This is a genomic window from Bacillus sp. AK25, assembly GCF_048270685.1.
GTDB lineage: Bacteria > Bacillota > Bacilli > Bacillales > Bacillaceae > Bacillus > Bacillus altitudinis.
In genome coordinates, this window is the sequence record NZ_JBLUWC010000001.1 from 501,966 (window position 1) to 559,636 (window position 57,671).

Here is a 57,671-nt window from a genome sequence, read left to right on the forward strand (position 1 = left end):
GTCAAGAATGCCAAAAGCATCGTGAAGGATCAAAAAAAGGTACTCAAAACGATTTTTCAAGATATTGATGACCTCATTTCTCTGGAGGTATTTGATAGTAAAACCTTTGACGAAAAGATTGCAGATGCGGAAGATGAACGGAAGAAAACGATTAAAGATTTAATAGAACTTGATCAAAATCTAAAAGATGAATATGCTTTGTCAGAGACTGAGGAGAAGGCTACAATGGCATTGTACGTAGAAATGATAAATGCGACAAATGACGGAAAATCCATTTCGCCTATGAATTTTGACAAGAAAGCGTATCAAAATAGCGAAATCTACAAGGCAAAAAGCGATATTGAGAAGCAAACTTCTGAATATCTAAAAATCAAAAAAGATCAAGAAGAAGCCCGCAAGATTGCAAAGGAACAAGAAGCGCTCGCCAACCGTCCTTGGTATGAAAAAGCTCTTGATTACGGAGGAAATATCGTCAATGAACTGACAGGCGTGAACGATGCAAAACGTGCCGCAACAGGTGTCGATCCGATCACAGGAGAAGAACTCACCGCAGGACAGCGAGTCGCCGCAGGCGGCATGGCAGCAGCAGGATACATCCCGATCGTCGGATGGGCGGGCCGTATTTTCAAAGGCGGTAAAGCCGTTTATAAAACGACTCAAGCCACGTCCGCCGCAGTCAGAGCGGTCGACATTTACAAGACATCACAGAAGTCTTTTGACGCCCTGAAAACGTCTCAAAAAGGCTTATATGGACTCACCGCAACTAACGGCTTCAGCGAAGCGATTACAGGTCGAGATATGTTTGGAAATAGGATCTCGAAAGAACAGCAGGAAGCGAGTATGAATGCGGCTTTGGGGATGCTTTTGCCATTTGGGGCGAAAGGGTTTCATGGCCAACGAGTCGCCGCAGGCGGCATGGCAGCCGCAGGATATATCCCAATCGTCGGATGGGCAGGACGTATTTTCAAAGGCGGAAAAGCCGTCTATAAAACGACTCAAGCCACGTCTGCCGCAGTCAGAGCAGTCGACATTTACAAGACATCACAGAAGTCTTTCGATGCGTTGAAAACATCACAAAAAGGCTTATATGGACTCACCGCGACCAACGGCTTCAGCGAAGCGATTACGGGTCGAGATATGTTTGGAAATAAAGTCTCGAAAGAACAGCAGGAAGCGAGTATGAATGCGGCTTTGGGGATGCTTTTGCCGTTTGGGGCGAAGGGAGTTAAAAGTAATTTAGATTCCATTAAAAAGCCCAAATATATCCCGAAAGATATAAATGGTAAAAATGCGAGTCTGCCAAAATACGAGAATGGGAAGTTAATCAATGGAACGGTTCATAAACCAGATTCACAGTTTCCTCATACGCAAATTGGTTATAGGAAAGGGCGTAAAGAGGGGTACATTCAAACCCTCGAATGGGGAAAAGATGGTACGCCGATACAAAGAACAGATTGGACGGATCATGGTAGAGGTGATCACACAAATCCACACTCTCATCTTGCGGTCTTTAAGGATGGATCATGGAGTTTTAAAGAATAATTTGGAGGAGATTTGAATGGGTGTAAAGGAATCAGCGTTTTTATTAAAAATAAGAGGTATGGAATATTTTAACGATGAATTATCTTGCTTAGGTGATCAACTTGCTGAGATTCTTTTGTGTATTAAGGAATTTAAACAGGATTATCAATGGTATGTATTTGATGTCTTTGGTTCGACTCATTCTTCTCTTTTTGAGCTATTCCCAAGCCGAGATTTGAGTTTAATGTCAACAGACCAGTTAATAGATAGTGTAAGACAAGTTGTTCAATTTGAATCAGGTGTCTTTATAGGATTTCAAAAAGGGTTACAGATTGAATGGGATTTGAATTCAATGCCTGAAACAGAAGAAGATGAGGGCATCCAACACTCTTTAGCAGATATTGAAATTAGAGCATTCGATTTTTCTTACTTTGAAGTTTATGGTAATGATGTGGAAATTGAGAAACACCTGGTTCATAACCTGAATAAGTGAGAGAATTTCAATACGTTGTTGAGTATAAATGTATCTTAAAAACGAGGCTAATAAACCACCACAAAAAAAGGGGAATAAACCATGCTATGGATTTTCACACAAAACGAACAAAGTTTCGTTAATGTTCACGAAGTCACAGTAACCGGTAAAAAGATTGAAGGGTCTATCGCAGGCGGCGATTCTTGGGTCAAGACGCTCGGCAAGTATGACTCAAATGATCGAGCGTCAGAGATCCTTCAAGACATTGTGAAAGTAATTGAAAAAAACCCAAATGGTACGATGACCTATCGGATGCCTCATCAATAAAAAAGAAACCACCTTTCCATTGCGAAAAGGTGGTTTTGTTTATGAAGGTGTTTTGGTAAAGGCTAAAAATAACGGAATGCCTGTGCCGACAAGTGTTGTGGCAAATAGGAACATACCGCAAATGAATAGAAAATGACTGGCTGAAAAGACGAGTGCCAGAATAAGAAATACGATGCTGAGTCCTGCCATGCTATATGATGGGACAAAGCGGCGTTTGTATGTGGCTTTCTTTGTTAGGAATGAGAAGAAAATGCCAAATAATAAAGGGACAATCCATAAGTAAAATAAAATAATAAGAGACATACATCATACCTCGATTTTTTCCTTCTATTTTATCAGATGCCAATCACAACGGATACTACAAAGCTTCACTTTGTAAAATAGTTCATCCAATCGACACAATTAAGTAGGCTGATTGATCGAATTCGTTTTTTGTTTCATATATTCAGGCTGTAAAAGTGCGTACACACAGTGATCGGCAAAGTGGTCGCCCAGCCATTCACATTGTCTTAATATGCCTTCAAGTGAAAAAGATAAACGCTCTGCGATGCGTCTGCTTTTTTGATTATCAACAGCGGCCCTTATTTCAATGCGGTGCAGACCGCACTCTTCAAATAAATAGTGAATGACCGCTTTGCATGCTTTTGTCATGATGCCTTTTCCTTGATAGCCTTCCCCGAGCCAATAGCCAATGGAAACCGTCCGATTAATCCAATGAATTTGGTGGGTGCCAATGATACCAACGAGTTCTCCATGTGACCAGATTCCAGCCTGAAAACCATTGTTTTGCAAAGCTTGTTGCATGGCACCTTGAATAAACGCCATGCTATCTTCTTCTGTCTGCGTCGAATCGACCCATAGCATCCATTCACGTAAGTGCTCTCTTGAGCGTTGGATGAGCAGATACAGACTTCTCGCGTCTCTTGGTTCAAGTAGCCGCATGGATAGATCTTGATCCTGATAAAAAAACATGTGATCACATCCTTTCAAGGGAAATTCTACCACAACCCGATATAAAAGACAGCCTGATCACTGTCTTTTACATAAACGTATCCACAATTAAAAACAGATTAAGTGCGACAACAAGAGCTGCTATCACCCAAGATATTCCGGTCACCCAGCGAGCATTCGTCAAATCGCCCATAATTCGTTTTTTACTTGTAAACAAAATGAGCGGAATTAAAGCAAACGCAATGCCAAAGGATAAGACCACTTGACTCATCACAAGCGCAGATGTCGGATTGACCCCAGATGCAATGATCGCAATAGGGGGGATGATGGTAATCAGCCGGCGGACATACAGCGGAATTCGGTACTGAATAAAACCTTGCATGATAATATCGCCTGACAGTGTACCGACAGAAGAACTGGAAAGTCCGGCTACAAGCAGACCTACACCAAATAAGATCGCTGATACAGGACCTGCGAGAGTTCCAAAATGCTGAAATGCTACATCTAAATCCTCAACAAAAAGACCATTTTTAAAAAATAAAGCAGCTGCTACAATCAACATGCTGGCATTGATAGCGCCAGCAACTACCATCGCAATGAGGATGTCTAAAAACTCAAAACGAAAAATCAGCTTTTTCTCTTTTTCCGTTCTGCCGACGACTCTTCTTTGCGTTAAGGCTGAATGGAGATAGATCGCATGCGGCATCACCGTAGCGCCTAAAATACCAGCGGCAAGCAGTACGCTGTCTGTCCCTTCAAACCTTGGAATGAACAGTCCACCGGCGACACTTGCAAGATCAGGTTTAGCCACAAAGGTTTGTACAGCGAAAGCAATCACGACAACAAACAGCATGCCGGTAATTCCTGCTTCTAACGCTCGATAACCTCGTCTTTGGAGCTCTAAAATGGCAAAAGAACCGATCGCTGCAATAATCGATGCTTCAAGCAGCGGGATACGAAAGAGTAAGTATAAACCAAGGGCAGCCCCGATAAATTCGGCTAAATCTGTGGCGATAATGACGAGTTCGCCCTGAATCCATAAAGCAATCGAGACTGGTTTTGGAAACTCTTCTCGAGCAATTTCAGGTAAATTTTTCCCTGTTGCGATTCCAAGCTTTGCAGACAAAGACTGGATGAGTAAGGCCATGAGATTGGATATGAGAATGACCCATAACAGAAGGTAGCCATATTTCGAACCAGCCGCAATGTTGGTCGCAAAGTTTCCTGGATCAATATAGGCAATGGCTGCGATAAAAGCAGGCCCGAGAAAAGGAAGGAGCCTTCTAAATCCTTTCACCTTTCCTTCAAGTGCACGCTCCGCTGCCACTGACATGTGGGCTTGTGCCTCGATGTATTTGTTTGTCATATGTCATCACCTAGATTCTACAAAGTTTTGCTTTGGCACAAAAAGTTTCCTCGATGCAATTTTTAATCATCATATGCCCATCTTCATGAAAAGTCAACTATCTGAACTAATAGGTTTGTTTATCATATGTAAGTGAAAAAAATAGATACCTTGTCAATCAAAACATAAAAAACACCGCCTCTTATCTTAGGCGGTGCATCCTCTGCTTCCTCTTCTTTTCTATCGTTTTTTAAGAAACCCTTGATCCAACGCTGCGGAAGATCAGGCTTAAAATAATGACAAAAATGGCTGCTCCTAAGATCGCTGGAATGATCGCAAATCCTGCCAGACTAGGACCCCACGTTCCAAGTAATCCATGACCAATCCAAGCACCTGCAAGCCCGGCAATCATTGAACCGATCCAGCCTCCTGGTACACTGCCTCCAGCGAGTGCACTCCCAATGAGACCAATGACAATCGCCACAACTAATGAAATCAGAAATCCTAACATGTTGATCACTCCTCTTTTGTTTGTTTATTGTTTACTAAGCAATAACCGTTTTAAAAGAGATTAAAACCTTTCGGAACCACTTCAATGTTCGATACGTATGATGGACAAGGATTGTGTATAATAACAGACATATACTTGAACGGCATCTAAGGAGGCAAATCGCATGGAGGAAAGAGAGTGGTTAAAAGCACAATTAAAAGAGATTGAAAAGTGGGAGAAAGACCAGCAAAAGGTATGGTTTTGGGAGAAACTTAGCCGGCTTCCATTTCAAATGCTGGACAAGCTGACCCCTGCCTTTATTCAAAAAAAAATCGGTGTGTTATTAGATGAGATGGGGCACTATATTCAATCAGGCGGTGTCTATTTGACGTCAGAGAAAGGCATTATTCATCAATTTCAAAAGAAATGTGCCGATGAATCGATTTCGCGTATTGAAGATATTGAGGCGGCTCCGATCGAGGTCATGGATGCCATTAGTGATCAGATGGGGAAAAACCGAACAAACCTCGCCACTGTGCAAGGTGCGACGACAGGTGTCGGAGGTATGTTTACATTAGCGGCAGATATTCCGGCTGTCCTCGGTCTCTCTTTAAAAACATTACAGGATATCGCCGTCACCTATGGCTATGATCCGAAAAATAAAGAAGAACGAGTCTTTATCATTAAATGTTTACAGTTGAATTCTGCTGACGTTGTTGGGAAAAAATCAATATTAAAAGAGCTGAAGAGCTATCATGCATCAGAAGGGAAGCACGAAAACATGATCTCTCAAATTCAAGGATGGCGTGAGGTCGTATATAACTATCGTGATTCGTTTGGCTGGAAGAAGCTGTTTCAACTTGTCCCAATTGCGGGGATTTTGTTTGGTGCAGCGTCCAACCGCTCACAGTTAAAAGGAATTGCCGAAACAGGCATCATGCAATATCGAAAGCGCAGAATATTATCAAGATTAGAGGAGCTCGCTCAGCAAGAACAGCGTGACTCCGGCGCATAAAAAAATCCCTCTCTCAAAGGGATTTTTTATTTGGCCTCAGCATCTTCTTCAAACGCTTGAATCGGAGAATATTCATAGCGTGCCCGGAGCTCGCGGATTTGTTTGATCAAGGTGGAACCGATGATCCTTTCTGCTTCATCATACAAAGGATCGAGCGCTTTCATCCATTTTTGCCGCTCTGCTGGTGTTAATTCGTGTATGGCAATTGGAGATTCGCGTTTAATGTCCTCCAGCTGATCCTTGTTCATTTGTTCGGCATGTTTTTCGTTCCATGCCGTTGTTTCTTCCATCGCTTCGAGTAAAATTCGCTTCGTCTCAGGTGTTTGACGATCAAAAAAGGATTGATCTGTTAAGACGACATACCCTAAATACCCGTGATTACTGATCGTCATATAGTCTTGTATATGATAGAATTTTTTTGAATAAATATTTGAAATTGTATTTTCTTCACCGTCTACTTTTTTTGTTTCTAGCAGCTGAAATGTTGAATTAAACGATTCCTGATAGGGTTTTGCGCCAAGAAGCTTGAATTGCTTTTCAATCATGTCACTTTGCATAATACGGAGAGATTGTTTTTTTAAATCACTAGGCTGCTTGATTGGGCCTTTATTCGAAGTGATTTGCTTAAAGCCATTTGTCCAGTAGGCCATTCCCTTTAGTCCGTCTTTTTGCAGTGTGCCGAACAGTCTCTGTCCAATCGCACCATGTAACCCTTCTTGGACAGCATCGTAGTTAGAAAAGGCAAAGGGCAGATCAAGTGCCAGCCATTCAGGGGACAGCATGCCGAGCTTTGACGTAGACGGAGCAATAAATTGAACTTGATTCTCTTTTAGTGCATTAATTTCTTCGATATCAGAATAAAGACTCCCGTTTGAAAAGATTTGTATGCTGATCCTGCCGTCGGATTTTTCATGAACAAGCTCAGCAAATTTCTTTGCAGCCAGCCCTTTTGGGGTATTATCTGCGACAACATGGCTGAATTTGAACACAAGCTGATCCTTCAGCCCAGTCTGTTCATCGTCGAAGGTCGTCGCTGATTTAGGCATCATATGATAAAAGCCAAAGTATAAAGCGGTTACAAAACCGATGATGAGCAATAGCGTATAGGCGAGTAAATTCTTCATGCGTCAGATCCCCCTTATGTCAAGGATACTTGACAGAGGAAGAATTCGTAAAGATACAGGTGAAAAAATGATGAGAAATCGACTGAAATTACAACAATTATCTATTAGATGGAAGCTCACCATCCTCACATATTTCGTTGTCATTTTTGCCCTTTTAATCGGAGGAATTGTTCTAGTCGGGGGAATTCAGCAAACAGAGGAACGAGAACTTCGAAAAAGGCTCATGAACACGGCAAGAACAGTAGCTGAGATGAATGAGGTAAAGCAGGCATTGGATGATCAGACAAAGGAGCGTGCGCGTTTGCAGCATGCCATCGAAGAGATTCGGATTATCCAAGATGCTGATTACATTGTTGTCATGGATATGGATCACGTGCGATTGACACATCCAGTGAAAACAAGGATTGGCCAGCGCTCGGAAGGGACAGATGAAGAACCTGCCTTTGCAGAGCATATCTATTTCTCAGAAGCACAGGGAGAGCTTGGCACAGCCATTAGAGCTTTTTATCCAGTAAAGGATGAAAAATTTAACCAAACAGGGGTTGTACTAGTCGGAAGAACATTGCCGAGTATGGCAGATATATTAGGAGAAATGAAGCAGGATATCCTCATGATCCTTCTGCTCACACTCAGCTTCGGGCTTGTCGGTTCATTTTTGCTCGCCCGTCATATTAAACAGCAAATGTTTAAGCTGGAGCCGCATGAGATTGTCAGAATGTTAGAGGAACGCACGGCTACCTTTCATTCCATTAATGAAGGGGTTATTGCCATTGATAACCAGCACATGATCACCATTTTTAATGAAAAAGCAAAGCAAATTTTCAGCGTGACAGGTGATGTAGTGGGCCGAAATATTTGGGATGTGCTGTCAGATACAAGGCTTCCAGAAATCATTGACCGCGCAGAACCCGTCTACAATGAAGAAATTCATATGAGCGGAAAGCGGATCATGAGCAGCCGAATTCCAATTGTGATGAAAAAGAAAATCATCGGAGCGGTTGCGATTTTTCAGGACCGGACAGAGGCGGCCAAATTGGCGGAGGAATTAACCGGGGTGAAGAATTTCGTTGATGGCCTGCGGGTGCAAAATCATGAACATATGAATAAGCTTCATACAATTGCGGGTTTAATTCAGCTGGGGAAAGCCGATCAAGCACTCGATTTAGCGTTCCAAACGACCGAAGAACAGGAGCATGTGACGGACTTTCTCCACCGTGTAATACAGCATGATGCAGTTGCAGGTTTGTTGATGAGCAAGATAAGAAGGGGCAAGGAGTTAGGCATAAAGGTTGAAGTAGATGAAAATAGCAGTCTGCGCAATTTCCCAGAGCGGCTGGATCAGCATGATATGACGAAGCTGCTTGGCAACCTGATCGAGAACGCCTTTGCCTCGTATGATACTGTAGAAAGAGACACAAAACTTATTTCCATTAGTATTGATCAAACAGAGGATGTCCTCGCGATCTTAATTGAAGATTATGGATCTGGAATAGAAGAAGACATGATTCCTCATATTTTCGACAAAGGCTTTACTCACGGTAAAGAAGGCGGAACAGGCTACGGGCTGTATATTGTAAAAACGATTATCGACAAAGGAATGGGAAATGTAGAAGTCACATCAAGCATCGGCATTGGTACCACCTTCTCAATCGAATTCCCAATGACAATAGAGGAGAGAGACAGATGACTCAGATTAAGGTGCTATTAATTGAAGATGACCCGATGGTGCTAGAAGTCAATAAAGAGTTCATTAAGAGTGTCCCTGGCTTTCAAGTTGCGGCTGTAGCAGGAAATGGCGAGCAGGGCATCCAGCTGATCAAAGACATTCGCCCAGATCTTGTGGTGCTCGATGTGTATATGCCTAAAAAAGATGGCGTCAAAACACTGCAAGACATCAGAAAGCAAAAGATGCAGGTGGATGTGATTGTGATTTCGGCAGCAAAGGACAAAGAGACGATCGGCACCATGCTTCAAAATGGTGCCCGAGATTATATCATTAAGCCATTTAAGTTCGAACGGATGAAAGAATCTCTTGAAAGCTATAAAATGTTCAAATCAAAAATTCGTACCGCAGCAGAATTTTCTCAAGAGATGCTCGATGATATCATACGAAAGCCTGCAGTTAAGCAGGAAGAGACATGGCTTCCTAAGGGGCTGAATGTGCATACGATGAATGAAATTAAAGCCTATATGCGTCTGCAAGAAGGAGCGCAGTCTGCAGAGGAAGTCGCCAATGCACTTGGGATTGCACGTGTCACGGCACGCCGTTATTTAGACTTCCTTGTAAAAGAAGGCGAGCTGAAATTAGATATGCAATATGGCGGGGTCGGACGCCCTGTGAATAAATATATCGTACATTCTGACTAAGAGACCAAAAAGACCAAAATGTACGATATGTCCATAAGCTTCACAGCCTTTGATGAAATCGCTATCATTTACCTACAGATAACAGTTAAGCGTTTACATCAAAGGGTGAGGGAGTTGATTTTTTATGAAGAGGCTATTGAAGAACCTGACATTTCAGGTCATTGCAGCTGTCATTATCGGGATTGTTGTTGGGATGGTTTGGCCAAACGTCGGGAAAGAAATGAAGCCGCTTGGTGACACATTTATTAATGCAGTGAAAATGGTCATTGCACCTATTATTTTCTTAACCATTGTTCTTGGAATTGCCAAGATGGGGGACATGAAAAAGGTTGGAAAAGTGGGGGGAAAAGCTTTTATCTATTTTGAAGTTGTGACGACGCTTGCGCTTGTCATCGGACTGTTTGTGGTCAATATCATGAAGCCAGGAGCAGGTCTTGACTATAGTAAGCTTGAAAAAGGGGATGTCTCGCAATATACCCAAAATGGAGGACAGGGTATCGACTGGATGGAGTTTGTCACACACATTGTGCCATCTAACATGGTAGATGCCTTTGCAAAGGGAGATATTTTACAGGTCTTATTCTTCTCTATTTTATTCGGTGTTGCGCTCGCTGCACTTGGCGAGAAGGGGAAAGGCATCATCGAATGGCTTGATAAACTGTCGCTTGTCTTCTTTAAAATCATTGGTTACATCATGCGTGCTGCGCCATTAGGGGCATTTGGAGCAATGGCTTATACAATCGGACACTTCGGTTTAGCTTCAATTAAACCACTTGCTAGTCTGATGCTTTCCGTTTATATGACGATGTTCCTGTTTATTTTCGTCGTGCTGAACATCATTTGTAAAATGTATGGCTTCAGCTTGTTCGGTTACCTCCGTTTTATCAAAGATGAAATTTTAATTGTTCTTGGCACAAGTTCTTCAGAATCTGTCCTGCCAAGAATGATGGATAAAATGGAACGCTACGGGTGCTCTAAGTCAGTCGTTGGACTTGTCATTCCGACAGGCTATTCCTTTAACTTAGATGGAACCTCAATCTACTTGTCCATGGCCGTGGTCTTCTTAGCGCAAGTGTTTGGGGTGGATCTATCCATCGGACAGCAGATCACGATTATCCTTGTTCTGATGCTCACATCAAAGGGAGCAGCTGGAGTCACAGGAAGCGGATTTATCGTGCTAGCTTCTACACTTGCTGCACTTCAGGTTATCCCGCTAGAAGGTCTTGCACTGCTATTAGGGGTCGACCGTTTCATGAGTGAAGGAAGAGCGATTACGAACCTGATTGGAAATGGAATTGCTACAATTGTTGTAGCGAAAAGTGAAGGGGAATTTGACGAAGCGAAGAGTAAAACAGCACTACAGGAAATGCGAAATATCAAGCAGGCTGTTTAGTATAAAAACATCCAAAAACCGAAACCTTATGTTCTACATGGGGTTCGGTTTTTTCTTGTGTAAAAAAGAAAAAACATAAAAGCTTGATAAATTTAGGACGAATCGTAAGACCTCATTGACCTTTTGTTATATAATTTACAGAAAGATCCGATATAATGAATATGAGATCCAACGAAAAATAGACTTTAGTCCTGGCAGGTGTGTAACGTATGGCGGCATTTTTAAAATTGTTCGAAAAACCTGGTGTCAAGAGGTTTTCAGTATTTGTAGTATTAGCCACAGCATTATATCTATTAAGAGGAATGATGAATTTAATCCTCCTGACCTTCATTTTCACCTTTTTAATGAACCGGTTAGAAGAGGTCATAAGAGGCTTTTTAAATCGCTTCCTGAAAATAGGACAGAAATCAGTCATCACCATTTTGTACATCCTTCTAGCTGGTGGATTGACGTTTGGCGGCTTTGTGTTTGTGCCCATCATTGCTAAACAGGTGGAACAGTTATTTCATTTAGGGAAAAAGATTGCAGATCATCCACAAGATTTACCCTTCTTTGACGTCGTCACCAATGTGTTCGGAGATTTCAAAATATCTTCTTTCTTCGAGAAAGGGTTTAATTTCCTCTATACATACTTAACAGATTTCAGCACGTTCAGTATCCAGGTCATTATGTCCTTAATATTAAGCATGTTTTTCCTGTTCGAAAAGGAACGCCTCATTCAATTCATGAATAAGTTCAAAACGAGTAAAATCTCCGTGTTCTATCATGAAATTGCCTTCTTTGGACGTAAGTTTTCCAGAACATTTGGTAAGGTACTTGAAGCACAGTTCATCATTGCAACAGTTAACTGTGTCTTAACGACAATTGCGCTTGGCATTATGGGCTTTCCGCAATTATTTGGATTAGCGGTCATGGTCTTCTTGTTAGGTTTAATTCCGGTAGCGGGTGTGGTCATCTCCCTCGTTCCACTCAGCATCATTGCGTATACACTTGGAGGCGGAATGTACGTCCTATATATTGTGCTGGTGATCGTGATCATCCATGCCATAGAAGCCTACTTCTTAAATCCGAAGCTCATGTCAGCTAAAACAGAGCTCCCTATTTTCTTCACGTTTATTGTCCTGATCTTTTCTGAACACTATATTGGCATTTGGGGACTGATTATCGGCATCCCAATCTTTGTGTTTATCTTAGATATCTTGGAGGTCACGAATAAGGAAGAAAGTAATTAAAAAGTTCATATGAACCTGTTTACAATTTTCTAAAAATAAGGTATAAATAGTATGAAAATATCATATTACCACACGCTTAATCCTTCTAAAGGAATGGGGGACCCAAGTTTTTGGGGTGAATTTTTCTTATTTTAAGAAAAAAGGACATCTCTTCGTCCTAACCCGTCAGCTAACCTCATCAGCGTGAAGAGAGTAGACAGTGGTACACGTATGGACACGCAGGCCCACGAGAAGACTCTCTCGTGGGCCTTTTTGACGAGGAAGGGGAGATTTTATTGAAGCTTGCGACGAAAATTATTATTGCTTTAATTGTAGGTGCAATCACAGGACTACTACTCAACATTTTTGCTCCAAACGTATTCAAAGTGTTAGACCCTTATTTATTTACACCTCTAGGTCAAATCTTCTTAAACCTGATTAAAATGTTAGTTGTGCCGATTGTCTTCTTTTCGATCACACTTGGTGTAGCAGGCCTTGGCGATCCGAAAAAACTTGGCAGAATCGGCGCAAAAAGCATCTCTTATTTTCTACTGACAACAACATTCGCTATTATCATTGCAATGTCTTTAGCCTTATTGATTAAACCAGGTTCCTTTGGTTCATTCGATACAAAAGGGGCAGAATACGAACCTCAAGAAGCGCCATCAACCACTGACACATTATTAAACATCATTCCATCAAATCCAGTTCAATCTCTAGTTGAAGGAAATATGCTGCAAATCATTGTATTCTGTGTTTTCTTAGGACTAGGAATTGCAGTACTAGGTAAAAAAACAGAAGGATTACTCAAAATATTAGAACAAGGCAATGAACTCATGATGTACCTTGTGGGCGTGGTCATGAAATTTGCTCCGTATGGAACATTCGGCTTAATTGTGACGGCTATTGGAAGCCAAGGTCTTGATGCCATTAAAGCCATGGGGCTGTACTTTACAGTCGTTCTAGTAGCGCTGCTTGTTCATTTCTTTCTCACCTATGGTTCCACATTGGCGATATTTGCAAAACGGAATCCTTTTACATTCTTTAAAGATTTTTCACCTGCGATGGTTGTAGCCTTTAGTACGTCTAGCAGTAGTGCGGTTCTCCCTGTATCAATGGAAACCGCTCAAAAGAAATTGAAAGTACCTGAGCCGATCTCTAGTTTCGTGCAGCCGTTAGGCGCTACGATCAATATGGATGGGACAGCGATTATGCAAGGGGTTGCAACTATTTTTATTGCACAAGTGTTTGGTGTGGAGCTAACGCTCATACAAATGCTTACCGTTGTATTAACCGCCGTATTAGCCAGTATCGGGACTGCTGGTGTACCGGGAGTTGGCTTGATTATGCTGGCCATGGTACTAAATTCTGTCGGTCTTCCTGTTGAAGGCATTGGACTGATCCTTGGGATAGACCGTTTATTAGATATGGCAAGAACGGTTGTCAATATTACAGGTGACGCAGCGTGTGCAGTGATTGTGACAGAAACTGAGAAAAAACATGAGAAAGATGCATCATCACCTCATGTATCAATGTAATGTTTAAAAGGGCTGACTGGATCAGCCCTTTTTTTCGTGGAACGGCTTGTCTAGCGTGATATACTTTTTACAGGATGAGCGGCCGTAACTGCCGCCATAGGTTTTACATCAGAAGGAGGAACCACTTTGCAGTCTGCTGTTTTACACATAGAGAACGTCGATAAACAAATTGGCCGGCATCAAATTTTGCAACATATTTCGATGGACATTAGGCAAGGAGAAATTGTCGGTTTACTTGGTCCAAATGGGTCTGGAAAAACGACCTTGATTCGATTGATCGTTGGCTTGATGAAAAAAAACAACGGCCGGATCATCATGAATGGATATTCTCAAGATGATGATCATCAAAAGGCGATGTCATCTGTTGGGGCGATCATAGAAAATCCGGAATTTTATTCATATTTAACAGGTTTTGAAAACCTTGAGCTGTATGCATCTATGCATGATGGAGTTTCAGAAGAGCGCATTCTTGAAGTGGTAAAAAGAGTTCGTCTGGAGCACGCCATTCATCAGAAGGTCAAAACGTATTCACTAGGGATGAAGCAAAGGCTCGGGATTGCGCAAGCAATTTTGCATAAGCCCAATCTGCTCATTTTAGATGAACCAACAAATGGGCTTGATCCCGCAGGAATGAAGGAGTTTCGAGAGCACTTGCAACTGCTTGTACAAGAAGAAGGTGTCTCTGTGTTATTTGCTACACATCTTTTGCATGAAGTAGAAGAGCTTTGTGACCGCATGATCATCATCCAAAAAGGACAGATCAAAGCCAATACAAACCTTCGCGACATGGAAGGAAAAGAGCAGGTGCTGATGAATATTCAGCCAGTAGAAAAGGCAGCTTCATGGCTAGATACGCAAGGATATACATATGAACAAAGGGATCAGCATGTGCTGGTTCAATTGAATAAAGACCGTGTGCCGGAGCTGAATAAACAGCTTGTCTTAGCAGAATTTGATGTACTTGAAATGACGCCTCAAAAACAATCAATTGAAGAGGCCTTTATGAAATGGACGGAAGGCGGGACGACAGATGCTTCAACTCATCAAGAATGAACATAAAAAAATCACGAGACAAAAGATCACATTCATTGCACTTGGACTGATTGTTGTCTTTCAATTGACGATGGCTCTAACATTGAAACGAGTCATTTCCGGGCTTGGCGGGCAAGATACAGTCGCGAACTATTTTGCTTATTCCACGAATGTTGTGTTTATTTTACAAGTGTTCGCTGTCGTGATTGGCGCCACATTGATCTCAACAGAGTTTCAAAAAAGAACCATCAAGTTCTTGTTGATTCGGCCGAAGACAAGGCTTCATATTTTCTTGTCAAAATACATCACTCTTGTGCTGATGGTCCTTTACCTGTTTGTTTTTTATTATGTGTTCGCTTTTCTTTTTGGCCTTATTTTCTTTGGTACTGATTTTGATGAAAGCACTGGACGGTTTTTTTTGCACACATTTGCTGTGATTGGATCACAGTGGGTGGAAGTGGTCATGATGGCAAGCTTTGCTTTTCTGTGCTCAAGTTTGTTTAGAAACAGTCTGATTGCACTTGTGACTTCATTTTTCGTCTTATACGCGGCGAAATCATTAGTGTCGATCATGTCTCTGTTAGAAAATCAGTGGGGGAAGATTCTACTTTTCGCTAATACGGACTTCACACAATACAGTTTTCAAGGTCCGCCGCTCTTTCAGGGCATGAGCCCTCTGTTTTCGCTATTCATTGTAGGGGCGCATTTCGTTTTCTTTGTTGGTGCTGCTTGGCTCCTTTTTTGGAAGCGTGATGTAAATGTGTAAAAATTGTGTCAAATAACAAGAAAAATTCGTGACATCTTTGTGAAAACGAGTCTGTATTTCACGATAACCGGCTGATTTTGTCTTATAATAAGACAGAGTCATGGAGGTGGCACTATCGTGAAAAATTTTATTACGGCTTTACCTATTTTGTTGCTGTTGTCGTTTTCGTTTGTGTCTTTTGCCTTCCAGTTTGATCATCTTGTTTATTTCAGACTAGCGCTAGGGATCTTTTCATTAGCGGGTCTTTTCTTTCTGTATACACTTAAAAGAAACATGAAATGGTTCATGGTCTATTTATATGCGAGCTGGATCGTGCTTGCTGCCGTTACGACATTTGAAGAACCCGTGTTTTCACAATTCTTCTTCGGTGGTTTAACGATGACAATGGGTTATCTAACATATATGCTCATCTATTTAGGAATGAAGCAAGACCGTGTAGCGAAATCACATTAAAACAAAAGCCGATAAAATCGAAGAATAGATTTTATCGGCTTTTTCTTTTCTTCAGGCAAATAAAAAAGCAGCCATCTATTTGACTGCTCTTCTTGTGCTTATGATTCACGTCCAGCAGCGGCAAGCTGCTTCTGGTGCTTTTTGTCGATGGTTGCGTATATACTTTCCATCATCTTAGGGTCTCGCATGATCGCTTCCTTGTTTTCTTCAATCAATTGCTGATACGTTTTGATTTTCTTCTTAGACATGTAACTCAACGCTCCTTTGGTAGAATGCACTCTATAAGATTTCACATAGATGAAATTGATAATCATTTTCAATTAGCAACTCCATTATACAAAGCAGAATGTCATAAGTAAAGATTCAATTCAGAAAATTCACGTAACCGACATATTCCCATCCATATCGACGATGAATTCTTTCCCAGGAAATAATCCGCTGTCAAACCTTGTCATGAAATCAGATCAAACATTCCCTGCCGATGTTGAAACGTTTTAGCCGCACATCTCGTCTTATGAAGAGATTTGATTTAAAAGGATATAAAAAAAGACACCAGCATGAGTTGGCTGATGTCTCCATTCAAATGAGTTATGAAACGTGTTCTTGAAGAAACTCTGTTACTTCTTCAGGTGATTTAGCGTTGGCACTGTGTAAATGACCTGTTTTTTCGCCATTTTTGAAAATTAACAGGCTAGGAATTCCCATGACCTGATACGTTTCCGCTAACTCAGGAAAGTCGTCTTTGTTTATTTCAAACCATTCATTCTGAGCATAAGCCTCTAAGATGTCTGGAATGAACATGTCCATTCTAGTGCAATCAGGGCACCATGTCGCAAAGAATTTAACGATGACCTCTTTGTCTGATTGAATGATTTCGTTGAATTGTTCAGTGCTTGTAATTTTTTTCAATTTGTCACAACTCCTTTTCAATGTCATTTTAATATAAAATAAAGGCGAATGACATACAAATGCTCGGGGGGCGCTTACAACCTTTACAAATCATTTCAATTCCGTAACAACAAAAATTAATTAGAGCATTTTTGCTTGAAAGTGATAAGATAGTAAAGATGAATTTTAGTGGGGGGAGTATCCATTGAAAATAAGTTTAGGATTGGTTTACGGCGGAAAGTCAGCCGAACATAATGTATCACTGCAAACAGCCCTTGCAGTTACAAAAGCACTTAACACTGAGAAGTTCGATATACATCCGATTTATATTACAGAAGAGGGCGAATGGCTAAGAGGAGAAAAACTCACTGAACCAGTATCAAACGTCAAAATGCTTCAATTTGAACAAAATGCAAAGACGTTTTTACCAACTTCTTTAAATGAAAGCATGTTTCCACAGCCTGCAGCAGCTGATGAAAAGATTGATGTCGTCTTTCCATTGCTGCATGGACCAAATGGTGAAGATGGGACCATGCAAGGGTTACTTGAACTATTGAATATCCCGTATGTCGGTAACGGCGTTCTCGCGTCTGCTGCGGGTATGGATAAAGTCATGATGAAAGATGTGTTTGCTCAAGCTGGGCTTGCGCAGGCAAAGCATCTTTCCTTCAATAAAAAGGATTATGAGAAAGCCATATCAGACAGTCTAGAACAGGTAGAAGCAGTTCTCGGGTATCCTTGTTTTGTGAAACCTGCCAACATGGGATCAAGTGTCGGAATTAGTAAATGCCGCAGCAAAGAAGAGCTGCAAACAGCATTTGATTTGGCTTTCCAATATGATCGTCGTGTTGTTGTGGAAGAAGGCGTTGTAGGACGAGAAATTGAAATTGGTGTATTAGGAAATGACGAGCCGAAATGCTCAGTTGTTGGTGAAATTGCACCTAAAACAGATTTTTATGACTACAAAGCAAAATATGAAGATGGCGATACAGATTTGATCATTCCTGCGAATGTGTCAGAGGAAGAGTACAAGACGATTCACGATATGGCGATTAAGGCATTTAAAGCCATTGATGGATCTGGCCTCGTACGTGCAGATTTCTTCCTAACAGAAGAAGGCGAAGTGCTGATCAATGAAGTGAATACAATGCCAGGGTTCACACCTTTTAGTATGTTCCCGCTGCTTTGGAAACATACTGGTGTAGAGTATCCTGAGCTGATTGAGAAGCTGGTGTCACTTGCAATTGAACGCCATCAAGAAAAACAAACCATTAAAACCACTTTTTAATGTAAGAAGCAAGCAGACACTATCCTACAGGTAGTGTCTCTTTTCCTTCAAACGTGAAATGAGAAAGAGAGGCGAAAAAACATGATCAAACGTACAGTGAAACAAGTCGCCCAAATGGCTGGTGGCACATTATCGAATGAAGCTTTTGGCGAAGAACAGATACACGGAGTGACAACAGATACACGAAAAGTATCAAAAGGCGCACTATTTATCCCGCTTATCGGGGAACATTTTAACGGTCACACTTTTGCTTCAAAAGCAGTGGAGCTTGGAGCGGCAGCGGTTCTTTGGAATGAAACAGAAGCGAATCCACCGTTCGGTGTACCTGTCATTCTTGTAGAGGATACTTTGACAGCACTCCAACAGCTTTCGAAATCATACTTAAAAGAGGAAAATCCTCGAGTTGTTGGTATTACTGGAAGTAATGGCAAAACAACGACGAAAGATATGATCCATTCTGTCCTACAAACGACATACAGAGTCCACAAAACAGATGGCAACTTTAATAATCATATTGGACTTCCACTGACCATCCTTGCAATGCCAGAAAAAACAGAGATTGCTGTATTAGAGATGGGCATGAGTGCAAAAGGAGAAATCGAATTTTTATCTAATCTCGCTGAACCTGATGCAGCTGTCATCACCAATATTGGAGAATCTCATATGCAGGATCTAGGATCAAGAGAAGCCATTGCAGATGCAAAATGTGAGATCACAAAAGGGTTAAAAGAGGATGGGACTTTTTATTATTTAGGAGACGAGCCTTTACTCCGCCAAAGAGCAAATGCCCTTGCACGTAGCGTAAAAACATTTGGGGAATCAGAGGACTGTGATATCAAGGTGATTCACATCCACCAACTCGCTGAAGGCACTGAATTTCAAGTGGAGGGATATGCTCAAGGGTTTCTCATTCCTGTATTAGGGAAACACAATGTAAAGAATGCTCTTGCAGCTATTGCAATCGGCCAGCATTTCGGTCTGAATGAAAGGCAAATTGCCCAAGGGCTAATGCAAACGAAATTGACAGGCATGCGTTTAGAACTGTTTAAAACAGATAAGGGCATCACGGTTATCAACGATGCGTATAATGCGAGTCCTACGTCGATGAAGGCAGCGATTGATCTTGTAGGAGATATGGATGGCTTTGCTAACCGCATACTCGTTCTCGGAGATATGCTGGAGATGGGCAGTGAAGAAGAAACCTATCATTTTGAAGTAGGGGAGTACATCAAGCCTGAGTTTATTGATCATGTTTTAACGTTTGGCCGTCTTGGCGCATTCATTGCTGAAGGAGCAAAGAAAGCATTTGGAGACGACCGTGTATCTTCTTATATGGACAAAGAAGAACTGAAGAAAAAACTAGCGGATGTGGCAGGACCTGACGATGTCGTTCTGGTCAAAGCTTCCCGTGGCATGAGATTGGAAGACGTGATTACTGCACTATAAATCAGATCGGCAAAGAAGGTGACAGGGTGATTGGCTGTCTATGTATACACGGTTTTACTGGTGCCCCGTATGAAGTAGAGCCGCTTGCGGAATATTTAAAGCAGACGACAGATTGGACGGTACAATCTGTCACGCTTCCGGGGCATGGGGAGGAACTTCAGCTCAAAGGCATTCTCTATCAGGAGTGGATTGCCACCGCTGAATTAGAACTCTTATCCCTTTACCGAACATGTGACACCATTTATTTGGTCGGCTTTTCTATGGGCGGGATGATTGCCTCATATTTAGCAGCGAAGTATCCAGTGGCCCGTCTTGTTCTGTTAAGTGCTGCTGCTAAATATGTTAACCCAAAACAAATGATTCAAGACACAAGGCAGATGGTGAAGGAATCCTTGTCTGGTTTGATTGATACGAACCCATTGTATGATCGATATCGTCATAAGCTGAAGAGTACACCGCTATCAGCTGCTGTAGAATTTATGAAATTGGTGAAGCAAACGAAAGGTTCTCTTGAAAAGCTTCATCTACCTGTCTTGATCGTTCAAGGTGAAAGCGATGGGATCGTCCCCGCTTCTAGTGCAGAATTCATTTATCATAAAATCCCGTCCCGTCAGAAAGAAATGTTCTATTTACCGGATTGTAAACATCACGTTTGTCATGAGCCTTGTGCACAGCAATTGTTTGAGAAAGTCGAACAATTTCTAAAAAAACAATTTAATCTATAGAAAAGCTAAAATGTGGCTAAACTAATATAAATTGAATCCCACTTGTTAAAATTTGCATCATTTTTGTCGAATGAGTGACAGGCCTATGTTACAATAGGTAAGAAAAGGTGGTCGATTCGGTTGTTTCAATATGACGGAAAAACCTTTATCCCGCAGTCTAATTCGAGCAATGGGGAAGTATCGGAAGGAACCATATTTCAATATCGTCAGGACGGGAATATTTTAACGGGCACATATCAAGGCGGCAGTATTCAATCTGGCGTGCTTGTAGGAACTGTGAATAAAGACGGAGCACTTCATTTTAGATATCATCATGTAAGTAAGGATGGCAGCATGAGAAGCGGTTCATGTCATTCCACCCCTAAGCAGCTGGATAACGGAAAAATTCAACTGTTTGAAAAGTGGAAATGGATGGACGGAGATCAAAGTGAAGGTGAATCTGTCATTGTCGAGCAGTAGATATATCCATTTCTGTCTTGTTGAAAAACAAATAGTGTAATGGTAAGATATAATGTAGGGTAATTCGGGCTTTGTATATAATGGACCTGTCCTTTCATACAAAGGGCAGTTTTTAATGATCATTCACGAGATTACTGAAACAGCAATTAGAAGGAGTTTGAATAATTTGACTATAACGTTTCAAGATTTTCAATTAAGCGAAAGTCTCATGAAAGCTATTAACCGCATGGGATTTGAAGAAGCAACACCGATTCAAGCAGAAACGATTCCTCTCGGTCTTCAGAATAAAGATGTCATCGGACAAGCACAAACAGGAACAGGAAAAACTGCAGCATTTGGTATTCCTCTGGTAGAAAAAATCGATCCAGCGTCTCCTAACATCCAAGCGATCATCATTGCGCCAACAAGAGAATTAGCGATTCAAGTATCTGAAGAGCTATACAAAATCGGCCAAGACAAGCGTGCACGTGTACTTCCAATTTACGGTGGACAAGATATCGGCCGTCAAATCCGTTCGCTCAAGAAAAATCCTCATATCATTGTAGGAACTCCAGGACGTTTACTTGATCACATTAATCGTCGCACAATGCGTCTTCAAAATGTTGAAACAGTCGTGCTTGATGAAGCAGACGAAATGCTCAACATGGGTTTCATCGAAGACATTGAAGCGATCCTTTCAAATGTACCAAGTGAACACCAAACACTTTTATTCTCTGCGACAATGCCTGCACCAATTAAGCGTATTGCAGAGCGTTTCATGACAAACCCAGAACATGTAAAAGTAAAAGCGAAAGAAATGACTGTATCTAACATCCAACAGTTCTACTTGGATATTCATGAGCGTAAGAAGTTCGATACATTGACTCGTCTTCTTGATATTCAATCACCAGAGCTTTCAATTGTTTTCGGCCGTACAAAGCGCCGCGTTGACGAATTGACTGAAGCATTAAACCTTAGAGGCTATACAGCTGAAGGAATTCATGGTGACTTGACTCAGGCGAAACGTATGGTTGCGCTTCGTAAATTTAAAGAAGGTTCAATCGATGTGCTTGTAGCAACAGACGTTGCAGCACGTGGACTGGATATCTCAGGTGTTACACACGTGTATAACTTCGACGTACCACAAGATCCAGAAAGCTATGTACACCGTATTGGACGTACAGGCCGTGCTGGACGTACAGGTATGGCGATGACATTCATCACACCACGTGAAAAAGATATGCTTCGTGCGATTGAGCAAACGACTAAGCGTAAAATGGATCGTATGAAAGAACCAACTTTAGACGAGGCAATTGAAGGACAACAACAAGTCACAGTTGACCGTCTACGCACAATCATTAGTGAGAACAACTTGAACTTCTACATGACAGCAGCTGCTGAATTGTTAGAAGATCATGACTCTGTCACAGTGGTTGCGGCTGCTATCAAAATGATGACAAAAGAGCCGGATGCGACGCCTGTTCGTTTGACAGATGAAGCACCAATGATTTCAAAACGCAATCGTAACAACCGCAGCTCTTCTAAACGTAGAGACGGCGGCGGTGGCGGAGGCTACCGTGGAAAAGGTAAGAGCACTCGTTCATCTTATGGTGATAAAAAGCGTTCTTCAAATGACCGCAATCGTTCTTCTAACGATCGTCGTCAAAAGAAATCTTATAACAGCTAACATACAAGAGCGAATCCTTTGCAGGGTTCGCTTTTTTTAACAGGCTTTATGAAACTTTTTAGGCTTTCTTTCGTAATATATTGATAGAAAAGTAAGAGAATGGGGGAAGAATGTGAGAAAACAGCCGCAACGTCAAATCAGCTTAAATGGATTAAAAGTATGGCGTCTTCAAAATGGAATTATCTCATTGATTTTCTTATTCATCATCATTGGGGTATTTGTAGCTAGTTATTATTTTCAATGGCCATATTGGATTGGAGCCATCCTCATCGGTTTGTGGATTTTACAGGTCATCTTCGGAATCTGGCTCATACCGAAAATCCGCCATCACATCTGGCGCTATGAAGTATTTGAGAACGAAATTGAAATACAGCACGGATTGATTCGTGTCACACGTGTCATTGTGCCAATGGTACGTGTTCAGCATGTGGATACATCTCAAGGGCCGCTTTTAAGGCGCTACCGGTTGGCATCTGTTCAAATTTCTACTGCTGCGACAGTGCATGATATTCCGGCACTGGAATTAGAAGAGGCAGATGAGCTTCGCGATTACATATCTCGATTAGCAAGGGTGACGGAAGATGATGTCTGAACCAAAACGTGTACATCCAATTTCGATGTTCATTGATTTTATATCAGATGCCGTATCCATGATCAAAAACTTCATTATCCCTTTTTTCGTGCTTATTTTTGTGAACTCGAATTCAAGTATTCGTTTTTATGCGTTCATCATTCTTGGGGTGCTTCTTTTATGGAAAGCTGTTTCAACCGTTTTAGCATGGAGACGATTCACCTACCGAATGGAAGACGATGAATTTCGAGTAGAATCAGGTGTCATCACCAAAAAGAAAAAGTATATCTCATTAGAACGAATTCAAACGGTGAATACAAGTGAAGGCATCTTCCAGCGGATTTTCGGTTTGGTTCGGGTGCAAATCGAAACGGCAGGCGGGACGGATGGACCTGAAGTGAGCCTGACGGCCATTACAAAAGCAGAAGCTGAGCAATTAAAGCAATCGATTTTCAACCGGAAGAAAAGCTTGCAACAAGAAGAAATGAATGATGAAAATTTAGATCTAACTGATCCTCTGACAGCGCAACAGCCAGTAGAAAAAGAAATCAGTGTTTCCTACCGAATGGGTATACCAGAGCTGCTTTTGGCTGCGACCACTTCAAGCGGAATCGGCGTCATTATTTCTGGGTGTCTCGCCATTTACACACAAATAGATGAAATTCTGCCTTTGGACGGATTCCTCAAACGGTTTTCTTTTTTAAGTCATGCGAGTGTTGAGATTTATGCGATTCTCATATTTATTGCCGTATTGATTGCTTGGATTCTTAGTGTTGGGGTAACAGCCCTTCAATATGCGAATTTTACCGCAAAACGAAAAGGGAAAGACATCATCATCACAAGAGGACTCATCGAAAGGCATCAAATGACCATTCCGCTTGCGAGAATTCAAGCAGTGAAAATCAAAGAAAATATTCTGCGTGAACCATTTGGTTTTGCGACGGTCATGCTTGTCAGCGCAGGAGGTTCCATTACAGAAAAAGAGACCTCTTCTGTCTTATTTCCACTCATACGGAAGAAAAAAATTAATGAATTGTTAACGCAATTTACAGATCAATATCAGCTGGCACCAGAAAGTGAATTGAAAAAAGTGCCGAAGCGTTCACTGAAACGTTATCTGATATCTTACGGATTTGTTCCATTACTTGTAGGTATAATCCTTTCTGTACGTTTTCCACCATGGGGGTATTTGGCGCTGATTCCATTACCATTTGCCTTGTTTTTGGGGTATTTAGCCTATAAACAATCAGGATATGTGATCAAAGATCAACTGATTCAATTAACGACAAGAGGTATCGGCAAGACCACCGGAATTGTTTTAAGAAAACGAATGCAAAACTATACGATGACCCAATCCTATTTTCAAAAGAAAGGGCGGGTGGCAAGTATTCACACCTTTGTGAAGTCCTCTGCCTTGCTTGATTCCTTTGGTGTGCATCACCTTGAAGAGGAAGATGCTGAACGTGTATGCGATTGGTATTCCTATGAAACGAATCAATCAACTTAAACCAAAAAATGTCGATCAGCTCCCGTTAAACGGAGTGATCGACATTTTTTATGAGCTTAATAGCGTCGTTTTTTTGAATGGAAGAATAGAGTGATCGGTGCTAGGATCATGCCGCCTATCAATCCAAATAAGTGGGCCATGATGTTGATGTTCGAGTTGACGAACGTCATAATAACAGAGACGCCGAGAATCGTTAAGATCACCTGAGAATTACCACGGTCCATCATATGCGGTTTAAATAGGACAAGATAAAGATAGACGCCAAATAAACCAAATATCGCACCAGAAGCCCCGACATGTACGTACTCTAAAGGCTCCACCCAATAGGTTCCGAGATTGCCAATGAATCCAGCACCCAGATAAATCACAAGAAATCGAACCTTTCCAAGCAAATACTCAAGTGCTGGAGCGAATAGGAAGAGCGACATGGAATTGAACAAAATATGTGTCAGACTTCCGTGAAGAAAAATAGGCGTTAAAAGCCGCCACCATTCTCCTGCTGCAACACCATAATTAAAGCCTACAAGATGGTCCTGCCCAAGCTGAATCATTGGAATAGGGATCGCAAATAAAAGCCATAGGCCGATTTGCAAAGCAAGGATCGCTGTTACGATTGGATACGATCTAATAAATTGTTGAAAGCTCTCCGTTCGAATAAACATAACAAACCCCTTTTGACTAGATAATGGTAAGTTTATAGTAACACGTTTATGAAGTGAACATCCAAATTAGTACGAGTATCATAGGAGGTACCTCATGATTAAAGGAATCGGTATGGATATTGTAGAGATCGGCCGGCTGTCACGAGTTCTTAGCAGGCAGCCCCGTTTACCAGAAAGAATTTTGACTTTACGTGAACAAGAAGTCTTTCGCACACTAAGTGAAAAGAGACAGCTGGAGTTTCTGGCAGGACGTTTTGCGGCGAAGGAAGCATTCGCAAAAGCATACGGTACGGGAATTGGTCAGTATATAAGCTTTCACGACATCGAGATACAAAAAGATGCGAACGGAAAACCTCTCATCAAAAGTGAGAAAACAAAAGAAGACTACGTTCATGTGTCCATTACCCATACAAAGGAATATGCTGCAGCACAAGTTTTAATTGAAAGGTTGTCAAGCTAGTCTGCATATTGTTTGTCCCCCCTTCATATATTGGGTAGTGCGATAAGGAAGGGCGAGTTGCTAACAGGCTTTGATGGTTCGCGGTACGCAGTTAACTTTTGAGGCGTACTGTTAAAGTCAAACAAGCGGTTTCTTCCTTTTAACACAATTAACGAAGGGGTTGAAAAGGGTGAGAAAAAGCTTTGTTTTGCTTGTAACGGGGATCCTTTTTGTACTGATTCTCTCCGCATGCGGTCAAAAATCTCAACAGGATATCGTTGGAGATTTAAACAAAAAGGCAGAGGAAATGACATCATACAAAGCCAAAGCAAAAATGACCATTGAGACAGGAAATGATCCGCAGGAATACCATGTGGAAATTTGGTACAAGAAGCCGGAGCTTTACCGTGTCTACTTAGAAAATCCGAAGAAGGATCAGAGTCAAGTCATTTTAAGAAATGGCAATGGTGTATTTGTGCTGACACCTTCATTAAACAAAAGCTTCCGCTTCCATAGCGATTGGCCAAACAACAGCAGTCAGGTGTATTTATTTGAATCACTTGTGAAAGACATTAAAAATGACAGTGCAGCTCAGTTCAAAGCAAAAGAGTCGAAGTACGTTTTTGAAACAAAAACCAACTATCAGCACAATCAAATGCTGCCGACCCAAGAGATTACCTTTCATAAAAAAACAATGGCGCCTGCTAGTGTGAAAGTACTGGACAGCGATAAAAAGCCAATGGTGAAAGTAGAATTCTCTCACTTTGAATTCAACAAATCCTTTGACAAAGACGCCTTTGATGAGAAGAAAAATATGACACTTTCTCAAATGGATGTTGCCACAAGTGCAGATCCATCTGACAGCTTTGCTGTGAAAACGCCTGTGGATATGCCAGAGGGCGTGAAGAAAATGGAAGAGAAAGAAATGACAACAGATGCTGGGAAGCGGTATGTGATGACGTATGGCGGAAAGAAATCCTTCACGCTCATTCAGGAAAAAGCGCGGGTAGCAGAAGCGTCTACGCCTGTGACGATGAATGGCGAGCCAGTCGATCTTGGCATGACAGTGGGTGTTCTGACAGACAAATCTCTTTCTTGGACATCTGATGGAGTTGACTATTTAATTTCTTCAAGTGATTTATCGAAAGAAGAACTCTTAATGGTCGCCAAAAGTGTAGAAGGACAGTCAGCGAAATAGGTGAGATTCTTAACATAACAACAAATCAGCCCTGTGCAGGGGCTGATTTTCTTTGAGTTGTTTCACATTATTCTGGATTTTTAGTATCATAATGAAGTATTGAATCATTCAATAGGGAAGTGTGATGAATGGACACAAATGCCTTTTATAGAGACACATGGGCAGAAATTGATTTAACAGCAATCAAGCATAATGTTTCACATATGAAAGACCATATTGGTCAAAGCGTCCAACTAATGGCTGTTGTGAAAGCCAATGCATATGGACATGGAGATATAGAAGTGGCAAAAGCTGCCCTCGAAGCAGGAGCAGACCTATTAGCCGTCGCTTTTTTAGATGAAGCCATTTCTTTAAGAAATAAAGGTGTAAAAGCACCTATTCTTGTGCTCGGCGCAGTACCGTCAGAGTATGTCAAAGTCGCCGTTAGATACAACGTTATCATGACTGCTTACTCTATCCAGTGGCTGAGAGAAGTCGTCAAAGTGATGAAAGGGCAGATGGGACAACCCATTCGTTTCCACTTGAAAATCGACAGCGGCATGAATCGGTTAGGTGTGAAAACAATCGAGCAGGTGAGCGAAGTAAAAGAGCTTGTCCACGCTCATTCTTTTTTACAGCTGGAAGGAGTATTTACTCACTTTGCCACAGCGGATGAAAAAGATGAAAACTACTTCGGTATGCAGGTTGATACGTTTAAAACATTGCTTCAACCGCTTCATACGGACAAACTGCTCATTCATTGCGCCAACAGTGCAGCAGGTCTAAGGTTTAAAGACACTTTATTTAATATGGTTCGTTTTGGAATCAGTATGTACGGGCTGTCACCGTCGGAAGAAATCAAGGATGAATTGCCGTTTCAACTGGAAGAAGCATTATCTCTTCATACAAAACTTGCACATGTAAAGCCCATTCAAAAGGGTGAGAGCGTGAGCTATGGTGCAACTTATACAGCGAATCAAGATACATGGATTGGTACGATTCCAATCGGGTATGCAGACGGCTGGATCAGGAAGCTTGCCGGAACAGAAGTGCTCGTTGGCGGAAAACGCCGAAAAATTGCTGGAAGGGTGTGCATGGATCAATTCATGGTTGATTTGAAAAAGGACATTCCGGCAGGGGAGCCAGTCGTGCTCATCGGCACACAAGGCGAAGACAAGATATCTGTCGATGAAATAGCCAAGCGGCTTGAAACCATTAACTACGAAGTCACATGTTCTGTTGGCTACCGCGTCCCAAGAGTCTATATAGAGGACGGCAAAAGGGTTCATGTACGTAATCCGCTGCTTCAAGGCGGGCCAAGCTTTTTATAAACAGCATCCACGGGAACGATGTTCAAACTGACATCGTTCTCTTTTATTCTACAAAGGCATCATAAACATTCTCCCTTTTTTAGAGATTTTGGAAATACCGTATGATTTTCGGAAAAAAGCGTATAATGGGAAAGAGGAACTCCATTATCATCTTGATTTACGGGTGGCGAGCCGCTTCATGTTCTAATAAGAAATCATGAAAAAACAGCTTTGCTTGTGCATTGAATAATGGTATGATTAGTCTTGGAATGGATCGAAACGGTATCCGTAAGTTTTGTGGAGGTGTATGTTTTTTGTCTGAATCCAGCGCAACAAACGAAATGAAGATTCGACTGCCGGAGGCTTTAATGTCTGAGATCGAACGAGTAGCAGAGCAGGATAAGGTAACAAGAAATGAATTGATCTACCGAGCGACAAAAACGTATATTCGTGAACGTAATATTCGACAAAATCGTGAATCGATGAGACGCGGCTACATGGAGATGGCGAAAATTAATCTGAATATCTCTTCAGAGGCACAATACGCAGAATTTGAGGCTGAGAATACAGTTGAGCGATTAGTCAGCGGGGGTTAAACATTTGATTGTTAAACGCGGTGATGTTTACTTTGCTGATTTATCTCCTGTTGTTGGCTCCGAGCAGGGCGGGGTTCGCCCGGTATTGGTGATTCAAAATGACATTGGAAATCGCTTCAGCCCGACTGCTATCGTTGCAGCCATAACAGCCCAAATACAAAAAGCGAAATTACCGACTCACGTCGAAATTAATGCAAAGCGCTACGGCTTTGAACGAGATTCTGTCATTCTTTTGGAACAAATTCGTACGATCGATAAACAAAGATTGACAGATAAAATCACACATCTTGATGATGAGATGATGGAGAAGGTTGATGAAGCCTTACAAGTTAGTTTGGCTCTTATTGATTTTTAATATGGTGATACTTGGTTGCTCTACTGGGAGCAACTTTTTTTGTGTTCAATTTTTTTTAACGTTATAATGAAGAAAGACTAAAGAAGAGCTTTAAATGTAAGTAGGGGGTAAAACATGTCGAATCATATCGTGTTAGCTTTTGCAAGAAAGCACCAAAAGGAATTAGAAACAGAGTGGACGGACATTTTAAAACGACTCGGAGAAAAAGAAACGGACATGATGCTGAACGACAAAATGTATGAAACCATCTGTTCGGAATATGTACAACTCATCATTACATCTCTTTCAGAGGGGGATCATGAGGATTTTGAAGAAAAAGTGCAAAATTTTGCTTTAAAAATTGTTCAAATGGGTATATCACTTAAGTTACTGGCAAACGGTCTAACAGAAATCCGTACACATTTATATGAAAAAATGAACGATGACAAAGATACAACACAAGAAAGTCATGACCTCATCTGGCAAATCGATCGATTCATCACACCCATCCATAATGAGATCTTAAACCAGTATTCCATCTCATGGGAAAAAACCGTCAGCCTTCAAAAAATTGCGCTGCAGGAACTATCTGCCCCGCTAATCCCAGTATTTGAGCATATCACCGTCATGCCACTTGTTGGAACAATTGATACAGATCGTGCGAAAAAAATTATGGAGAACCTGCTCAATGGTGTCGTCAAACATCGCTCACAGGTCGTCTTAATTGATATCACGGGTGTACCTGTCGTGGACACAATGGTGGCCCACCATATTATTCAAGCGTCAGAGGCTGTGAGATTAGTAGGAGCGAAGTGTTTACTTGTTGGGATTCGCCCAGAAATAGCCCAAACGATCGTTAACCTTGGAATTGATTTATCTCAGGTTACAACAAAGAATACCCTTCAAAAAGGAATTCAAACTGCTTTGGAAATGACAAATCGAAAAATTGTTTCATTGGAGGGATAACCAATTGAGAAATCACCCGAAGATTCCAATCTTAAAATTATATAATTGTCTTCTGATTTCAATACAGTGGGAGCTTGATGATCAAACAGCTCTTCACTTTCAAGAAGACTTACTGAATAAAATTCATGAAACAGGAGCAAACGGTGTGGTCATTGACTTAACATCCGTCGATATGATTGATTCGTTTATCGCAAAGGTATTAGGCGATGTGATCACCATGTCCAAGCTCATGGGGGCAAAAGTTGTATTAACAGGAATACAACCGGCAGTCGCTGTGACGCTTATTGAACTTGGCATTTCACTGGAAGAAATTCAGACAGCACTAGATCTTGAACAAGGGCTTGAGACACTGAAGCGGGAATTGGGGGAATAGATATGAAAGACCAATCCTGTGTAAAAATATTGACGGAATGGGACATAGTCGCAGCAAGACAATTGGGGCGCAATGTTGCAAAAGAACTTGGTTTTGGAACAGTTGACCAAGCAAGAATTACGACGGCCATTTCAGAATTAGCTCGTAACATCTATTTATACGCTGGTAAAGGTCAGATTTGTATAGAAGAAGTGATGGAGCGCGGAAAGCGTGGACTCAAAGTCATCGCAGCCGATGAGGGTCCTGGCATTATGGATATACGTAAAGTAATGGAAGACGGATTTTCTACATCAGGCGGACTCGGAGCAGGCTTGCCGGGCGTCAGAAGACTGATGGATGAATTTAAATTAGATTCCGCACCAGAACAAGGAACGGAGATACAAGCTGTCAAGTGGCTTCGCTAGGAGGGAAACCATGGATTTTAAGGAGGTAATGGAGCAGCGGTATCATCAGCTGCTCAGTCGTTATATCAGTGATTTAACTGAAACATCGCTTTATCAAGCTCAAAAATTTAGCCGTAAAACCATTGAGCATCAAATACCTCCTGAAGAAATAGTGAGTGTTCACCGAAAAGTGATTCAGGAGCTTTACCCTGATTTGCCGGAAGATGTCTTTCATTCACTAGACTTCTTAATTGAAGTCATGATTGGATACGGACTTGCCTACCAGGAGCATTTAACACTAAGAGGCATCCAGCAAGAAATTAAGTCGGAAATTGAAATTGCTGCAAATGTTCAGCAAACCCTTCTGGAAACGAAAATTCCAGAAGGAGACACATTTGATATCGGAGCCATCAGTGTGCCGGCAAAACAGATGAGTGGGGATTATTACCATTTCGTAACAGATCACGATACAATCAATATCGCGATTGCAGACGTCATTGGGAAAGGCATTCCAGCTGCGCTCTGTATGTCGATGATTAAGTATGCGATGGATTCCTTGCCAGAGTCAGGCAGCGGCCCAACGAAAGTGCTTAAAACCCTTAATCGTGTGGTCGAGCAAAACGTAGACCCAAGCATGTTTATCACCATGTTTTATGGCAGCTATAATAAAGAAACACATGAATTTAAGTACGCATCGGCTGGACATGAGCCGGGCTTTTTCTATTGCAAAAAAGAGAATCAATTTTACGATTTAGACGCAAAAGGTCTTGTCCTTGGAATCGCACCAGACTTTGATTACGGGGAGTATGAGCAGCATTTGGACGTAGGAGATATGGTAATCTTATTTTCAGATGGGGTCACCGAATCCAAGTCAGAGGACGGCTTCTTAGAGCGCGAAGATATCAAAGCGCTCATAGCAGAGCATCTTTCCTATTCAGCACAGGAAATGGTCGACGCTATCTATGCAAGCTTACTCAAATTACAAGATTTTCAGCTTCACGATGACTTTACTTTACTTGTCCTTAAAAGAAAGGTTTAGAAAGTGAATATGCGGGTATATAAAACTTTAGGAAACAAGAATTTCGAGGTGAATGCATAATGAATATGTCTGTAAAAGAGCATCAAATAGATCATAAGACGAAAATTAGTGTCAGCGGAGAAATCGATGTGTACTCTGCTCCTCAGCTAAGAGAAACACTCATGCCTAAAGCCGAGGCGGGAGAGCATCTAGAGATCTGTTTGAAGGATGTTACGTATATGGATAGTACAGGATTAGGTGTATTTGTTGGGTTGTTTAAAGCAGCTCAAAAAGCAGGTGGAACACTAAAGCTTGAGAACTTGTCGGATCGGCTTATCAGATTGTTTGAAATCACTGGACTAAAGGACATCATTGACATTTCTGCAAAGTCAGAGGGTGGGGTACAATGAACGAATCAGTAGATCTAATCGAGATGAAAATACCGGCGAAACCAGAATATGTGGGCATCATTCGTCTGACTCTTTCAGGCGTTGCAAGCCGGATGGGCTATGCCTACGAAGAGATTGAGGACTTGAAAATTGCCGTCAGTGAGGCATGTACCAATGCAGTTCAGCATGCCTATAAAGGTGCAGATGGCGAAGATGGAGAGGTAGCGGTTCGCTTTCTTGTCTATGAAGATCGTCTAGAAATTATTGTCGCTGATAAAGGCGGTAGCTTTGACTTTAAGCAAAAGCAAGAAGACCTAGGGCCGTACACATCTGCTCATACGGTGGATCAATTGGCAGAAGGAGGTCTTGGTTTATACTTAATGCAAACATTGATGGATGAAGTCGAGGTGCAAGCAAACTCCGGAGTTACCGTGGCGATGACAAAGTTTTTAAACAGGGAGCGAGTTGACCATGACACAACCATCCAAAACTATGAAACTAACTAAAGATGAAGTGGATCGCCTCATTCAAAGCTATCAATCCAATCAAGACGAGCAGGCGCAGCTAACACTAGTTGAGTGTTATACAAATCTTGTGGATATGCTCGCGAAGAAATACTCCAAAGGAAAAAGCTTTCATGAGGATTTAAGACAAGTTGGAATGATTGGTCTACTCGGCGCAATTAAGCGTTATGATCCACTTGTCGGTAAATCATTTGAGGCATTTGCCATTCCAACCATTATCGGGGAAATCAAACGCTTTTTACGTGATAAAACATGGAGTGTCCATGTACCAAGACGAATTAAAGAGCTTGGACCAAGAATCAAGATGGCAGTTGATCACCTGACAACGGAAACGCAAAAGTCACCTAAAGTACAAGAGATTGCAGAATATCTAGATGTAACAGAAGAAGAAGTTCTTGAAACAATGGAGATGGGCAAAAGCTATCAAGCGCTGTCTGTTGACCAAGGCGTAGAGGCAGATTCTGAAGGAAGCACTGTGACGATTTTAGACGTCGTCGGCTCACAAGAAGAAGGGTACGAACGTGTAAACCAAAAAATGATGCTTGAAAGTGTGCTTCACGTTCTGACAGATAGAGAAAAAGAAATTATCAATCTCACGTATTTGCAAAATAAAAGCCAGAAAGAAACAGGCGATTTACTCGGCATATCTCAAATGCATGTATCAAGGCTGCAGCGGAAGGCAGTTAAAAAGCTACGAGATGCATTGTCAGAAGATGCGTCTATGGAGCTAGGGTAATGAAGCAGATCGAACAGCATGAGCATGTAAACGCCATTATCTATCAATCGAACAAAGAAGGAAAATCATGCTGCGGGGACAGTTTTTTTATTAAAGCAGATGATGAAGAACTAATTTGTGCTGTAGCAGACGGATTAGGCAGCGGCCAGTTCGCCAATGAATCATCTTCTTTAGTCAGCGAAATTGTCGAAGAATATGGACATGAGGATGTGACAACCCTCATTGATAGATGCAATCAGGCCATGAAAAATAAACGCGGGGCCACTGTAGCCATATTAAAGGTGAATTTTTCTAAGCAGCAGTTTACCTATTGTTCGGTTGGTAACATTCGTTTTATCTTGAATGCACCTTCTGGCGACTATATTTATCCACTTCCGACATCAGGATATCTATCAGGTAAACCTAGAAAATACAAAACATACACCTATTCCTACGAAAAAGGATCGACATTCATTATGTATTCCGACGGACTGAATGTGCCAAACATGCGAATGTGTTTAAAGCATAGCCATTCAGTTGCAGACATCGCCAAACAACTTGAAACATACACACAAGACAAGAAGGACGATCTCACCTATGTACTTGGTCAGCTTACATGAAATAGCTGACCTTTTTTCTGTTTTGCCGGTTTTTTTGATACACTAAAAGAGAAGACACAGTGAGAGGATGCAAAGTATGAAGACATCTGACTTTTTATTGAAACAAATTGCGACAGAATTAAAGCTGTCAACAAAACAAATTGGAAGTGTGATCCAGCTATTAGAGGATGGCAACACCGTCCCGTTTATTGCACGTTACCGGAAAGAGCAGACAGGCTCACTAGATGAGGTGCAAATTCAAACCATTTCTGAACGCTATACATATATCCAAAATGTGACGAATCGAAAAGAAGAAGTGATTCGCTTAATCGCTGAACAAGACAAATTAACAGATGAATTAAAACAGAAGATCGAGCAAGCGCATAAGTTGCAAGAGGTCGAAGATTTATATCGCCCATTTAAACAAAAGCGTAAAACAAAGGCAAATGTAGCCAAAGCAAAAGGACTTGAGCCGCTGGCGGAGTATTTACTGCAGCTGCCAAACGATGAGATCGAAAAGAAAGCATCGGCTTTTATTAATGAAGAAAAAGAAGTCACAACTGCAGAAGAAGCACTGGAGGGAGCCCAGCACATCATTGCTGAACAGCTTGCGGATGATCCTGATATGCGGAAATGGATTCGCAGTGAGACGTACCAAAAGGGAAGTCTTGTCACATCAGGAAAAGACGTTGAAAACGACGAGAAAAACGTCTATGAAATGTATTACGACTATCAAGAGCCGATTAAAAAAATTGTGCCTCATCGTGTACTCGCGGTCAACCGAGGCGAGAAAGAAGGGATTTTGAAAGCAGCTATCGAACCGCCTGCTGAAAATATTCGTTTCTACCTCGATAAACAAGTCTTAAAAGGCAAGCAAACGACGGCGAGGCCTTACATTGAAGCGGCCATTGATGATGCATACAAGCGCTTGATTCAGCCTTCAATTGAACGGGAAATACGAAAAGAGCTGACAGAAAAAGCAGAGGAACAAGCCATTCATATTTTCGCTGAAAACTTAAGAAAGCTCCTACTTCAACCGCCGATGAAAGGGAAACGTGTACTTGGGGTAGACCCTGCGTTTCGTACAGGCTGTAAATTAGCCGTCGTGGATGATACAGGAAAAGTCCATCATATTGGCGTCATTTATCCGCACCCGCCTGTGCAGAAAAAGGCGGAAGCCAAACAAAAAGTGAAAGAAATCGTTCAAACATCCAACATTGAAGTCATTGCGATCGGAAACGGAACAGCCTCAAGAGAGACCGAACAATTCATCGCAGACTTGATCCAAGAGCTGGACCAGCCAGTTTCATATTTGATCGTGAATGAAGCCGGGGCAAGTGTATACTCTGCATCTGCGCTGGCAAGAGAAGAGTTTCCAGACTTGCAAGTGGAAGAAAGAAGTGCCATTTCCATCGCCAGAAGGTTGCAGGACCCATTAGCAGAGCTTGTCAAAATAGATCCAAAATCTGTCGGTGTGGGACAATACCAGCACGATGTGAGTCAAAAGCAATTAAACAGCTCGTTAACCTTTGTGGTAGAAACGGTTGTTAACCAAGTCGGTGTGAACGTTAATACAGCTTCACAGGCACTGCTGCAATATGTGTCAGGTCTTTCAAAAGCCGTCGCAGGAAACATCGTCAAGCGCCGTGAAGAGATTGGGAGATTCACAAGCAGAAAAGAGCTGAAGGATATCCCGAGGCTTGGTGCAAAGACTTATGAGCAGTGTATCGGCTTCCTGCGCATCACAGACGGACAAGATCCACTTGATCGCACGGGTATTCACCCTGAAAGCTATAAAGAAACAAAACAGTTCTTACGCATGATCAACATGACGCCAGACGATCTTGGAACAGAACAGTTAAAAGAGAAAATGGCTGAGGTGAAGCTGGACGAAGCAGCAGAACAGCTTGAAATTGGTTCAATCACCCTTCAAGATATCATTGATCAGCTGACAAGACCTGAGCGTGATCCGCGCGATGAAGTACCAAAGCCGCTTTTAAAAACAGATGTATTGAAATTAGAAGACTTGAAGCAAGGGATGGAGCTACAAGGAACGGTGAGAAACGTCGTAGACTTCGGCGCATTCGTTGATATTGGCGTCAAGCAGGATGGACTTGTCCACATTTCCAAGCTAAGCAACCGCTTTGTGAAGCATCCGCTTGACGTCGTGTCAGTCGGTGATATTGTGACTGTTTGGGTAGACTCCGTTGACCAAGCAAAAGGTCGGGTGGCTCTTTCGATGCTAAAACCAGATTAAATAAAAAACGAGGCGCACCTTAGGATGGGGTGTGCCTTGATGTGACTGAATGCTTTTTTCTATAGAAGTACCAGCATTGATTAAGCAATTTGATTTGATAATGATTTTTCTCATAAAATGCTTTCTGCATCTGATTTTTCAGCCAGTTGGGCATCGCCCATTCCTCCTTTGATCAAAACAGTGGGTGTACCTTCAATGTATGCAAAGGGGAAATTGTCCCGTTCGAGGTTTTTATAGAAAGGAACGATTTTGATTGAAGGAGAGCGAGTTACAACAGTTAACAGAACATATTTCTGAGCAGTACTTTGGTAAGGCATTCCGCCATCAAGCTGTTTTTAATGACCGTCTCAAAACGACAGGCGGGCGGTATTTACTTGGAACACACAATATCGAATTGAACCGCCGATACCTAGAAGAACATGGACGAGAAGAATTAATCGGGATCATCAAGCATGAGCTGTGTCATTATCATCTGCATCTTGAGGGAAAAGGCTATCAGCATCGTGACCGTTCCTTTAAAGAGTTATTAAAACAAGTAGGAGCCCCGCGTTTTTGTACAGCGCTAAAGACCGTACAAAATAAACGACGTGGACAGAAGCGACAAGAATATGTTTGCACAGGATGCGGTCAGTATTTTATCAGGAAAAGGCGAGTTGATACCTCTCGTTATGTGTGCGGCGTCTGCAAAGGAAAATTAAAATGGCAGCGTACAATCGGTTCAGAGTGATATGCATTCCTTTATGGGATGCTTTTTTTGTGAGATGAAGTAGACATATTGAGACAAATAGAGACGCGAGTCTCATTTTGTCTCTTTTTTGATCGATGGGAATCGCTCAAATCCTAAGCTTTCAAGCGCCATGATGTTGGCACGCTTTTTGCTTGTATAGAAGTGTAAGCAAAAAAGATAGGAGGTTTTATCATGGAAATGTCACTCACAAAAGAAAAAGCCGTTTGGATGTATCAAAAAATGCAGGAAATTCGCCAATTTGAAGATCAAGTACACATGCTTTTTACAAAAGGGATCTTGCCAGGTTTTGTCCATCTTTATGCTGGTGAAGAAGCTGTAGCTGTAGGAGTCTGTGCTCATCTGAATGAACAAGACAGTATTACAAGTACACACCGCGGCCACGGTCATTGTATCGCCAAGGGCTGTGATCTAAAAGGAATGATGGCAGAAATCTATGGAAAAGCCACAGGTCTTTGTAAAGGTAAAGGTGGATCTATGCACATTGCAGATTTTGATAAAGGAATGCTTGGTGCCAACGGAATTGTTGGAGGCGGCTTTCCACTTGCGTGCGGGGCAGCACTCACGGCTAAATATAAAAAGAAAGATAATGTAAGCGTTTGCTTTTTTGGGGATGGTGCTAACAATCAAGGGACTTTTCACGAAGGAATCAATCTCGCCGCCATCTGGAAACTGCCAGTCATTTTCATCGCAGAAAACAATGGGTACGGGGAAGCGACGCCATTTTCGTATGCTTCAAGCTGCAAATCAATTGTGGATCGAGCGGCCGGTTATGACATTCCTGGGATTCAAGTAGACGGAAAAGATGTGACAGCCGTTTATCAAGCAGCAGAACAAGCGATAGAACGAGCAAAAAATGGAGAAGGTCCGACATTGATTGAATGCATGACATATCGAAATTATGGTCATTTTGAAGGAGACGCTCAGCGCTACAAAACCAATCAAGAAAAAACTGAACATCAAGAAGAAAAAGATGCCATCACTCTTTTTAAAATTGAATTATTAAAGCAGCAGCTGCTAACAGATCAAGAAATATCAAGTATTGAAGCGTCTGTAGCAGAAGCGATAGATGAAGCCGTGAGATTCAGTGAAGAAAGTGAATATCCAGATCATACTGAATTGCTAACTGATGTGTATGTTTCGTATCAATCAATCTGAAAGGAGAGAGGGAAATGACAAGAGAAATCAGCATGTCTAGTGCTTTGAATGAAGCGATTAAACTGGCAATGAGAAGAGATGGAGATGTCATTTTGATGGGGGAAGATGTTGCGGGAGGTGCTCATGTAGATCACTTACAGGATGATGAAGCATGGGGCGGTGTTCTTGGTGTAACAAAAGGGATTGTTCAGGAATTTGGGCGTGAACGTGTCCTTGATACACCGATTAGTGAAGCTGGCTATATAGGTGCGGCCATGGCAGCTGCTTCAACAGGATTAAGACCAATTGCTGAACTCATGTTTAATGATTTTATCGGTACTTGTCTCGACCAAGTGCTGAATCAAGGCGCAAAATTTCGATACATGTTTGGCGGAAAAGCAGAGGTGCCTATCACGATTAGAACGACACATGGGGCGGGTTTTAGAGCAGCTGCCCAGCATTCGCAAAGTTTGTATGCACTATTTACAAGCATCCCTGGATTGAAAGTAGTCGTACCTTCTTCACCTTATGATGCCAAAGGGCTGCTGCTGGCAGCTATTGAGGATCAGGACCCTGTCATCTTTTTTGAAGACAAGACGCTTTACAATATCACAGGAGATGTGCCGGAAAGGTATTACACACTTCCGCTTGGTAAAGCAGATGTGAAGAGAGAGGGATCTGATGTAACCATCTTTGCAGTAGGCAAACAAGTGCATACAGCACTCGAAGCAGCAGAGCAACTATCTGCTCAAGGTATTGAAGCGGAAGTGATTGATCCAAGAAGTTTGTCACCACTCGATGAAGAGGCGATTCTAACTTCAGTAGAGAAAACAAATCGGCTTGTCATTGTGGATGAAGCAAATCCGAGGTGCGGAATTGCCTCAGATATTTCTTCTCTGGTTGCGGATAAAGGATTTGATTTACTGGACGCACCAATCAAAAAAGTGACGGCTCCTCATACACCGGTGCCATTTTCACCACCTCTTGAAGATATATATTTGCCAACACCCGATAAAGTTGTGAACACCGTATTAGAGATGATTGGCAAGAGTCATGACAAGATCTTGAACTAGAGAAAGGAGAGAGGGAGATGGCTGTCGAAGTTGTGATGCCTAAATTGGGCATGTCGATGAAAGAAGGAACGGTATCTGTCTGGAATAAAGAGGTCGGTGAGACCGTAAATAAAGGAGAAAGCATTGCAAGCATCAACTCCGAAAAAATTGAAATAGAGATTGAATCACCTGCTGAAGGAACCATATTGGATATAAAAGTACCTGAGGGAGAAGGTGTACCGCCTGGCACGGTCATCTGCTATATCGGTGAAGGAAATGAACAGGTGGAGAGAAAGAAAGAAAAAGAAATCCAGTCAAAACCAAAGAAAGAGAGAAAAAAAATCTCCCCTGTTGCCCGTAAAATGGCGAATAGCGCAAACCTAGACATTGATACGCTAGTGGGGACAGGACCAGGTGGAAGAATTACGAAAGAGGATGTGCTTCGTGCACTTCCTGAACGGAAAGAGAAGAAACAAAACGAGACAGTGCAACAGCCTATTAACATGATGCGGAAAACAATTGCCTCAAGAATGATGGAAAGCCTGCAAACAAGTGCACAATTAACCATTACGATGAAAGCGGACGTGACAAAACTGACAAACCTACAACAACAGCTGAATGAAACAGCCATCGCACGTTACGAGACAAAGTTGACCATCACCGATTTTGTAGCCAAAGCAGTGATCCTATCGTTGTTAGAACATCCTGCGATGAACAGTCAATATCATAACGGAGTTGTCGAAACCTTTGAGAATGTTCATCTTGGGATTGCTGCTGCGTTAGATAACGGATTGGCTGTACCGGTTATTCGGCATGCGGAGCGGTTAACGCTCATAGAGCTGGCGAAGGGCATAAAATTGTATGGTAAAAAAGCACGTAAAGGAAAGCTTCTACATGACGAAATCAAAGGTTCTACCTTTACCATCACCAATCTTGGAGCGTATGGTGTAGAGCATTTCACACCAATTTTGAATCCGCCGGAAGCGGGGATCCTTGGTGTCGGAACAATGTATGACACCCCTGTTTATCGAGAGGATGAATTGTGCAAAGGGACCATCCTACCACTCAGTCTTACGTTTGATCACCGCGTGCTGGACGGGGCGCCTGCCTCTGCATTTTTATCAACGGTCAAAGCACACTTAGAAGAACCAATATCCATTCTTTTATAGAAAGAAGGTGAATGTACCATGACACTGGTCATTATAGGAGGCGGACCAGCAGGTTATGTGGCGGCCATAACAGCCGCCCGTTTTGGCAGGGAGGTTGTGTTAATTGATCAAGGTCAGCTGGGGGGTACCTGCCTCAATGAAGGCTGTATCCCGACCAAAGCACTTTTGCAAAGCGCCGATATGTATGAGCATGTGAAATCAGCTGGACATTTTGGAATTGAGCTTCCAGAACATGAGCCCATCATCCAATGGAAGGCCGTTCAAAAACGAAAACAGTCTGTCGTCAAGCAGCTCACTGATGGTGTTCGTTACTTGATGAATAAAAACAAAATTACCGTGGTAAATGGGAAGGCTTCATTTCTATCAGCACATGAGCTATTCATAGAAAGTGAAGGAAAGTCTGAAATCATTCAAGCAAAACAAATCATTATTGCAACAGGGGCTGTGCCTGCGGCTTTACCGTTTGCACCTTTTGATGGCGAATGGATCATTCACAGCAAGGAGGCCATGTCACTTTCTTCGATCCCAGATTCACTTTGTATCATTGGGGGCGGGGTGATTGGCTGTGAGTTTGCGAGCATCTTTAGCAGAATGGGATCAAAGGTTGTCATGATTGAACGGGCAGTGCACATTTTACCAGAAGAAGATCGTGATACAGCACAATGTCTTCACGAGCAGCTCGAAGAAACGGGTGTAAACATTTTGACGTCCGCCACAGTCAAACAGCTTGATTCCACTTCAAGAAAAGTAGTGGTGGAGAATAATCAAGGAGAACGTTGTGACATCCAGTCGGATCTTTGCTTAATGGCGATTGGTAGAACTCCGCAACTTGGAGAGTTGAATCTTGATCAGATTGGAATTGAATTTGATAGAAACGGAATCTACGTCAATGAACATATGCAAACCAATCTCCCGCATATTTATGCGTGCGGTGATGTGACAGGTGGTGTCCAGCTTGCTCATACTGCCTTTCATGAAGGGACGGTTGCGGCTTCCCATGCATCAGGTGAACATCTAAAGGTCAATGAACAAGTGATTCCGAGGTGCATCTACACCTCTCCAGAAATCGCGAGTGTTGGTTTAAATGAAGAGAGTGCTAGAAAACAATATGAGGAGATTCGGATAGGGACATGTGCATTTTCTGCAAATGGAAAAGCATTAATCTTAAATCAACCAGCCGGTCACGTAAAGGTCATTGTAGAGCCGCAATATCAAGAAATATTAGGCATTTCAATCATTGGACCGAATGCAACAGAAATGATTGGACAAGCGGCGGTGATGATGCATGCAGAGTTGACCGCTGATACATTAGAGCAGTTTATTGCGGCACATCCGACACTTTCAGAGGCAATACACGAAGCCGTTCTGCAAACCATTGGAAGAGCGGTGCACTGCTGAAAGAGACTCCTTTTCTATCCAATTGACTTCTTGGGTTAGCCAATGATAATTGAAAGCGCTTTTATGTTTATCTATAATGAATAAAAAGCCCCCAGAGGAGAGGATGGAATGAATCCGACGCCTTGTTATTTAAATACGTGGAAACGTTTTGTTCGTGAAGGTTTGCTTGATCAGTCTCGTCTGAATAAGAGAGTGGCAGAATCATGGCACAGGTGTAAACAGGCAAATGTGAATCCGTATTTAGATAAAGGACAGTCGTTGTTAGAAAAGGAACGATTCAGTGCCCAAAAAAAGAAATATTCATTATTCCTAAATGCGGCTCTTCCTTACTTAAATAAAATCAATCAGCAATTAAAAGATTCTGATATGCTGGCCTTACTCATTGATGCAGATGGTTATGTGCTAAGTCTGACAGGAAGCGAAAGAACGATGGTGGAAGCCAGAAGAATTAATTTTATGGAGGGTTCACGCTGGACTGAAACAGATGTAGGGACAAATGCGATCGGAACGGCACTCGTCATCGGAGAAGCGGTGACGATCAACGGAACGGAGCATTTTTCTATCGCCTCTCATCATTGGAGTTGTTCAGCTGCTCCAATTCGCGATGCGGACGGTACAATCATAGGGGTGATTGATATCTCCTGTATGACGGATAACAAGCACCCTTTTATGCTTGGAATGGCTTCAACGGTTGCTTATGCCATAGAGAGAGACATTCAAGTCGAGCAAAAAAGGAGAGAGATGGAACTGATCACTCATTGTCTTCAGCAGGTGGAAGCAGATGAACCGTATGTGGTCTGTAATGAAAAAAAGCAAATTGTGTCTGCCAGCAGGTCGATTAGAGATCGATTTTCAGACTGGCATGGAATGGATGTTGAGCGGCTTAAGGATCATCCATTTGTTATCCGGGGAAAGCAGATCATTCAATCAGAGCAAGACGGGAAGGTGCTAGGCATATCCCTTTCTCTTGAAGAAGTAGCGAAAAGCAGCATGACCGTTTCTTTTGCTCAATTTCCCGGGGAATCAGGAACAAGTAAGGTATTTCAACAGACGCTTAGTGAGATGAAGAGAGCGGCACAAACAGATGCTCATGTGTATATTTGGGGAGAAACAGGGACAGGGAAGGAACTCGCCGCTAGAGCCATTCACTTCGCCAGTGAAAGGCATAAAGGGCCGTTCATTGCTGTTAATTGCGGAGCCATTCCTGAAAGCCTGTTAGAAAGTGAGCTGTTTGGCTATGCTGAAGGTGCTTTTACAGGAGCAAAACGCCACGGAGGTAAAGGTAAATTTGAACAAGCCCATAAAGGAACACTCTTTCTAGATGAAATAGGCGAAATCCCATATGCGATGCAAGTAGCGCTTCTTAGGGTGATAGAAGAAAGGGCAGTCGTACCGCTCGGCGGGACACACGAAATCCCTTTGGATATTCGAATCATTACAGCGACTCACCGTAATATGAACGAACTGCTGAAAGAAGGAAAAATACGAGAAGACTTGTATTACCGTCTTCATGTCTATCCGATCAATATCCCGCCGCTTAGAGAAAGAAAAGAAGACATTCATGATTTGTATCGTTATTACCAAAAGAAGCATCACTGGAATGCAGCGTTTCCTGAATCATTTTTTCAGAAATTACAGGCGTATCATTGGCCAGGAAACATAAGAGAGCTTTTTAACCTGTTTGAACATCTAAGGGTCCTCTTTCCGAAAGGCGGATGGATTGGTGAATCGCAATATGCTTCAGTATTAGAGGCGATTGATCAGAAAAAACAGAAGCTGCATCCAGCAGAGCAACCGGAGACTTCAAAAGAACTCACATTCAGGGAACGCATTCAAAAGCAAACAGTGATAGACGCACTGCATAAAACAAAAGGTCATGTGTCAGAAGCAGCGAGGTTAGCAGGAGTGCCAAGAAGTACTTTTTATAAGTGGATGCGAAAGTTTCATTTGTCTTAATCTTATGAGGAAGGCTGCATCAAGGCCCTTGGTCTACGTGGAGGTCGGGGGCTTTCTGCCAAGTTAAACAAATGGCATGGAAAAAGGCTTGACTGTTATATTAGTATATGTTAAATTATAAAAGTCGTCGCAAATGGAGCAGGAATGAAACGTTTAAAAATTCTTGACACATTTTTCTGGCATAGATATAATGAAACATGTCTTATTATTCCGCAGTAGCTCAGTGGTAGAGCTATCGGCTGTTAACCGATCGGTCGTAGGTTCGAGTCCTACCTGCGGAGCCATAATGGAGAAGTACTCAAGTGGCTGAAGAGGCGCCCCTGCTAAGGGTGTAGGTCGCGCGAGCGGCGCGAGGGTTCAAATCCCTCCTTCTCCGCCATTATCATATGGCCCGTTGGTCAAGCGGTTAAGACACCGCCCTTTCACGGCGGTAACACGGGTTCGAATCCCGTACGGGTCATGTTTTCTTTTTTATGTTGATTCGTTGGGCTATAGCCAAGCGGTAAGGCAACGGACTTTGACTCCGTCATGCGTTGGTTCGAATCCAGCTAGCCCAGCCACTTTTTATATATGTTTTTCTGCATAGCAGATGAGCCATTAGCTCAGTTGGTAGAGCATCTGACTTTTAATCAGAGGGTCGAAGGTTCGAGTCCTTCATGGCTCACCATTGTCACGCGGGTGTGGCGGAATTGGCAGACGCGCTAGACTTAGGATCTAGTGTCTTTATGACGTGGGGGTTCAAGTCCCTTCACCCGCATTGTTTTTTCAAACAGTGCACTTATGAATATATGAGCACATCATACACGCGGTCGTGGCGGAATGGCAGACGCGCTAGGTTGAGGGCCTAGTGGGTGAATAACCCGTGGAGGTTCAAGTCCTCTCGGCCGCATCTAAGAAACCAAAGGTTATAGACCTTTGGTTTTTTATATTTTCGAAGTGATAGAACCATTATCTATGGCATTACGATAATATCAAGTTCTGTGAAACGAAGAATATTGCTCAAATTGTGATAAAATGTTGAAGGTTAGGAAAGGAGGAAAATACATGTCAATTTACCATAAAGTCATTGGAGAGGGATTTCCGATCGTGATATTGCATGGTTGGACACTTGACCATCAAGTGATGTTACATGCATTGGAACCGGTATTTGAAAAACAAAGCGGTTGGAAAAGAATATACATAGACTTACCGGGGATGGGACGTTCCAAGCCGCATCCATCTATTCAGAACTCAGATGATATGTTAGAAGCGGTATTGCGTCTTTTGGACGAGATGATCCCTGATGAACAGTTCATTGTTTGTGGTTATTCGTATGGAGGGTACATAGCTAGAGGTATTGTTCATTCACGCCGGGAAACCGTTCGTGGATTACTGCTTGTGGCTCCAATGACTATACCTGTATTCGATAAAAGAGTCGTGCCAGAGAAGACCGTTCTAAAAAGTGACAGTCACTTAATTTCACAACTGTCTTCAGAAGAGGCGGATGAATTTTGCTCCATGGCGGTTGTGCAAGGAAAAACGGAATGGGAGAGGTTTCGCGATGAAATTTACCTTCCTTCTAAACAAACAAATCATGAATTCATCAACAATATTCTTCAAAATGGATATGGCTTTACTTTCGATATTCCTTCTGAATTTCAGTATCCTACGCTCATGATCACAGGACGTCAAGACCATGTCGTCGGATATCACGATGCGTGGCGGCTGATCGAAGACTATCCAAGGGCCACTTTTGCAGTGCTTGATATGGCTGGTCACAACCTGCAGATTGAACAACCCGATGTGTTTCATTCATTAGTCCATAACTGGTTAAATAGACTGGAGTCGGAAAATGTGTAGTATTTATCAATAAGAGTTTACTGGAGTGAGACGGAACTAGATTATTCTTTTTACCATCAATTCACCTCTCTTATTTGAGTCACTATGTCATGTGTGATATGCTTTTAAATCAACAAATTGCAATTATTTCCGATTCATGCTATAATAAAAAGTAATTATTTTTGTTCGGCGTAAAGGATAGTATGAAGATTGACTTTTCGTCTTGAGGGTACTTTGGGCAAGGATAGTATAATACATTGTGTGGTAAACGCACGAGGAGGCAACAATCATGGAACAAGGTACAGTAAAATGGTTTAACGCAGAAAAAGGTTTTGGATTTATCGAACGTGAAGAAGGCGACGATGTATTCGTACATTTCTCAGCTATCCAAGGTGACGGATTCAAATCTTTAGACGAAGGTCAAAAAGTAACATTTGACGTAGAGCAAGGTTCTCGTGGAGCTCAAGCTGCTAACGTTCAAAAAACTGCTTAATCTTCTTTTTTCAAAACAGGTTCTCTACAGAGGGCCTGTTTTTTTTGCATGAAAAAACCCTACTCAGCGTACAAGTAGGGAGATGGTGCAAGGTATTCGTAAAAAATTTCATGCTTCAAAGGTTAGTGTATAGTATAACATACTAGATTGACAAAATGCGGAATTTCCATAAATTATTTTATTTTCTTTTTTACTCAAACGTTCTTTAACAAGAATTGAATTAGTTAAAATTTATATTGTATTTCTTAAAAAAATACTCTATATTAAATGTGTAAGCAGTTTCATAATAGGATTGTGACCGTTAAGGGCGATACCTAAATTGATACGTGTACAATAATGTTTGTTATTGTATTGGTTTCAGTTTAGGTTTTTTTATACCTTTTTTCAGCAAATCTTCATGACAATGACATATATGAAAAGGGATTGTGACTGTTCGGCAGGCGAAACCTGAATTGATGTGAGTTAATTGCATTGCGATGCAATTAACCGGCCTCAATTCAGGTTTTTTTATTTCAACATAGAAAGATAACATGTTTATTGTTTTGAAGGGGGGAACTCGTAAAAAAGTTTGGTTTAAACTATTTTTCTGGAGGCGATGAAAGTGGATAAAGTGACGTTAGCAAAAGATATTTTAAAATTGGTGGGTGGCAGTGAGAATGTTCAAGGTGTCACTCATTGTGCAACAAGGCTGCGCTTTAGGGTGAGCCAAAGTGATAAAGTGAAAAAAGGTGAACTGGAGCAACATCCAGACATTTTAAAGGTAGTTGAAAGTAGCGGGCAATTGCAAGTGGTCATTGGAAGTCATGTATCTGATGTCTATCAAGAAATTGAACGTCAAGGGCAATTTAATGATGACCATTCCGTCGGGAAATCAGAGCAAAAACAAACCATTTTATCAAAAGTGTTTGCTTTAATCTCAGGAAGTTTAACGCCATTAATTCCTGCTTTTGCAGGGGCAGGTTTGATGAAAGCACTGTTAATCGTTTTAGAAAATCTTCATATATTAACGCCAGAAAGTGGTACGTACGCCGTTCTTGCGGCAGCTGGTAATGCAGTATTTTATTTCTTACCCATTTTATTAGGAGTCACGATTGCTAGAGTATTAGGTGCAAACCCATATGTAGCAGGTGCTATTGGTGCAGCACTGCTAGAGCCTAACTTCACTGCTCTGCGTGAGGCAGGAAACGTTGTCTCCTTTATAGGAATCCCAGTTCCTTTATTAGATTACGCATCATCAATATTTCCTATATTTATTGCCGTCAGTCTATTTGCATTCATTGAAAGAAATTTAAAGAAAGTCATTCACAAAAATATTCAAATATTTGCTGTTCCGTTTTTATCTATCTTGATCACTGTACCTTTAACAACCATGCTCGTTGGACCATTTGGTGTTTATTTAGGGACATGGTTAGGCGACTTGGTCAATTATTTGATCAATAGCAGTCATATTGTATCGGGTATTATCATTGGAGGGTCTTGGTCTTTCTTAGTTTTGTTTGGACTGCACTGGGCAATGGTGCCTATCATTTTAGAAAATCTTAAAAGTGGATCTGATTTAATTGTGCCATTGGCAGCAGCATCTGTTGCAGCACAAATGGGGATTGCTTTAGGGGTCTTCTTGAAAACAAAAGACAAAGATATGAAAGCCTTAAGTGGTTCGACATTTCTATCAGCCATTTTATCTGGAATTACGGAACCCATTTTATATGGGATTATCCTTCGACATAGAAAAACAATGATCTATATGGTTGTAGCAGGAGCCATTGGAGGAGCGCTGATTGCGATCTTTAACGTAAAATTAGTTGTCTTTAATTTCTTCCTTAACGTATTTACGTTCCCGGCTCAAAGTCCGATGATTCTCTATATCCTAGGTATTGTGATAACGATTGTTATTGCAGCAGTTCTTCCCATCATATTTGGATATGAATTGAAGCATCAACAGAAAAAAGAAGACAACGCTACGAATAAAGAGCTTGAAACAAACGAGTCAATCATGAGCCCTCTCTCTGGACAAGTGAAAGCACTTCAACAAGTGGGTGATGTTGTTTTTTCTTCAGAAGCGATGGGGAAAGGAATTGCGATAGAACCGAGCCAAGGGGAAGTCGTTGCCCCTGTAGATGGCGTCATATCAGTTACAATGGAAAGTGGACATGCAGTTGGCATGATTTCTAAAAAGGGAGCCGAAATATTAATCCATGTAGGAATAGATACGGTGAAACTGGATGGAAAGTATTTCACTTGTTTGGTGAATCAAGGGGATGATGTGAAACAAGGCCAGCCTCTCATCAAATTTGAATTAGATAAAATCATTGAAGCTGGTTTTCAGACGACAACACCAATTGTCATCACAAATTCCGACCAATATGAGCACATAGATGCGGTTGTTCCAGTTGAAGAGCAAATTCAAAAGAACGAAGATTTACTGAATCTAAAGAAAAAATCTTAATATGAACACCAGGTATTCTTTACCTGGTGTTTGTCTCTAAATATCAGGAAAAGGAGTGTGCTTCCGTGAGGTTAATTATCAATGCAGATGACTTTGGTTTAACAGAGTCAGTGAGTAAAGGCATTTTGAAAGGGATGCAAGAAGGGATCATTACAGATACCACGATGTTGACGAATACAAGACATTTTGATCGATCTATAGAATTAGCAAAAGAAGCAGGAATTGAAGCAATGGGAGTCCACTTAAACCTTACATTATTGAAACCTATACTTGAAAGTGGGAAGGTTCAGTCGATTGTAGATGGCAAAGGGAATTTCTATCGAAAGCCATCATTGATTCCAAGTACGTTTCATAAAGGAGAAGTCCGTGCAGAGCTCAGAGCCCAAATCGAAAAGTTCCTTTCTTCGGGATTAACACTGACACATATTGACACACATCATGGTTTTAGTGTTATGCATGCAGAGATGTTTCAGATCATCCTTGAATTGGCCAAAGAATATCGTGTTCCTATGAGAAAAGATGATGTTTTAACGGATGATCCTTTCATTAAATCTCAATTAGCCGAATCGGGTGTGAAAACGACAGATGTATTATGCGCAGATTTCTCAGTTCCCATTATGCAGGAATCTGTCCTCATCAATACGATAGCAAAATATAAACAGACAAACGCAACGATTGAAATACCGTGCCATCCTGGATTTGTTGATGATGAGTTGCGAACAATTTCTTCATTAAATGATGAGCGAGAAGAGGATCTACAGTTATTGTTAAAGCAGGAGTGGTTAGGTTACATGAAAGAACAAGGCATCGAACTGATCTCATTTAGTCAGCTTTAACATTTTAAAATGATAAAAGTATTTTTTTAATAAAGTATGATAGATTAAAATGAGAACGTTAAATTTTCTCTGGATTTTCTTCTTTAGGATTGTAGGAAAGTGGGTGATCTAAATGAAAATCAAAAAAATCTTTAATAACAATGTCATCTTATTAAGTGATGAGATGGATCATGAAATGATTGTGATGGGGAAAGGGATCGGTTTTAATAAGCATAACAGTGAAGAGGTAGACTTTTCGAAAGTGGATAAAAAGTTTGTCATTGACAAAGGTCAAACCAACAAGCTGACTGAACTCATTGAACATATTAACATCGAATATTTAGAACTAACAAAAGACATGATTGAATATGCTGAAAATAAATTAGCCGTAAGTTTCAACCAAAATATTTACCTAACCTTGACGGACCATATTAGTTTTGCCATAACACGATATCAAGAAGGCATCGATATCAGAAACCCGCTTTTATGGGAAATTCAAAAATTTCATAAAGAGGAATATCATGTGGCTTTAGAGGCACTAAAAATCGTTGAAGAGCGGCTTCAAATTGCACTGCCAACTGAAGAAGCTGCGTCCATTGCGCTTCATTTTGTAAATGCTCAACAGAGCGGGAGTGATATGAAGCAAACCATTGAAGTGACCAAGATTGTGAATGATCTAATCAATATTGTGAAATACCACTATGGCATTAAACTAGACGAAAATTCAATAAATTATAGTAGGTTTATGACACATTTAAGATATTTTGCCTATCGAATTCTCTCTAAAGAGGGAATACCGGATGAAAATGATTCGCTTTTTGAACAAATAAAAAACCGTTATCCAAAAGCATATAGCTGTGCACAAAAAATGGTCACATACCTAGAGAAAAATGATAGGATCACTCCTACCGATGAAGAGCTTGTCTATTTAATCATTCATATACATCGAGTAACCAATAGGAGTACAAATCGTTCATAATATGCTTTTTCGCAAAATATAAACCGATCTTTTGAGCTACTATTCATATAGTAGCCTTTTTTATTTTGATTGAAACAACAAAAGACCAGCCAAACAGGCTAGTCTTTGAACATGATTTTTTGATCATAATGTTGAAATATCAATCACAAACCGATAACGCACATCACTATTGAGCACACGTTCATATGCTTCATCGACTTGGTTTGCGTTGATCACTTCAATTTGTGGTGCGATCTTGTGAGCAGCTGCGAAATCGAGCATTTCTTGTGTTTCTTGGATGCCGCCAACGAGTGAGCCGGCGATGCTGCGACGTCCCGTAATTAATGAAAACACATGGAAGTTGTCTGGCTTTGGTGGTGCACCGACGTTTACTAATGTTCCGTCAACACGAAGTAAGGACAAATAGGCATCCACGTTGATATTGGCAGAGACGGTATTGAGAATGAGATCATATTGACCGGCTAGTGTCTTAAACGTATCAGAGTCACTTGTAGCAAAATAGTCTTTTGCACCAAATGACAGCGCCTCTTCTTTTTTATTCATAGAGCGGCTTAATACAGTCACTTCTGCGCCAAGTGCGCGTGCAAATTGAATGGCGACATGACCTAGACCGCCCATTCCGACAATCGCCACTTTTTTGCCAGGCCCAGCCTTCCAGTGTTTTAATGGAGAATACGTTGTGATGCCTGCACAGAGAAGAGGGCTGGCGACATCGAGGGAGAGCTGGTCAGGAATATTGACAACAAATCGTTCTGTCACAACAATTTTCTGACTGTAGCCGCCGTAAGTTGGTTCTCCATCATAATCCAGGTTATTATAAGTTTGAACGACTCCTTTCTTGCAATATTGTTCATCTCCATTTTGGCAATATTCACATGTACCGCAAGAATCGACAAAACAACCGACGCCTACACGATCACCAATGTTGAATTTCGTGACAGCATCCCCAACAGCTGAAACAACTCCAGTAATCTCATGACCCGGAACCATTGGGAAAATACCGCCGCCCCATTCATCAAAGGCACTGTGGATATCTGAATGACAGATCCCGCTAAACTGAATATCAATTAAAATATCATGTGGACGAAGTGCTCTTCGTTCAATGGTTGTCCGTTCAAAGTTTGCTTTTGCATGGGAAACACTTAAAACATTTGATTGGTGCGTCTGACACATTCTGGATCATCCTTTCAAAAGTAAGATTCGGTCCTTCCTCTATACTGTACGTCTTAAAGTGAACTTTAAGTCAACATAGAACCTTCTGATCGCTTGAATTCAGGCTTTAGCATCAACCTTGAATCAAGATTTGAGCCAAAAGTATCTTGTCTTCTCGATAAAAATGGAGATGATGGGAAAAGGGAGATCGTCAAGTAAGAGAAAGAAGAGAAGGGTGAAAACAATGAAAATAGCACAAGCCGCCAAACAACTCGATTTATCTACTGCTACGCTCAGGTATTATGAGAATATAGGTTTAATTAGACCGATCAGGCGTGATGAAAATGGTGTTCGTGATTATACAGAAGAAGATATTCAGTGGATAGAATTTATTAAATGTATGAGAAATGCGGGTCTGTCAATTGATGCTCTTAGAGAATATACGGCTTTATTTATCGAGGGAGAGGATCGTACATTGTCCTCAAGGAAGCGTATTTTGGTCAATGAGAGAGAAAGACTCGTAGACAAACAAAAGGAAATCGAAGAAACGATTAAACGGTTAGATTACAAGATTGAAAGTTATGAAGATATTATCCACAGTTATGAACAAAAACTAGTTCATCAATTAAAAACGAGCTCTATTTAAATGAAGAAAAACCTGTGACTTGTCACAGGTTTTGTGATGTGGTTATCTTTTTGTGTAACGCACCCAATTGTAATGAGCGTAAAGTGGAGTAACACCGTTGTAGGAGCCGAGCCATTCATCGACACCTGCACCATTCCATAAGTTCATCATAATCTTTCCAGGTGTTTGAGGGATTTGAGTAGTAGCCGTATGTTTTAATTGACCGTCCACATACCATTTAATCGAGTTAGGCTGCCAGTCGAACGCATATGTGTGATAAGAGTTTGCTGCATCAAAACCAAGGTTGACGATTTTTTCATGATTTCCGACACCATTGGTATAATAGTTAAACTGAACCTTTGTCGTATCTTTTCCTAGAAATTCGATGTCGATTTCATCCCAAGGCGTACCATCAGTCGGTCCCGTATAAGTAAAGAACGAAGACACGATCCCAACATTTTTGGCTGGTTTCATGTTGACTTCATAAAGTCCATAGCCATATGTTTGAACGGAGCGGTTTTCTCCACAGTCAAACTTATTATACGAAGGACTTGTGAGCGATAATCGCATTTCCCCTAACGACGTCATGGAGACATTGTTTGCGCGCCACGTACAGTTAAACATATTTCCGTTCGAGTACCCATCGGCTTTTTGCCATAACCCGGTATTATAGTTGTTGAACGGTTCATAAAACGACCCGCCCGTTTGTGCCGAGGCACTTGCAGCAAATGTGGACAAACTTAAGAATAATCCAGTGACAAGCAGCATCAACATTCGTTTTACACGGTAAGACATGTAGGCATTCCCCTCTCTTTTTTGAAAGCGTTTTCTTTTTGATCATACACGATTCTCTCAAAATGGAAAATCGGTCTAAATAATGATAAACAGTGTGTTTTTTTAATAGAATGAAAAGAAAATTGATAGGTAAAAAATAATGATTGACAAAGCGGACAGTTGTCCGTAAGATAATACCGGTACAATTGTCCTAATGAAAATGAAAGAAATTTGATTTACACATAGAGATATAAGCAAGGTGGATGAAGGTGAAGCATCATGGAAAAGGATATTGGAAAGGAAATTGAAGAGGTCGCTTTCTCTTTGTTTCAAGAGTTTGGTGTAGAGAATGTCAGCATGCATAAAATCGCAAAAACAGCTGGTGTTGGTCAAGGAACCCTTTACCGCCGCTATGCAAATAAAAGTGATTTGTGTCTCTCTATTCTTGGTGAGAGATTTGAACAGCTGATCCCTGCTTTGCATCTTTACTTAAATAAAATCAGTGATCAGCCGGTTCAAGATCGTTTGCAATATGTTCTCGAGGAGATCCATCTCATCGTTGGTCATCACTTAGACTGGATTCGGATGCTGACGATCTCTGGAAATTTAGAGCAGACAAGTAAAGTATATGATTGTCATTACAGTCAATCACTCAAACAAATCATTCGTGATTTGCTCGAGGAAGCGAAAGTAAAAGGAGAAGCGAACATACAAGACATTGAGTTGACGACATTATGTATGTCCTCTCCAATGACGCCTGAACTCATGTTTTATATTCATGAATCCGGCTACTCAATTGAAAAAATTGCACAATTCGCTGCGGAAAGACAGGTTTTGTCTGTCTTTTCCTAGACATTGAAGTGGCTCATTTCTGTCCAGCCTAACTACTTATGGTTTATCAAAATTGAAAAAGAAAAGGAGCCAACTTAATATGAACAAACAGCAAACAGCAGCTTCCGACATTCGAACGCTGCCCATTATTATTTCATTTATCACAGCTGGATTTATTGGACTTTTTAGTGAAACGGCACTCAACATGGCGCTGAGAAGTTTAACATTAGATTTTGGTATTGAAGCAACGACTGCTCAGTGGCTTACAACCGGCTATTTATTAACACTAGGGATTCTTGTTCCAATTTCAGGCCTCATTCTTCAATGGTTTACAACAAGACAGCTTTTCATCACCTCACTGGTCTTTTCGATCATCGGTACATTTATTGCGGCCGTTGCACCTGTCTTCAGTATTTTAATGGTGGCACGTGTGGTGCAGGCAGTAGGAACAGCCTTGCTTCTTCCATTGATGTTTAATACGATTTTGGTCATCATTCCACCTCATAAAAGAGGTAGATCAATGGGGATTATTGGTCTTGTCATTATGTTTGCCCCAGCAGTTGGTCCAACGGTCTCTGGTCTCATTCTTAAATCGTTAACATGGCATTGGATTTTTTGGATTTCGCTTCCGTTATTGGTTGCTGCACTCGCATTTGGGTATATTTTTATGCAAAATATTACGGAACCCACAAGACCGAAAATCGACATTTTATCGATTGTGCTATCAACCATCGGTTTCGGTGGAATTGTGTATGGCTTTAGCAGTGCTGGTGAAGGCGGCGGCTGGAGCAGTATGCATGTGATTGTGGCGATTGTTGTAGGTGTCATTGGCATTCTTGTGTTCTCCCTAAGACAGTTAAACATGAAAGAACCGATGTTGAATTTAAGCCCATTTAAATATCCAATGTTTGTGATCGGGTTACTTCTGATCTTAGTGTGCATGATGGTGATGCTGTCTGCTATGATGATCTTGCCATTATATTTGCAAACGTCCTTGGCACTCTCTACATTTACAGCAGGTTTAATGCTATTACCAGGTGGAATTATCAATGGACTGCTATCGCCAATCATGGGTGGGCTTTTTGATAAATTTGGGCCGAAATGGCTTGTCATCCCAGGTCTTGTCATCGTTGCAGCGACCATGTTTGGCTTCACGAACTTAAGTATGAATACGTCAATCGGTTATATCGTGACGCTTCATATTACGTTAATGGTTGGGATTGCGATGATCATGATGCCTGCCCAAACAAACGGTTTGAATCAGCTGCCGCCAGAGCTATATCCGCACGGTACAGCGATTATGAATACATTGCAGCAAGTGTCAGGAGCGATTGGGACTGCGGTTGGTATCTCGATCCTTTCATCAGGAGCTCGCAGTTTTATGCAAAATGTGGCTGATCCCGCTAATCCAGTCAATCAGCTGCTCGCCTTTACAAATGGCGTCCAGCATGCCTTTATCTTTGCTGTCATCATGACAGTGATTGGCTTGGTAATTGCTTTCTTTATTAAACGAGTGAAAGTAGAACAACAAGTATCATAATATATGAAAAGCACTGAGGACTTAGCGCCACAGTGCTTTTTTTATTTATTCACAGGGGTGAATGTTTGTTTCAAAGGAGCTAAAAATGGGGAGATAGATAAAAAGCAACGACTCTCTGACGACATTGAAGGAAAAGACGAAATTCGTAACGAATGGATAGAGATAAAAGAATAGAATAGGAGCTGAGATCATGAACTTAGACGAACAAATCAAAATGGCTGAGTCATTACGTCAACCAGCTGAAGATTCATTAGCTGGTCAATCAGAATTAAAGCCAGTCCACCCTCCTGAAGTGAACAAAATGGAATATGATATCCCAACGGGTGCTGGTGAAACAAAGGTGTGGGTATTTAAACCTGTGAAAACATTGAAACAACCCCTTCCTGTTTTCGTGAATTTGCACGGCGGCGGTTTTATACTTGGAAGTGCTGAAATGGATAATCATTGGTGTCCGGTCATAGCAGATCGTGCGGAGTGTATCGTCGTCAATGTGGAGTATCAGCTGGCACCGGAGCACCCTTTCCCGGCCGCTCTTCATGAATGCTACGATGTGATGAAATGGTTATATGAACATCCTGATGAACTACAAATAGACCCAAATCGATTAGCCATTGGTGGACATAGTGCAGGTGGGAATTTGGCAACAGCGGTTTGTTTGCTTGATATCCAAAAAGGGAACAAACTTCCGATTGTCTATCAAGTGCTTGACTATCCGCCGCTTGATTTAGCTACTGATCCAGCACAAAAGCCAGCGTTTGAAGAAGCAATTCCAGTTGAAATGGCGAGACTGTTTAATGCCTTCTACCTGCAAGGTCAAGATCCGCACAATCCGCTCGTTTCTCCGGTCTTTGCAGAGAGAGAAGTGTTAGCACAAATGCCTCCAGCTCTTGTTATCACAGCTGAGAAGGATTCACTAGCTGAAGAAGCTGAGCATTATGCGGACAAGTTAAAAGAAGCAGGGGTAGATGTCACATACAAACAATTTAAAGGAGTCCCTCATGCGTTCACTCATGCCGGAGATTTAAAGATAGCTGAAGAGGCTTGGCATCTGATGAGCGATCAGCTTAAGAAGGCGTTTGAATAAGAAATATTCGGATATCAGTAAAAAGCACAGACTTTTTTTCTGTGCTTTTTTTGTGTTCTTGCTGACGTCTTGAAAAGAAGTGTAGATACAACAATCGCAGTAGTCGATATAATAGTAAGATAGAAGACATCTAAAAAGGAGCTAATAGAATGAAAAAAGAGACACTACAGGCATTTTGTCTTTCTTTACAAGGAGCAACCCACGACTATCAACCTGAGTGGCAGGCAGATCGTTATCATATAGGTGGAAAGATGTTCGCCATGATGGGGGGAGACGTCGATCGCAAGCCAGTTATCACTTTAAAATGTGATCCGCAACGTGCTGAAGAATTAAGAGAAATGCATGAAGGAATTATTCCCGGCTATTACATGAATAAGACGCATTGGAATTCTATTTATCTTGATGCAGATATTCCATCTTCATTTGTCGAAGAGCTAATTGAACATTCCTATCAACTGGTTTTTCACAAATTAACAAAAAAAGCTCAGCAGGCTATCCTCCAACATAATTCAAAAGAAACCGATTAAATGCTGAACGTTCAGTTGTTCATGTCTCTTTGAATCTCTTCAAAATTGACTAGAGTCACATGCTCTCGCTATACTTTAAACAGCTAGAAGATACGAATAGGGGGATATACAATGGGCTATACAGTCATTACAGGGGCAAGTTCAGGTATTGGATATGAAACGGCTTTGGCCTTTGCAGCAAGAGGAAAAAATCTGATCTTAGCTGCACGCCGGCTTGATAAACTCCAAGAACTGAAAGAAAAGATTCTAGAAACATATCCCGATATTCAAGTGAAAGTCCAGTCTGTTGATTTAACAGACAGAGAGCAAGTGTATTCTTTCTATGAGTCATTAGCTGGTGATGAGCTGGATACGTTCATTAATAATGCTGGGTTTGGCCATTTTGGTTCAATAGGAGAGCAGGATGTGAAAAAAATCGGGGACATGCTTCATCTCAATATTGAAGCGTTAACAATTTTATCCACTCTGTTTGTCCGTGATTATGAGCAAAAAGAGGGGACGCAGCTAATCAATATCTCTTCAAGAGCGGGTTATACCGTCGTCGGAAATGCTGTCACTTATTCAGCAACGAAATTTTATGTGAGCGCCTTTACAGAAGGTCTGGCCCTAGAATTGAAAGAAAAAGGAGCCAAATTACAGGCAAAAGTATTAGCGCCTGCTGCGACAGAATCAGAATTTGCAAAGCGTTCATTAGATGTCGATCAATTCGAATATGAAGGCACTATCAAGAAATATCACACATCAAAAGAAATGGCAGCGTGCTTGCTTGAACTTTACGACAGTTCAAAAACAGTTGGTATCGTTGATGGGAAGACATTTGATTTTGAATTGAA

Annotated in this window: 61 protein-coding genes, 7 tRNA genes and 1 riboswitch (1 of these 69 only partly in view); of the genes, 57 read left to right on the forward strand and 11 right to left on the reverse strand. The window is 41.5% G+C overall.

The genetic code is table 11. From position 1 onward, the window contains the following. From ACNO7B_RS02425 to ACNO7B_RS02435, 3 genes are all read left to right on the forward strand, one after another. Positions 1–1,542, forward strand: a 1,542-nt coding sequence (locus ACNO7B_RS02425) for a pre-toxin TG domain-containing protein (protein ID WP_417901123.1), incomplete at its 5' end; no start/stop codon positions are given. A gap of 16 nt (positions 1,543–1,558) precedes the next feature. Continuing rightward, complete coding sequence (locus ACNO7B_RS02430) at positions 1,559–2,014, forward strand: hypothetical protein (RefSeq protein WP_417901124.1); 456 nt, start codon at positions 1,559–1,561, stop codon at positions 2,012–2,014. 81 nt (positions 2,015–2,095) lie between these two features. Beyond that, the gene (locus ACNO7B_RS02435; RefSeq protein WP_046527088.1) at positions 2,096–2,320 is read left to right on the forward strand and encodes a hypothetical protein; all 225 of its coding nucleotides are present in this window, start codon (positions 2,096–2,098) and stop codon (positions 2,318–2,320) included. Positions 2,321–2,359: 39 nt separating this feature from the next. Here ACNO7B_RS02435 and ACNO7B_RS02440 read toward each other — a convergent pair whose 3' ends face one another. The 4 genes from ACNO7B_RS02440 to ACNO7B_RS02455 all read right to left on the reverse strand — a co-directional run bounded on the left by ACNO7B_RS02440 (position 2,360) and on the right by ACNO7B_RS02455 (position 5,127). After that, on the reverse strand, positions 2,360–2,623 hold the full coding sequence (locus ACNO7B_RS02440) for a hypothetical protein (protein WP_008346966.1): 264 nt from the start codon (positions 2,621–2,623) through the stop codon (positions 2,360–2,362). 99 nt (positions 2,624–2,722) lie between these two features. Further along, on the reverse strand, positions 2,723–3,292 hold the full coding sequence (locus ACNO7B_RS02445; protein WP_008346964.1) for a GNAT family N-acetyltransferase: 570 nt from the start codon (positions 3,290–3,292) through the stop codon (positions 2,723–2,725). A gap of 67 nt (positions 3,293–3,359) precedes the next feature. Further along, a complete protein-coding gene (locus ACNO7B_RS02450) occupies positions 3,360–4,637 on the reverse strand; it encodes an Nramp family divalent metal transporter (RefSeq protein WP_417901125.1) in 1,278 nt (425 codons plus the stop codon). A 229-nt stretch (positions 4,638–4,866) separates the two neighbouring features. Beyond that, positions 4,867–5,127, reverse strand: a complete 261-nt coding sequence (locus tag ACNO7B_RS02455) for a GlsB/YeaQ/YmgE family stress response membrane protein (protein ID WP_003214275.1) — start codon at positions 5,125–5,127, stop codon at positions 4,867–4,869. A gap of 163 nt (positions 5,128–5,290) precedes the next feature. Between ACNO7B_RS02455 and ACNO7B_RS02460 the strand changes: the two genes are divergently transcribed. After that, entirely contained in the window at positions 5,291–6,121 is an 831-nt protein-coding gene (locus tag ACNO7B_RS02460) for an EcsC family protein (RefSeq protein WP_052320361.1), read from the forward strand. A 26-nt stretch (positions 6,122–6,147) separates the two neighbouring features. Here the strand turns inward: ACNO7B_RS02460 and ACNO7B_RS02465 are convergent, their stop codons facing one another. Next, the gene (locus ACNO7B_RS02465) at positions 6,148–7,245 is read right to left on the reverse strand and encodes a TRAP transporter substrate-binding protein (protein WP_073415648.1); all 1,098 of its coding nucleotides are present in this window, start codon (positions 7,243–7,245) and stop codon (positions 6,148–6,150) included. 67 nt (positions 7,246–7,312) lie between these two features. Between ACNO7B_RS02465 and ACNO7B_RS02470 the strand changes: the two genes are divergently transcribed. From ACNO7B_RS02470 to ACNO7B_RS02505, 8 genes are all read left to right on the forward strand, one after another. Further along, positions 7,313–8,932, forward strand: coding sequence for an ATP-binding protein (locus tag ACNO7B_RS02470; protein WP_417901126.1), 1,620 nt, complete (start codon positions 7,313–7,315; stop codon positions 8,930–8,932). After that, a complete protein-coding gene (locus ACNO7B_RS02475) occupies positions 8,929–9,612 on the forward strand; it encodes a response regulator (RefSeq protein ID WP_417901127.1) in 684 nt (227 codons plus the stop codon). The genes ACNO7B_RS02470 and ACNO7B_RS02475 overlap by 4 nt, the downstream gene beginning before the upstream one ends. Positions 9,613–9,736: 124 nt before the next feature. Beyond that, positions 9,737–11,005 (forward strand): C4-dicarboxylate transporter DctP, encoded by a 1,269-nt coding sequence (gene dctP / locus ACNO7B_RS02480; protein ID WP_224562769.1) that lies wholly within the window; start codon positions 9,737–9,739, stop codon positions 11,003–11,005. Between the two features lie 209 nt (positions 11,006–11,214). After that, the gene (locus ACNO7B_RS02485; protein WP_065459895.1) at positions 11,215–12,237 is read left to right on the forward strand and encodes an AI-2E family transporter; all 1,023 of its coding nucleotides are present in this window, start codon (positions 11,215–11,217) and stop codon (positions 12,235–12,237) included. A 63-nt stretch (positions 12,238–12,300) separates the two neighbouring features. After that, positions 12,301–12,435, forward strand: a riboswitch (cyclic di-AMP (ydaO/yuaA leader). A 77-nt stretch (positions 12,436–12,512) separates the two neighbouring features. Beyond that, a complete protein-coding gene (locus ACNO7B_RS02490; protein WP_366968736.1) occupies positions 12,513–13,754 on the forward strand; it encodes a dicarboxylate/amino acid:cation symporter in 1,242 nt (413 codons plus the stop codon). A 126-nt stretch (positions 13,755–13,880) separates the two neighbouring features. Next, complete coding sequence (locus ACNO7B_RS02495; RefSeq protein ID WP_410685531.1) at positions 13,881–14,807, forward strand: ABC transporter ATP-binding protein; 927 nt, start codon at positions 13,881–13,883, stop codon at positions 14,805–14,807. Beyond that, positions 14,785–15,552, forward strand: a complete 768-nt coding sequence (locus ACNO7B_RS02500) for an ABC transporter permease (RefSeq protein ID WP_417901128.1) — start codon at positions 14,785–14,787, stop codon at positions 15,550–15,552. Before ACNO7B_RS02495 ends, ACNO7B_RS02500 begins: the two co-directional genes overlap by 23 nt. A 117-nt stretch (positions 15,553–15,669) precedes the next feature. Then, on the forward strand, positions 15,670–16,005 hold the full coding sequence (locus ACNO7B_RS02505) for a hypothetical protein (protein WP_017366657.1): 336 nt from the start codon (positions 15,670–15,672) through the stop codon (positions 16,003–16,005). Positions 16,006–16,103: 98 nt separating this feature from the next. On the opposite strand, the gene fbpB is transcribed toward ACNO7B_RS02505, so the two are convergent. Together fbpB and ACNO7B_RS02515 are read right to left on the reverse strand one after the other, a co-directional pair. Beyond that, positions 16,104–16,253, reverse strand: a complete 150-nt coding sequence (gene fbpB, locus ACNO7B_RS02510) for a Fur-regulated basic protein FbpB (protein WP_017366658.1) — start codon at positions 16,251–16,253, stop codon at positions 16,104–16,106. A gap of 340 nt (positions 16,254–16,593) precedes the next feature. Further along, positions 16,594–16,914, reverse strand: a complete 321-nt coding sequence (locus ACNO7B_RS02515) for a thioredoxin family protein (protein WP_008346934.1) — start codon at positions 16,912–16,914, stop codon at positions 16,594–16,596. A gap of 184 nt (positions 16,915–17,098) precedes the next feature. Between ACNO7B_RS02515 and ACNO7B_RS02520 the strand changes: the two genes are divergently transcribed. The 7 genes from ACNO7B_RS02520 (at position 17,099) to ACNO7B_RS02550 (ending at position 24,555) form a co-directional block, all read left to right on the forward strand. Continuing rightward, the gene (locus ACNO7B_RS02520) at positions 17,099–18,181 is read left to right on the forward strand and encodes a D-alanine--D-alanine ligase (protein WP_060780792.1); all 1,083 of its coding nucleotides are present in this window, start codon (positions 17,099–17,101) and stop codon (positions 18,179–18,181) included. A gap of 81 nt (positions 18,182–18,262) precedes the next feature. Then, positions 18,263–19,627, forward strand: a complete 1,365-nt coding sequence (locus tag ACNO7B_RS02525; protein ID WP_417901129.1) for a UDP-N-acetylmuramoyl-tripeptide--D-alanyl-D-alanine ligase — start codon at positions 18,263–18,265, stop codon at positions 19,625–19,627. Between the two features lie 26 nt (positions 19,628–19,653). Then, positions 19,654–20,352, forward strand: a complete 699-nt coding sequence (locus ACNO7B_RS02530) for an alpha/beta hydrolase (RefSeq protein ID WP_017366660.1) — start codon at positions 19,654–19,656, stop codon at positions 20,350–20,352. Between the two features lie 120 nt (positions 20,353–20,472). After that, positions 20,473–20,811, forward strand: a complete 339-nt coding sequence (locus ACNO7B_RS02535; protein WP_017358401.1) for a hypothetical protein — start codon at positions 20,473–20,475, stop codon at positions 20,809–20,811. A gap of 166 nt (positions 20,812–20,977) precedes the next feature. Further along, complete coding sequence (gene cshA / locus ACNO7B_RS02540; RefSeq protein WP_024720486.1) at positions 20,978–22,477, forward strand: degradosome RNA helicase CshA; 1,500 nt, start codon at positions 20,978–20,980, stop codon at positions 22,475–22,477. A gap of 112 nt (positions 22,478–22,589) precedes the next feature. Then, positions 22,590–23,069 carry a PH domain-containing protein gene (locus tag ACNO7B_RS02545; RefSeq protein ID WP_008346922.1) on the forward strand — a complete coding sequence of 160 codons (480 nt, stop codon included), beginning with the start codon at positions 22,590–22,592 and terminating at the stop codon, positions 23,067–23,069. Further along, positions 23,059–24,555: a PH domain-containing protein gene (locus ACNO7B_RS02550; RefSeq protein ID WP_410685530.1), complete on the forward strand. Its 1,497-nt coding sequence runs from the start codon at positions 23,059–23,061 to the stop codon at positions 24,553–24,555. The genes ACNO7B_RS02545 and ACNO7B_RS02550 overlap by 11 nt, the downstream gene beginning before the upstream one ends. A gap of 56 nt (positions 24,556–24,611) precedes the next feature. Here the strand turns inward: ACNO7B_RS02550 and ACNO7B_RS02555 are convergent, their stop codons facing one another. Continuing rightward, on the reverse strand, positions 24,612–25,217 hold the full coding sequence (locus ACNO7B_RS02555; protein WP_007496491.1) for a rhomboid family intramembrane serine protease: 606 nt from the start codon (positions 25,215–25,217) through the stop codon (positions 24,612–24,614). A 94-nt stretch (positions 25,218–25,311) separates the two neighbouring features. Between ACNO7B_RS02555 and acpS the strand changes: the two genes are divergently transcribed. The 14 genes from acpS to ACNO7B_RS02625 all read left to right on the forward strand — a co-directional run bounded on the left by acpS (position 25,312) and on the right by ACNO7B_RS02625 (position 36,297). Further along, positions 25,312–25,677 (forward strand): holo-ACP synthase, encoded by a 366-nt coding sequence (gene acpS / locus ACNO7B_RS02560; RefSeq protein WP_058214404.1) that lies wholly within the window; start codon positions 25,312–25,314, stop codon positions 25,675–25,677. 160 nt (positions 25,678–25,837) lie between these two features. Then, the gene (locus ACNO7B_RS02565; protein ID WP_007496489.1) at positions 25,838–26,854 is read left to right on the forward strand and encodes an outer membrane lipoprotein-sorting protein; all 1,017 of its coding nucleotides are present in this window, start codon (positions 25,838–25,840) and stop codon (positions 26,852–26,854) included. Between the two features lie 128 nt (positions 26,855–26,982). Further along, positions 26,983–28,164 (forward strand): alanine racemase, encoded by a 1,182-nt coding sequence (alr, locus tag ACNO7B_RS02570; RefSeq protein WP_417901130.1) that lies wholly within the window; start codon positions 26,983–26,985, stop codon positions 28,162–28,164. Between the two features lie 293 nt (positions 28,165–28,457). Then, entirely contained in the window at positions 28,458–28,739 is a 282-nt protein-coding gene (locus tag ACNO7B_RS02575) for a hypothetical protein (RefSeq protein WP_003214273.1), read from the forward strand. Between the two features lie 4 nt (positions 28,740–28,743). Then, positions 28,744–29,094 carry a type II toxin-antitoxin system endoribonuclease NdoA gene (gene ndoA, locus ACNO7B_RS02580; protein WP_003214169.1) on the forward strand — a complete coding sequence of 117 codons (351 nt, stop codon included), beginning with the start codon at positions 28,744–28,746 and terminating at the stop codon, positions 29,092–29,094. A gap of 114 nt (positions 29,095–29,208) precedes the next feature. Beyond that, a complete protein-coding gene (locus tag ACNO7B_RS02585; protein ID WP_017358395.1) occupies positions 29,209–30,039 on the forward strand; it encodes an RsbT co-antagonist protein RsbRA in 831 nt (276 codons plus the stop codon). Positions 30,040–30,043: 4 nt separating this feature from the next. Next, positions 30,044–30,412: an RsbT antagonist protein RsbS gene (gene rsbS, locus ACNO7B_RS02590; protein ID WP_003214235.1), complete on the forward strand. Its 369-nt coding sequence runs from the start codon at positions 30,044–30,046 to the stop codon at positions 30,410–30,412. 2 nt (positions 30,413–30,414) lie between these two features. Further along, complete coding sequence (locus tag ACNO7B_RS02595; RefSeq protein WP_003214085.1) at positions 30,415–30,816, forward strand: anti-sigma regulatory factor; 402 nt, start codon at positions 30,415–30,417, stop codon at positions 30,814–30,816. A 10-nt stretch (positions 30,817–30,826) separates the two neighbouring features. Continuing rightward, positions 30,827–31,834, forward strand: coding sequence for a PP2C family protein-serine/threonine phosphatase (locus ACNO7B_RS02600; protein ID WP_268450265.1), 1,008 nt, complete (start codon positions 30,827–30,829; stop codon positions 31,832–31,834). Positions 31,835–31,893: 59 nt separating this feature from the next. Beyond that, a complete protein-coding gene (locus ACNO7B_RS02605; RefSeq protein ID WP_007496474.1) occupies positions 31,894–32,223 on the forward strand; it encodes an anti-sigma factor antagonist in 330 nt (109 codons plus the stop codon). Beyond that, entirely contained in the window at positions 32,220–32,708 is a 489-nt protein-coding gene (rsbW, locus tag ACNO7B_RS02610; protein WP_007496471.1) for an anti-sigma B factor RsbW, read from the forward strand. The genes ACNO7B_RS02605 and rsbW overlap by 4 nt, the downstream gene beginning before the upstream one ends. Then, positions 32,674–33,462 (forward strand): RNA polymerase sigma factor SigB, encoded by a 789-nt coding sequence (gene sigB, locus ACNO7B_RS02615; protein ID WP_012009000.1) that lies wholly within the window; start codon positions 32,674–32,676, stop codon positions 33,460–33,462. The genes rsbW and sigB overlap by 35 nt, the downstream gene beginning before the upstream one ends. Beyond that, positions 33,462–34,061, forward strand: coding sequence for a PP2C family serine/threonine-protein phosphatase (locus ACNO7B_RS02620; RefSeq protein ID WP_268450268.1), 600 nt, complete (start codon positions 33,462–33,464; stop codon positions 34,059–34,061). The genes sigB and ACNO7B_RS02620 overlap by 1 nt, the downstream gene beginning before the upstream one ends. Before the next feature lie 76 nt (positions 34,062–34,137). Next, the gene (locus ACNO7B_RS02625) at positions 34,138–36,297 is read left to right on the forward strand and encodes a Tex family protein (RefSeq protein ID WP_417901131.1); all 2,160 of its coding nucleotides are present in this window, start codon (positions 34,138–34,140) and stop codon (positions 36,295–36,297) included. Positions 36,298–36,316: 19 nt separating this feature from the next. Here the strand turns inward: ACNO7B_RS02625 and cmpA are convergent, their stop codons facing one another. Next, on the reverse strand, positions 36,317–36,451 hold the full coding sequence (gene cmpA / locus ACNO7B_RS02630) for a cortex morphogenetic protein CmpA (RefSeq protein WP_008346893.1): 135 nt from the start codon (positions 36,449–36,451) through the stop codon (positions 36,317–36,319). 99 nt (positions 36,452–36,550) lie between these two features. Here cmpA and ACNO7B_RS02635 point away from each other — a divergent pair, with 99 nt between their 5' ends. The 18 genes from ACNO7B_RS02635 (at position 36,551) to licT (ending at position 50,305) form a co-directional block, all read left to right on the forward strand. Next, complete coding sequence (locus ACNO7B_RS02635) at positions 36,551–37,024, forward strand: SprT family protein (RefSeq protein ID WP_417901132.1); 474 nt, start codon at positions 36,551–36,553, stop codon at positions 37,022–37,024. A gap of 192 nt (positions 37,025–37,216) precedes the next feature. Beyond that, complete coding sequence (locus ACNO7B_RS02640) at positions 37,217–38,200, forward strand: thiamine pyrophosphate-dependent dehydrogenase E1 component subunit alpha (protein WP_417901133.1); 984 nt, start codon at positions 37,217–37,219, stop codon at positions 38,198–38,200. Between the two features lie 14 nt (positions 38,201–38,214). Further along, positions 38,215–39,252 carry an alpha-ketoacid dehydrogenase subunit beta gene (locus ACNO7B_RS02645; protein WP_017358387.1) on the forward strand — a complete coding sequence of 346 codons (1,038 nt, stop codon included), beginning with the start codon at positions 38,215–38,217 and terminating at the stop codon, positions 39,250–39,252. 17 nt (positions 39,253–39,269) lie between these two features. Next, complete coding sequence (locus ACNO7B_RS02650) at positions 39,270–40,400, forward strand: dihydrolipoamide acetyltransferase family protein (RefSeq protein ID WP_417901134.1); 1,131 nt, start codon at positions 39,270–39,272, stop codon at positions 40,398–40,400. An 18-nt stretch (positions 40,401–40,418) separates the two neighbouring features. Next, a complete protein-coding gene (lpdA, locus tag ACNO7B_RS02655) occupies positions 40,419–41,798 on the forward strand; it encodes a dihydrolipoyl dehydrogenase (RefSeq protein WP_046342738.1) in 1,380 nt (459 codons plus the stop codon). 108 nt (positions 41,799–41,906) lie between these two features. Beyond that, a complete protein-coding gene (locus tag ACNO7B_RS02660) occupies positions 41,907–43,754 on the forward strand; it encodes a sigma-54-dependent Fis family transcriptional regulator (protein WP_017366668.1) in 1,848 nt (615 codons plus the stop codon). A 209-nt stretch (positions 43,755–43,963) separates the two neighbouring features. Then, positions 43,964–44,038, forward strand: a tRNA-Asn gene (locus ACNO7B_RS02665). A 4-nt stretch (positions 44,039–44,042) separates the two neighbouring features. Continuing rightward, positions 44,043–44,133 (forward strand) — tRNA-Ser (locus ACNO7B_RS02670). 9 nt (positions 44,134–44,142) lie between these two features. After that, positions 44,143–44,214 (forward strand) — tRNA-Glu (locus ACNO7B_RS02675). Between the two features lie 25 nt (positions 44,215–44,239). Continuing rightward, positions 44,240–44,314 (forward strand) — tRNA-Gln (locus ACNO7B_RS02680). Positions 44,315–44,345: 31 nt separating this feature from the next. Then, positions 44,346–44,421, forward strand: a tRNA-Lys gene (locus ACNO7B_RS02685). A 7-nt stretch (positions 44,422–44,428) separates the two neighbouring features. After that, positions 44,429–44,511: transfer RNA gene (locus ACNO7B_RS02690), tRNA-Leu, on the forward strand. 48 nt (positions 44,512–44,559) lie between these two features. Continuing rightward, a tRNA-Leu gene (locus tag ACNO7B_RS02695) sits at positions 44,560–44,643 on the forward strand. A gap of 155 nt (positions 44,644–44,798) precedes the next feature. Next, a complete protein-coding gene (locus ACNO7B_RS02700) occupies positions 44,799–45,593 on the forward strand; it encodes an alpha/beta fold hydrolase (RefSeq protein WP_035390362.1) in 795 nt (264 codons plus the stop codon). 268 nt (positions 45,594–45,861) lie between these two features. Further along, on the forward strand, positions 45,862–46,065 hold the full coding sequence (locus tag ACNO7B_RS02705) for a cold-shock protein (RefSeq protein ID WP_003214229.1): 204 nt from the start codon (positions 45,862–45,864) through the stop codon (positions 46,063–46,065). A gap of 601 nt (positions 46,066–46,666) precedes the next feature. Then, positions 46,667–48,511 carry a beta-glucoside-specific PTS transporter subunit IIABC gene (locus ACNO7B_RS02710; RefSeq protein ID WP_035390358.1) on the forward strand — a complete coding sequence of 615 codons (1,845 nt, stop codon included), beginning with the start codon at positions 46,667–46,669 and terminating at the stop codon, positions 48,509–48,511. Between the two features lie 65 nt (positions 48,512–48,576). After that, on the forward strand, positions 48,577–49,347 hold the full coding sequence (locus tag ACNO7B_RS02715; protein WP_017366671.1) for a carbohydrate deacetylase: 771 nt from the start codon (positions 48,577–48,579) through the stop codon (positions 49,345–49,347). Between the two features lie 112 nt (positions 49,348–49,459). Beyond that, on the forward strand, positions 49,460–50,305 hold the full coding sequence (licT, locus tag ACNO7B_RS02720; protein ID WP_017358459.1) for a BglG family transcription antiterminator LicT: 846 nt from the start codon (positions 49,460–49,462) through the stop codon (positions 50,303–50,305). Between the two features lie 123 nt (positions 50,306–50,428). Here licT and ACNO7B_RS02725 read toward each other — a convergent pair whose 3' ends face one another. Then, entirely contained in the window at positions 50,429–51,478 is a 1,050-nt protein-coding gene (locus ACNO7B_RS02725; protein ID WP_342493325.1) for an NAD(P)-dependent alcohol dehydrogenase, read from the reverse strand. Positions 51,479–51,701: 223 nt separating this feature from the next. Here ACNO7B_RS02725 and ACNO7B_RS02730 point away from each other — a divergent pair, with 223 nt between their 5' ends. After that, positions 51,702–52,103, forward strand: a complete 402-nt coding sequence (locus ACNO7B_RS02730) for a MerR family transcriptional regulator (RefSeq protein WP_017366673.1) — start codon at positions 51,702–51,704, stop codon at positions 52,101–52,103. 42 nt (positions 52,104–52,145) lie between these two features. Here the strand turns inward: ACNO7B_RS02730 and bglS are convergent, their stop codons facing one another. Further along, complete coding sequence (gene bglS, locus ACNO7B_RS02735; RefSeq protein WP_047947368.1) at positions 52,146–52,877, reverse strand: beta-glucanase; 732 nt, start codon at positions 52,875–52,877, stop codon at positions 52,146–52,148. A 258-nt stretch (positions 52,878–53,135) separates the two neighbouring features. Between bglS and ACNO7B_RS02740 the strand changes: the two genes are divergently transcribed. From ACNO7B_RS02740 to ACNO7B_RS02760, 5 genes are all read left to right on the forward strand, one after another. Then, positions 53,136–53,708, forward strand: a complete 573-nt coding sequence (locus tag ACNO7B_RS02740) for a TetR/AcrR family transcriptional regulator (RefSeq protein ID WP_057078413.1) — start codon at positions 53,136–53,138, stop codon at positions 53,706–53,708. Between the two features lie 79 nt (positions 53,709–53,787). Beyond that, entirely contained in the window at positions 53,788–55,227 is a 1,440-nt protein-coding gene (locus ACNO7B_RS02745) for a DHA2 family efflux MFS transporter permease subunit (protein ID WP_048002353.1), read from the forward strand. A gap of 190 nt (positions 55,228–55,417) precedes the next feature. Next, the gene (locus ACNO7B_RS02750) at positions 55,418–56,311 is read left to right on the forward strand and encodes an alpha/beta hydrolase (protein ID WP_048002352.1); all 894 of its coding nucleotides are present in this window, start codon (positions 55,418–55,420) and stop codon (positions 56,309–56,311) included. Positions 56,312–56,460: 149 nt separating this feature from the next. Further along, a complete protein-coding gene (locus ACNO7B_RS02755; protein ID WP_048001239.1) occupies positions 56,461–56,838 on the forward strand; it encodes an MmcQ/YjbR family DNA-binding protein in 378 nt (125 codons plus the stop codon). A gap of 111 nt (positions 56,839–56,949) precedes the next feature. Beyond that, positions 56,950–57,671, forward strand: partial view of an SDR family NAD(P)-dependent oxidoreductase gene (locus tag ACNO7B_RS02760; protein WP_041507603.1) — the 5' portion only. 40 nt of this gene lie beyond the right edge of the window; the window shows 722 of its 762 coding nt (coding positions 1–722); its start codon is at positions 56,950–56,952; its stop codon lies off the right edge, out of view.

Excerpts from the sequence above, each read along its gene's own strand:
- ACNO7B_RS02430 (WP_417901124.1), top strand. The coding sequence starts at position 1,559 with ATGGGTGTAAAGGAATCAGCGTTTTTATTAAAAATAAGAGGTATGGAA.
- ACNO7B_RS02435 (WP_046527088.1), top strand. The coding sequence starts at position 2,096 with ATGCTATGGATTTTCACACAAAACGAACAAAGTTTCGTTAATGTTCAC.
- ACNO7B_RS02440 (WP_008346966.1), bottom strand. The coding sequence starts at position 2,623 with ATGTCTCTTATTATTTTATTTTACTTATGGATTGTCCCTTTATTATTT.
- ACNO7B_RS02445 (WP_008346964.1), bottom strand. The coding sequence starts at position 3,292 with ATGTTTTTTTATCAGGATCAAGATCTATCCATGCGGCTACTTGAACCA.
- ACNO7B_RS02450 (WP_417901125.1), bottom strand. The coding sequence starts at position 4,637 with ATGACAAACAAATACATCGAGGCACAAGCCCACATGTCAGTGGCAGCG.
- ACNO7B_RS02455 (WP_003214275.1), bottom strand. The coding sequence starts at position 5,127 with ATGTTAGGATTTCTGATTTCATTAGTTGTGGCGATTGTCATTGGTCTC.
- ACNO7B_RS02460 (WP_052320361.1), top strand. The coding sequence starts at position 5,291 with ATGGAGGAAAGAGAGTGGTTAAAAGCACAATTAAAAGAGATTGAAAAG.
- ACNO7B_RS02465 (WP_073415648.1), bottom strand. The coding sequence starts at position 7,245 with ATGAAGAATTTACTCGCCTATACGCTATTGCTCATCATCGGTTTTGTA.
- ACNO7B_RS02470 (WP_417901126.1), top strand. The coding sequence starts at position 7,313 with ATGATGAGAAATCGACTGAAATTACAACAATTATCTATTAGATGGAAG.
- ACNO7B_RS02475 (WP_417901127.1), top strand. The coding sequence starts at position 8,929 with ATGACTCAGATTAAGGTGCTATTAATTGAAGATGACCCGATGGTGCTA.
- dctP (WP_224562769.1), top strand. The coding sequence starts at position 9,737 with ATGAAGAGGCTATTGAAGAACCTGACATTTCAGGTCATTGCAGCTGTC.
- ACNO7B_RS02485 (WP_065459895.1), top strand. The coding sequence starts at position 11,215 with ATGGCGGCATTTTTAAAATTGTTCGAAAAACCTGGTGTCAAGAGGTTT.
- ACNO7B_RS02500 (WP_417901128.1), top strand. The coding sequence starts at position 14,785 with ATGCTTCAACTCATCAAGAATGAACATAAAAAAATCACGAGACAAAAG.
- fbpB (WP_017366658.1), bottom strand. The coding sequence starts at position 16,253 with ATGTCTAAGAAGAAAATCAAAACGTATCAGCAATTGATTGAAGAAAAC.
- ACNO7B_RS02525 (WP_417901129.1), top strand. The coding sequence starts at position 18,263 with ATGATCAAACGTACAGTGAAACAAGTCGCCCAAATGGCTGGTGGCACA.
- ACNO7B_RS02550 (WP_410685530.1), top strand. The coding sequence starts at position 23,059 with ATGATGTCTGAACCAAAACGTGTACATCCAATTTCGATGTTCATTGAT.
- ACNO7B_RS02555 (WP_007496491.1), bottom strand. The coding sequence starts at position 25,217 with ATGTTTATTCGAACGGAGAGCTTTCAACAATTTATTAGATCGTATCCA.
- acpS (WP_058214404.1), top strand. The coding sequence starts at position 25,312 with ATGATTAAAGGAATCGGTATGGATATTGTAGAGATCGGCCGGCTGTCA.
- alr (WP_417901130.1), top strand. The coding sequence starts at position 26,983 with ATGGACACAAATGCCTTTTATAGAGACACATGGGCAGAAATTGATTTA.
- ACNO7B_RS02585 (WP_017358395.1), top strand. The coding sequence starts at position 29,209 with ATGTCGAATCATATCGTGTTAGCTTTTGCAAGAAAGCACCAAAAGGAA.
- ACNO7B_RS02595 (WP_003214085.1), top strand. The coding sequence starts at position 30,415 with ATGAAAGACCAATCCTGTGTAAAAATATTGACGGAATGGGACATAGTC.
- ACNO7B_RS02600 (WP_268450265.1), top strand. The coding sequence starts at position 30,827 with ATGGATTTTAAGGAGGTAATGGAGCAGCGGTATCATCAGCTGCTCAGT.
- ACNO7B_RS02605 (WP_007496474.1), top strand. The coding sequence starts at position 31,894 with ATGAATATGTCTGTAAAAGAGCATCAAATAGATCATAAGACGAAAATT.
- rsbW (WP_007496471.1), top strand. The coding sequence starts at position 32,220 with ATGAACGAATCAGTAGATCTAATCGAGATGAAAATACCGGCGAAACCA.
- sigB (WP_012009000.1), top strand. The coding sequence starts at position 32,674 with ATGACACAACCATCCAAAACTATGAAACTAACTAAAGATGAAGTGGAT.
- ACNO7B_RS02620 (WP_268450268.1), top strand. The coding sequence starts at position 33,462 with ATGAAGCAGATCGAACAGCATGAGCATGTAAACGCCATTATCTATCAA.
- ACNO7B_RS02625 (WP_417901131.1), top strand. The coding sequence starts at position 34,138 with ATGAAGACATCTGACTTTTTATTGAAACAAATTGCGACAGAATTAAAG.
- cmpA (WP_008346893.1), bottom strand. The coding sequence starts at position 36,451 with ATGCCCAACTGGCTGAAAAATCAGATGCAGAAAGCATTTTATGAGAAA.
- ACNO7B_RS02640 (WP_417901133.1), top strand. The coding sequence starts at position 37,217 with ATGGAAATGTCACTCACAAAAGAAAAAGCCGTTTGGATGTATCAAAAA.
- ACNO7B_RS02645 (WP_017358387.1), top strand. The coding sequence starts at position 38,215 with ATGACAAGAGAAATCAGCATGTCTAGTGCTTTGAATGAAGCGATTAAA.
- ACNO7B_RS02650 (WP_417901134.1), top strand. The coding sequence starts at position 39,270 with ATGGCTGTCGAAGTTGTGATGCCTAAATTGGGCATGTCGATGAAAGAA.
- lpdA (WP_046342738.1), top strand. The coding sequence starts at position 40,419 with ATGACACTGGTCATTATAGGAGGCGGACCAGCAGGTTATGTGGCGGCC.
- ACNO7B_RS02660 (WP_017366668.1), top strand. The coding sequence starts at position 41,907 with ATGAATCCGACGCCTTGTTATTTAAATACGTGGAAACGTTTTGTTCGT.
- ACNO7B_RS02700 (WP_035390362.1), top strand. The coding sequence starts at position 44,799 with ATGTCAATTTACCATAAAGTCATTGGAGAGGGATTTCCGATCGTGATA.
- ACNO7B_RS02705 (WP_003214229.1), top strand. The coding sequence starts at position 45,862 with ATGGAACAAGGTACAGTAAAATGGTTTAACGCAGAAAAAGGTTTTGGA.
- licT (WP_017358459.1), top strand. The coding sequence starts at position 49,460 with ATGAAAATCAAAAAAATCTTTAATAACAATGTCATCTTATTAAGTGAT.
- ACNO7B_RS02725 (WP_342493325.1), bottom strand. The coding sequence starts at position 51,478 with ATGTGTCAGACGCACCAATCAAATGTTTTAAGTGTTTCCCATGCAAAA.
- ACNO7B_RS02730 (WP_017366673.1), top strand. The coding sequence starts at position 51,702 with ATGAAAATAGCACAAGCCGCCAAACAACTCGATTTATCTACTGCTACG.
- bglS (WP_047947368.1), bottom strand. The coding sequence starts at position 52,877 with ATGTCTTACCGTGTAAAACGAATGTTGATGCTGCTTGTCACTGGATTA.
- ACNO7B_RS02740 (WP_057078413.1), top strand. The coding sequence starts at position 53,136 with ATGGAAAAGGATATTGGAAAGGAAATTGAAGAGGTCGCTTTCTCTTTG.
- ACNO7B_RS02745 (WP_048002353.1), top strand. The coding sequence starts at position 53,788 with ATGAACAAACAGCAAACAGCAGCTTCCGACATTCGAACGCTGCCCATT.
- ACNO7B_RS02750 (WP_048002352.1), top strand. The coding sequence starts at position 55,418 with ATGAACTTAGACGAACAAATCAAAATGGCTGAGTCATTACGTCAACCA.
- ACNO7B_RS02755 (WP_048001239.1), top strand. The coding sequence starts at position 56,461 with ATGAAAAAAGAGACACTACAGGCATTTTGTCTTTCTTTACAAGGAGCA.